This window comes from Acidisphaera sp. S103 (assembly GCF_009765975.1).
Lineage (GTDB): Bacteria > Pseudomonadota > Alphaproteobacteria > Acetobacterales > Acetobacteraceae > Rhodopila.
In genome coordinates, this window is the sequence record NZ_LMUJ01000015.1 from 1 (window position 1) to 41,664 (window position 41,664).

The following is a 41,664-nucleotide window of genomic DNA, read 5'->3' on the forward strand; positions in this document are numbered from 1 at the left end:
GATCCAGCCGCGTGGCGGAGGCTGGGAAATATTTGTAGCCGGCGCCGACCTCGATAGCGTCACTCTCTGCGATGATCTGGCCGTTCAGGGTTGCGCGCATGGTTTGGGTCTTTCGGATCAGAGCTGTCTGTCAACTGTGTTCGCTTGCGGGTATGCACAAATGACAGTTTGTCCGGATTCGCATGACTCAGTTTCATGCGCTCCAGGTTTGACTACTCAAGGACTTTGACACCGTCGCGCTCGCCCTCCGGCTTCGCGATGCGCCGATACCTTGCACCGTCAATGGCGTGCCGTCCGGAGGCTTCGCCGCACAAGTTCGTCGAACGCGGCGAAAATCCGGTCGACATGCGGGTTCTTGCAGGCCAGGACGCTGCTTTCGTCTTCCGGATGCACCAGCATGGTGGTGTTGGCCTCGAACAGCAGAACGCGTCCATCGGGCGGTATCGTGAAGTCGATCCCGCAATAGTCGAGGTCCATGCGCTGGCCGATGGCCTCGATCACCGCGAAGGCGCGCTGGCCCAGCGCGGCGGGTGCGTCTTCCAGGAACCTAAGTTCCTCGGCGCGTTTCCATGGATGCGCTTCCATGTCGGCGGAGAAGTAATGCACCAGCCAATGCAACGAGATCGCCAGATGATACGGATAGGGTTTGCGATCGATGAAGATCACCCGGTATTTGCGATAGAGTCCGTCATGCGAGGCATAGTCGTGGAATGCGGTGACGTACATCGCGTCGTCGTAGCCGATCGATTCGCAGGCCTGTGCCAGGGTTTCCTCGGTCGCGATCCGCTGGACGGACTCGCCGCCGTGCAAACCCGCACCGCGCAAGATCAGCGGCAGGCCGATGCCGGCTTCTGCCAGCAGTTGCGCCCGTCCGGGATGGCGCAACGCAGCGCCGGGCGTTCGCAGCACGCGCGGTATCACCAAGCCGTCGATTCCTCCGGGCAGGTTGGGGATCAGATCGCGACGGGTGCGTTGTACTTTTCGTGGATCGTTCAGCAGTTTCACGCCGCAACGATCCTGGAAGCTTACGGCTTGTTCCAGTGCGGCGGCACCCTGGTCGGCATCACCGACCAGGGTGAATGCCAGATCGTAGGGCGGCAGGTGGTGTTCGTGTTCGTCGCCGGCGTACTGGATGTGCCAGTCGATCATGGTCATTGGCAGCCGCCCGAGCAGATGATGCTTGGGGATGTTGCCATCAAGTGACCACAGCACGAGAAGCGTCCCGATCGGGCGGACCGGCGGGGGTTGCACCACGAAACTCTGCCGGCGGTATTTTTGTGCGGCCAGCACACGTCCTTCGGCCTTTCGTCCCTGCTGATAGTGAATGTGGATCAGGTTCTCGGCGGCGAGCAGCAGGTCGGGATCGATTGCCAGGGCTTCACGCAGACACGCTTCCGCCTAAGGATGCACATTCAAGCGAAACAGTGACACGCCGAGGGTGGTCAATGCCGGCGCGATCGGCGCGGCTCCCGGCGGATGCAGCACACGCAGGATAGCGAGTGCTTCTTCCTGGTAGCAGCGGGCTTCCTCGTGCTGGTTCAACCGGGAAGCGGTTTCGCCCAGGATGCTGAGTGTCGCCGCCAGGTCTGGGTGCCACCGGTCGAGCAGATTTCGTTGCGTCGACAGGACGTTGGCGTACTGTTCCCGCGCCGCTTCCAACTGGCCCAGTGCGATCAGGGTCGTGCCGAGGCCTTGGCGTATGGTGCAGATGGCGGGATGTGCCTGACTGGACAGTGACAACTGCGTGTCCAGGGCTTCCTGGTGCCAACGCAGGGCGGTTTCGTGATCGCCTAGCGCTTGCAGGGTCCAGGCATAACCGACCATAGCGCGCACCTTGGCGGGATGATCGGATCGCAATTCTGGCAATACCGTTTGATAGGTGGCGCGGGCGGCGGCGAAATCGCGCTGTGCGGCGTGTTCCTCGGCGCGTGCGATCAGATCCTCGTCGATCGTTTCGGATGTCTGCATGGCCGGCTTCCTTCTGCGCGCGGAGGCAAACGAAGCTTGCGCGGCAGGGCCAAGTCAATAAATCACGCCGTGAGCAGTACGACATTTGCATGACGATGACGTCGCGATGGATTGATCGGCAATATTGCTTGCCCTGGCGCAATGTCGTTGCTTTCCGCGATGGTTCGCGGCTAGGCGCAGTGCATGCGTAATGCCCGCTCGTTCTTTATGTTGTCCCTGTTGGCGTCGTGCGCCGGATGCACGTCGCAGGCTCCGGCGCCACACGATCTGTCGGCCGAGCAGCGGCCCGGGATGTTGACGCGGCTGGGCGATGACATGCGGCGAAATGGCGATACGTCGGGTGCGGTCAATCTGTACCGAGCGGCGTCACAGGCCGAACCCCCTGACGGAGCACCGCTGGGGCGCATGGGCGACGCGTTCCTGGACATGAACGATCCGGCGCGGGCGGAACAGGCATTCCGCGGCCAGCTTGTGATCGACCCCGGCAATACGGCAGCAGAACGTGGCCTTGCGCTGGCCCTGCTCGCGCAGGGTCGAGCGGCCGAGGCGCTGCCGTCGCTGCAAAAATTGGCGGATGGTTCGTCCGATCTGCGTCTGTTACGCGCCGAGGGCACCGCGCTGGATATGGTCGGGCAGGCACCGCAGGCGCAGGCAGTGTACCGGCAGGCACTGCGGCTGGCGCCGATCGACGCCGACCTGCACGGTAATCTCGCTTTGTCGCTGGCGCTCAGCGGGGATCGGGCAGAGGCTCTGAATGAGATGCAGGCCGCCGTGGCGTCGCCCACGCCCGATCCGCGGCAGGAGACCAACGCCGTGCTGGTGCTTGCGCTGACAGGCAATGCCTCGGCTGCCGAGGCTCGCGGCGATGCGACGATCGGTGCGGCCGCGACACAGATCCTGCTGGCACGGGCACAGCAGGCCCTGGCGGGTTCGGACGCTCGGCAGCGTGCCGCCGCGATCGGTGTGCTGACCAGCAACACTGCCCAGCCGCCACCGGTGGGTTCGACCCTGTTGCCCGCGGCGGTTATTGCCCTGCCGGCAGTGGTCCAAGCAGCGGGCTCGCCGCCCCAACCGACGTCGCCGTCGTCGAGCCCGACCCCGATTGATCGCCCGACCCCTGGGATGCACCTTGCGTCCCCGTAGACTGCGCGGGATCGTTCCGGTGGTAATAGCGTTCGATCGCCGCCGCGAAGGGTGTTGCCGCGGCGGGCGGTAAAGGCCGCCCGCGCAGCAGGTCCGACGGTTGGATCGTCTGTACCTCTATGTCCAACGCCGTCGCGCAGCCCGGTGGCAACAGTACCGGTGCATCGTCATCATTGCTCGGCCAGATCGAACCGAGCTGCCGCACGCCGGGGCCGTGGCAGGAGTCGGCGACGATGGATGGGCCGGGCATGATCAGCAGCGCCTGGTCCGGCGGTATGGTCGGTATGGTTTCGTACCGGACTGGCCGAGACAACTGACGTCCTACCGCGCGTGTGTGTTCGGCGGCGAGTGGGCCCGCGGTCTGCAGGACCGGCACGACCTGGATCGGAAGCGTTTGCCGCAGTTGTTGCAGTTCCGCTTTCTCCGGCGGGGACAATTCGTTGGTGCCGGGCGCGAAAACCAAGGGCAACTGCGTCGTTGCGGATGTGTGGTATTGTGAGGCAGGCGGTGGCGGTCCTGGCACGCAGGCTGCCATAGGCAGCGCGCAAACCAGCATAATCGAATACGGGCGCATCAGTTTGCTACAAAGCCGGCGGGCACCGTCTGTGCCTGCGGGGACGGCGACGGCGGTTGGTCGGTCGGCAACGGGAACGCGTTGGGGTTTGACACTGGCTGTGTGAGGTACGGTGTCACCAGGATCACAAGTTCGGTCTCATCACGCTGATAGGCGGTGGAGCGGAACAATGCGCCCAGCACCGGCACGTCGCCAAGGAACGGAAATTTGTTGATGTTGTTTTGTTCATTGCGCTGATAGAGGCCGGCAATGGCCAGCGTTTGGCCGCTTGCCATCTCGACATTCGCCTCGGCGTCGCGTTCGACGAACGATGGCACCGACACACCTGAAATGGTGACCGCGTTGGCACTGCTGATCTCGCTTACCGATGGGTGGACACGCATGGCGATGCGATCTCCGGGCAGGATGGTCGGCGTAAACGCCAGCGCGACGCCGAACGATTTGTACTGGATGGTGGTGACGCCGAAGGATTGCGGCACCGGGATCGGCACCTCGCCACCGGCATGGAAATTCGCGGTCTCACCTGACAGCGTCGTTAGATTCGGCTCCGCCAGCACGGTCAGCAGCCCTTCGCTCTGCAGCGCGTTCAACAGGCTGGTGGCACTGACGCGCGCACCGGTCACGCCGAGACCGGCCTGACCGAAATTCGCCGTCGAGCTGCCGCCGGTTAGTGACGTGGTCAATGTGCTGCCGGCGCTTTGCCCCAGAAAGCTGCCGGTCACCAGGCTGACGACGGCGCCGCCGGGGTTGGCGAGGATGTTCAGGTTAAGACCAAGCTGGTTGAAGGTGGTGCGGGAGACCTCGGCGATACGGACACGCAACGTGACCTGCTGCGCGCCGGCAAGTTGGGTACGATCGAGCGGCGGCAGCTTGCCGGCGTTGAAGGCTTGGGCGGTGGACTGCGTTTCCAGGGCCTGCCCGAGGTCGGCGACTGGGCCGCGTACGACCAGACGGTTGCCTTCGAAACCGATCGCGACCGCGCTGCCTTGTGGCAGGGCTGCCTGGGCGGCTGCGCCGCTACGCCGTACCGCGAGCGTAAGCTGCGCGGCGATGCCACTGTCGCTTCCGGTGGCGGACAGCGTGGTCTGGCCTGGCTTACGGCCATAGATGTAGAGTTCGCGGGGTGTTACCACCTGGACGTCCGCGATGGAGTTGTCGCCGACCAGCACGTTCGTTACGTTCTGGTTGAGGCGCAGCAGCCGCCCTTCGCTGACAGTCAGCGCGACATAGCCATGCGTATCGGCCACCTGCGCTCGGGCCACACGCAGCGACAGGACGGCCAGGATGAGCAGAAGGCTCAGTCGTAAAGCCGAGGTCATGGGTGACATGATGCGAAGTTCGCCATCGCGTCGGGCCGCATGACGTTGCAGGTGGGTGAATAGGAGCGCATGGCGCCCTCCAGTTGGTGATTGAGAAGATTCTGTCTTTGCAGCCGGTCCACCAGGGCGCCTTGGGTGCCGCCAGAGCCGCCGCCGCCACTGTGGCGGGATGCGGTCGCACCGACGACGGCCATCATCTCGGCCAGATTGAGCTGCTGGCCGGCCGTATCGGGCGCCGCCATGATCTTCGCTCGATAGGTCTGGACGATGGTTGCCCGTTTTTGCTGGGGCATGGCTCGCAGGAATGCAGGTGCGTAGGGCAGGTCGCGTTCGGCATGCGCCATTGCGTCCTGCATCCCATTATCCATCGCGGGATACGCACGGGGCAGAGTTGCGCTCATCTGGGCAACGAAATCGGGGCCTGGCGCCGGCACGTTGAACGTTGCGGCGCCGACCGCATCGGCGTGCTGGAACACGCGCAGGGTTTGTTCGGTGATCAGCCGCTTATGGGCCGCATCGAACACGACGACAGGATCGTGTACCGTAATGATTCGAGCTTCCATGGCCTGCTGTTGTTGCAGGGTGGGATTAACCGCCTCGTGAAGCTGCGCGTTCAGGCGGCCGGTTTCGCGCGCCAATGCGATCAGGGGGGCATCGGCCTGGGCGAGCATGTGCAGCAGTTTTGTTGCGCCGGCGTCGGCGGCGATCTCCGCTCGCGGCGAGTCCCGCAGTTCCTGCTGGACCATGTCGGCGGCTTCCTGTTGTTCCTGGGCGGACAAAGGCGAACCGCCGCCGTAGAATTGCAGCAACGCGATCTCATGCTGTGTGATCGTGGCGGCGTCCGGCGGCGGTGCCGCGGTGGCGGGTGGGATTGCGAGCACGGCCAGCAACAGCGCGCGGGCCAGGATGGATCGTGGAGTCATCGTTGTCTCCACAGTTCGATGGCGTGGATTGGCGGTGGATTGTTGGTCAGCCGTCCCAGGCACACCGCAAGCGCCAGTGCCTCCAGCGGGCCGATGCCGTCGAAACGGCCCTGGCGGATCTGGTCCATGGCCGTTTGTCCCAGGCCGTACAGGCCAGCGGCGATGCGGGTGGGATCACCTGACTGTGCCAGGTTCACGAAGCGGCCGCGGTCGAGTGGCGGGGTGGACGCCGGCGGTGCCATGCGCCCGTCCAGTACGACGGAGATGCTGGCCTGCAGCGCACGGTCCTGGGCGTCGCGTGGCGGCTGTGCCATCGCCAGGGCACAGGTGCGGGCGACCATCGCCCATGCCTCCTGCGCCCTGGCGCCAGCCGGTCCAGTGATGCGTGAGGCGAAACGCAGGGCCGTTATCGCGGTGTCGAAGCGATGCAGGGCGGCGGTTGCCGTGATGCCATAGAGTATGTCGTGAGACAGCGATTGGTCATCGCCGGCCGCTGCGTCGTGACGATGGATCGAGGACATCTGCCATGGGCCGCCGGCATGTTCGGCCAGCCATGCGCCGTCGGCCGAACGCATTACCTGCACCTGCCCGGGTGTCGCAACGGTCAGCACGCCCAGGGCAGGCGGCTTGCGGATCCCGGCGAATGAAAGCCATAGCGGCGAGCCGTCCCAGGTCGTGAAGCCCTCCCCTGGTCGCAGCACGGACAGTCCGGCCTGTTGCACCATCAGACTTCGATATAAAGCTGCCGCGCGCAACGTGGCCGCGGATACGTCGTCGGCTTCGACCGTTACCAGTGTCTTTGTGTCGTCCAGCCGTGAGATCGGTGCGCCGTTCACCGCTGGGGCGAAATCAATCGGAACGGGACGGCGTTCGGAATAGGATACCATGTCGCGGTCGGCGCCGGCCGAACCGTTGCGCGATCTTGGGTCCACGCGGCTGGTGGCGGATGTTGGCGCGAATGCCGACAGCGCGGCAGCGGCCAACGCCGCTTGGGAGGCCGGGGACAAGTCGAGTTGGACGATCGCCGCATGTGCCGTGCCGCCGGTCCGATATGGGGCCGGACCAACCGGAGATTGTTGCGTGGTTGGCCCTGATCCCATTGCGGGCGCGCTGGGTGCCTCGGCACGCCCAGTGGACATGGCGACGCCGGGTGCTTCCTGCGTTTCGCGTGGCGCGATCGTCGGCGTGGCGGCGGGGGAGGACAGTGCCGCGGCCGTCCTGGGTGCCAGAACCGGTGCCGCCTGCTGTGCGGTCGGCCCTGTCGCGCGGGTGATCGGCGATGCCACGGATTCGGTCGTGCCGTTGGCCGATGCCGGTGTCGGCCTTGCGGCGGGCGCACCGTTGGTCGGGACGTTGTTGGCGTTATAACCCGCGGCCCGCAGCACCGCGGCAAGCTGGGACGGCAGGGTGGCCGATTGTGCCAACGGAGACCGCAGGCCGCCCGGACCGACGTCCTGTCCGGCGACGGATGCGTCGACCGGTGCCAACTGATCCAGCACGGGCGTGGGATCGGTCAGACCGGCCGGCCGCTGGGTCAGCCCTTCCGCTGTTGTTGTATCCGAAACGACAGCCTGCCGCGGCAATACAGTGTTCAGCACCGTGGGCGTCTTGACCTCCGGCACGATCGCGGCCGTGATGTCGACGTCGGGCACTGGCACAGCGATGCCTCGAAGTACCTCGTTCCATTGCTGAGGCGAACCGGTCGCTTCGGATTGCAACAGCTCCGATAACAGTCCACCGCCGGTGATGCCATGGCCTGACGCTGCCCCCGACATCGCTACACCACCCCGGCGCGCGACAGCGCCAATGCGACGGGGCGGAACAGATGCTCCGGGATGCCGTGGCCGGGCGGCACGCGATACAGGCCAGCCGCCAGGCTGGCGTCCTCGGTGGAGGGCAGCCGCATCTCGCGTGCCTCCGCCAGCATGCCCGCGGCGCGTGTGCCGCGGGCGCGGCAGACCACGACCGGCGCCGGCATTTCCCGGATTTTGTAACGCAACCCGATCGTGATCTCGCCGCCGTCATGCACCACGACACTGGCTCGGCGCAGTCCCAGTCCGCCGGCGAGGCGCACGGCTTCCCGCATGATGCGCCGGCGTTCGCGACGTAAATGCGGATCGCCTTCCATATCCTTTCGTTCACGCTTCATTTCGCTTGGGCTCATTTTCTGGTCGCGGCGGAACAGCCAGCGCTGCAGTCCGACATCGATCAGGCCGGCGATCAGGAACACCGTCCCCACGCCCATGAACAGCGGCAGGGTCAGGGCATGCATCACGCCCGGCACGCAGTCCATGCCGCAACCGGGCAGCCGCACCAGCGCGTTCAATCCGCCAGCCAGCACCGTCACGGCCAGCGTGGTGATCAGCACTAGCTTGACCAGCGACTTCGCCACCTCGATGACGGAACGAACGCTGAATAGCCGATTAAATCCTTCGGCCGGATTGATCCTCTCCATGCGCGGCAGCAACGGATCGACAGCGAACGGGATGCCCTGCAGCATGACGATCGACGCGAGCACGACCAGCAACGGCACCAGCACCAGCAACGGCAACACGGCGCGAACGGCGGCTACCATCACCACGTCCGACGTTGCCTGTAATCCGGCGGTGAAATCCCCGGCGGCGACCTGGCCGGCGGTTTCGAACATGATGACGCATGCGGCGACGATGCCGCCGCCGCCGATCAGCAGGTAGCCCAGGCCGCCGACCAGCGAGGCACCGGTGGTCAGATCGCGGCTGCGCGCCACCTGGCCCTTCTCACGCGCGTCGCGCAGCTTCTTGCGTGATGGCGGAAGGGTTTTTTCCTCGCTCTGATCGTTTGCCATGGGTCAGTGCCCGGACAGCAGGCGCAACTCGTCCTGCACATGCGGCAGCACCACCAGGCTGCCGCGCATATAGGTAATCAAGAATACCGCGTAGACCGGCAGTCCGACGACCTGCACCAGCCCCTTTACCGACATCGACAGGTCGAACACGTTCATTTGCGGCACGAACCGGCTGATCAGCGCGAGCGACAGTTCGGCCAGCACCATCGCGATCAGCAACGGTGACGCCAGCAGCAGCCCGGATGCGAGAATAGTGTCGAGCAGGCCGAGGACATGCATGATCGCGTCGGGTGCGAGATGCGGCACGAGATCGCCGGCGGGCCAGATCCGATAGCTTTGCGACAGCGCATCGATCAGCCAGTGCATGCCGCCGGACAGCAGGAAGATGGTGGTCAGGGTCAGCACCATCAGGGTGGCGGTGGCGCCCGATTCCTCCTCCCCCGCCGCATGCGGCGTGACCGCGCCGCGGGAGCCGCGCTGCTGGTCGATCAGTTCGCCGGCGGTTTCGACGATCCAGAAGGGTGCCGCGAAGATGACACCGAGCAGGAAACCGATCAGACCTTCCTTGGCGGCCAGGAAGGCGAGATGGGCGCCGGTTAGCGGTGCCGCCGCCAATTGGCTCATCAGTAACGGCAACAGCAGCAGTGCCAGCGCCCCGGCGACACCGGCGCGATGCATGCCGGTGAGGCCGAGGCGAGTGGAGATCGGCAGGATCTGCAACAGGCCAGACAGCGGGCGACGCCCAGGCCGAAGGCTGCCAGCGGCAATTTTGCTATGGCCAGGATTGTCGCCAGGGGCATCATGCCGCCTGCTCCGCCATTGGACGTTGGGCCAGTTCCGGTGTTCCGCCGGACAGGCGGATGGTGCCGAGCGGCTGCACGGTGAAATCGGACAGCAGGTCGTGAAACGACAGTACGGGGGCGTCGACGCCGTTGTTGACCAGCAGGCCGCGCAGATGGCGGCGTAAATCCACCGCCGTCAGGACCACCGGGCCCGGTCCACGCGAGACGCTGATTTCGGCCCGCACGCGTTCCACCAGTGCGGCCATCGCGCCTTCTGCGAGGTTGAGCCGGGCGCCATTGCCCATCTGCTGCACCGCGTTGCGCAGCAGTGATTCCGCCTCGGCGTCGACGATGAACACGCCGATGACACCCAGCGGGTCGGCGTAGGCATGGCAGATCTGGCGGCGCATGCCGGCGCGGACGACCTCGGCCAGCGCGGCCGAATCCTGTTCCCGGGCCGCATGTTCCAGCATCGATTCGAGCAGCCCGCGCAGGTTGCGGAGTGACAGACCCTCGTCGAGCAACCTGCGAAACAAATCGGCGGCGCGTTGCAGTGGCACCACTCGTTGCACTTCGCGCACAAATTCGCCCCATTGCTGCTCGCCGGCGGCGAGGATCTGCCGAGCTTCCTGGATGCCGATGATCTGGCTGGCGTGCCTGCGCAGTACGTGGATCATTGCGTGGCCGACCACATCGACCGGGTCCATGATGCCTACCCCGCTGTCGGCAAGCGGAGCGCGCTGCGCGGTGGGAACCCACGCTGGTTCGGCGACACCTGGAAGGGCGCGTCCGCGGGTAACGGTGACGCCGGCCAGTTCGGCATTTTCGGTTTCATCGCGCAACAGCAGGCTGTCGGGTGGAATTTCTCCATCGCCGAGTGGCACGCCATCGAGGTCGATCCGGAAGCCGCGATCCGGCAGTGCACCTGCCAGGACGTCGGCGGTCGGCACCGGAATACCGAGTTCGCGGGCCAGCATGGCGGCGGCACGGGCGATGGCGTCGCACAGCCGATCGATCGTGAACTCGGTCGACAAGGGTTGGGACACGACCACCTGTATCCAGGCGGGCGGCTGCGGCATCGCCAGTTTCGGCCGTGTATCTTGTTTCAGGGCGGCTTGGCGCCGTGCCGACGCTCGGGCCATCAGACCAAGGCCGACGGCGACCGCCAGGAAGATGATGGTGGGGAACACCTTCCACGTGGGCGGTGATACTCGCACGGTCGGGCGCGAATTCCATTGTCGCGTGTTCGGCGATGATGGACGGATCAGCCAGCACGATTTCGTTGGCCGCATCGGAGCCGAGGCGATGACGCCCCGGGACCAGGGTCACGATCGCGCCGGCATGCGGTCCGTCCGCGATCTCCAGACGCCAGCCGGAGCTCTCCGCGGTTGGATCTTGCATAACGGCTGGCTCCTCCCCGCTTATTACGTTGCCCAAACCCGGGACGTTCGGAGCCCCGGACATTCGCCCGGGAACTCCGATGTCGATAGGTCTTGCCAAAAATCGTTAGGCTAGTGGATCAGACTTCCGGCTTCGCCTTAGCGGCGTCGGTGGCGAGGCCGCCGAGAGTCTGTACCATGAACTGGTTGAAGCTGGACTTCGCGGCGTAGGTGTAAAGTCCGAGTTCCTTGCTGTTCATATCATCCTGCAGCGTATCCAACTGCGAGCTGAGTTGGCCTGACGAGATTCCGGTGGTGGTGGACATGGTGGCCTCCTGGCTGGTTGAAACGATGTGCAAATCGACGTCACGCCGATGACCTGCTCCGCATAGGCCGAGAAACGTTTGATTGCTGTGCCCGGCCTTGTCGGTGCCACTCCATAATGCAATGGCTCGCAACAAGTGAATTTTACCGTAACATGCTACGATACCTTCCCCTTGTCTGAGAGTTCTGAGCATCTCCCGAGACATCGTGCATCGTGGTCTGCCGTCGCGGCGATCACGAGAAGAATGGAGACCACATCGGTCGATCGCATGTCAACGCAGTTCAACCGTCAACAGCGGTAATCGTTCTTCACGACTCGGTAGTAACACTAGGGTCACCTAAGTTTAGCATCGCTCTCCCGATGGTGATGCCCGCTGATTGACGGTGATCATTAAGGTGCCATTGGCAACGTGATCGGTAACGGAATGGGTTATCTTCGATTCTGGCCGTTGCTGGCGTCATTTTTAATTGGCACGGTTTGGGTCGTGGAGGTTATCATTACTTGTAAGCAGTAACATCGCATATGCACCGTGGTCGGCCCGGGCCGATGATCGTGCGTGCGCGCCAGATTGATCGTTGCTGTACCGCGATCTGTGTCGCGACTTTTCTGCTGGCCGCCACGTCGGCCGTGGCGGCACCGTTGCCGAACCCGCGCCAGATGATCAGTTATTCGGTGGTCGATCAGGATTTGCGCGACACGCTGACGGGCATCGGAGAACAGCTTGGCCTGCGGATCAGCATCAGTGCGAAGATTCACGGCCGTGTGCATGGCCGGATGCCCCCTGCCACCGCCGAACAGACGCTCAACCGGCTGGCGTCACTGTATGGGTTCGACTGGTACTGCGACGGCCGTACACTATATATATCCGCATATGATGAAGCCGTGTCGAAGGTGCTGCCCCTGGGACCGGTCGGCGCCGACGAGCTGGAGCAGACACTGGACGAGCTTGGCGTCAGCGACCGGCGATGGCCGGTGCGTTTCGCCCGAGCGCCGGGCGTGGCGGCGGTCGACGGTCCGCCGCGCTACGCGGCCCTGGTTGACGAAACGCTGACCGCCCTGGCGCTGGCCGCGAAAAGCGGTGTGACGGAAGTGCGCGTTTTCCGCGGCGCGGCCGCAAGTCCATGCCGATCATTCAACGACAAGAGTGCGTGCAGGGCCGATTGGTCCGGCAAGGCTCCTGGCAGGCGGCGCGTGCCGATGGCCGCCAGCCTGGGGATGGAAGCATCCATCCGATCATCGGCGAACCAGGCAGGAAGATGGAGAACAGACATGTTTGACGGAATCATAGGCGCCATCGACGGGATCGTCGGCGGCCTCGACGGCGGTGGCGGCGGTGGTGGCGATTTCCTGAGCGAGCTGATGGATGCCTTCGAGGGCTCCGGCTCACAGGGTGGCGGAAGCAACGGCACGATGAGCGAGATCGGCCAGATCGCCGGCGACGTGCTGCCGCTGGTCGCGGCGTTTCTCTGAACGGTCCTCTCGGGCCAATACGCAAGGGCAATATTGATGAGCGACACACTTCAGCTTCAAGGAAGTGCGGGCCTGGGCTTCACCGGCGCCGAATCGCCGTTTCTCACTTCCTATCAGGGGTTGAGCGGCAGCGAAATGATCGGCCTGGCTGACGCCCAATCCATGTACAGCCCGACACCGCCGCAAGCCAACCAGCAGCAGGCGATGCAGTACGTCGAGGCAGCGGCGCAGGCGACCGACCCGCAGCTTCAGCAGCAGCTTCTGGAGCAGGCGATCTCCATGCTGCAAGGCGGCGGGTCGAACCCCGCGCCACAGCCGATCAGCACGCCGATCGCGTCGCCGATCCTGTCGACACCGATCAGCACAACGGCGGCAACCAGTACCGATCCGTCGCTGATGGTATCGAGCAATTCCGTGAACACTGGCGAGTATACCATCACGGGCAGCACCAACGATGATGGTTCGCTGACGATCACCAACAACCAGACCGGGCAGAGCAGAGCAGAGCAGAGCAGAGCAGAGCAGAGCAGAGCAGCGCAGAGCAGCGCAGCGCAGCGCAGCGCAGCGCAGCGCAGCGAGGTTTGGGGCGATCCGCATCTGAAGGTCAATGGCCAGACGATCGCGGATTTCCAGAAGGATGACCTGAACATCCAGTTGCAGGATGGCACGGTAATCCACATCGATCCGACCGCGACCAACAGCGATGGCGTTTCGCACATCGCCCAGGTCTCGATCACCAATGGCGATCAGTCGGTCACGATGGGTGGCACCGGCACGAACGGCTTCCAGCAGGGTGTCACCACGTCTGGCGTCAACGATGACGCCAGCTTCCAGTCGGCGCTGTACAACACGCCTTCGGCCACTGACATCACCCTCGGGGCCGATGGCAACCTGTACTACAACAACGCGAATGGCAGCATGAGTGCCGAGATCACCGCGCAGCCGGACGGTGGCCAGACCGACCTGGATGGAGCCGGCGGCGGGTTGGTCGGCGGTACCGGGTCGACCGGCACGACGGCATCCGCCTTCACCGCGGCCGATTCCACCGGCGGTATGCAGCAGACCATGAACCAGTTGCTGGGGCTGTTGGGTCAAAACCAGGACAGCTTCTACTCGATCATGATGATGCAGACACTGTCGAGCATGATGTCGCAGTCGGGCTACGCGCAAGCCTGACCGGCTGAAGTCGAGGGCCGGCGGTTACGGCTGCCGGCCCACGCTTTTCGACTAACGAAGGATCACGATGTCAGCTTTGCCGCAAATACCACCGACTCCGCCCGTGCCGCCGACGCAACTCGATGCGTTTCGCCTGGCGTTGAACGGCGCGGGTGCGGCGTTGAACGCCAACCCCGATGCGATCGGCAAGACATTGCTGTCCGGTATCGATAGTTTCAACACGAATGAAGCCAATTTCAGGACCGCGGTGGAGCAGGCGGTGGCCGGCGACCCGGCACGCACCGGCACCGCGACTGATAATGATCCGGCTTCGACGACCGAACGCGGCATGACGGCCGCCCAGGCCCTGGATAAGGGCCAGGCGCTGGAGCGCCAGTCGTTGGGGGTGATGATGCAGACCTATAGTTTCGCGCTGGAAGCGACGCTGGTCAGCAACGCCGCGACGACGTTCACCAGTTCCGTCAATGCCCTGATTAAGAGGCAATGACCGCTCGTCGCATTCTTCCCCTGGTCCCGCTGCTGCTGCTTGCGGCCTGCAAGACGCAGCTCAATGCTGGGCTGACAGAGCGGCAGGCCAACGAGGAAACGGCGTTGCTGTTGCGCAACGGCATCCCGGCCAGCCGAGACACCGATCCGAAGACCGGCACGCTGACGGTGTGGGTCGAACAGAGCCGTTTCGCCGACGCGGTCGATCTGCTGCGTGTCCATGGTCTGCCGAAGCAGCATTTCGATTCGATCGCCGATGTCTTCAAGGGCAACGGCCTCGTCGTTTCGCCGACCGAAGACCGGGCTCGGATGGTCTATGCGCTGGATGAGGAGTTGTCGTCGGGTATCGCGTTATCTGGTGGATCGCCTGGGGCATGGCGACGGCTCGGCGCTTGACCCAACGGATCTGGCGTTGGCCTGCGCGGATGTCGGCACGCTGCGGGGCGTGGCGGCGCAAGCGGGTGCCGTGTGGCACGCTCGGCGGGTGTGCGCTCTGGTGCGCGGCGCCGATATCGCGGAGCTGGGCGATCAGTTGAGCGAGGCGGTGCGTCACGCGGCGCTTCGGCACGTGGCGTTGACGCCCGAGGACGTGGACGCCACTCCGTCCCTGGTGGCGGATATCATGCGCGACGGACGTGGTTGCATGGCAGCGTGGATCGCCGCATTGCCGGACTGGGTGTCGGCGCGCGTGCGGCTGAAATGGGCGGATGCGTCTCAGCCGCCGGCCGGCGCGCGGACGCAGGCCGCGGTGGCCATCGTGCGTACGCTCGCCGCCGAGGCGTTGGCGGCATGAGCGCGTCCGTCATCGTGCCGCTGCGGCGTATCCTGAGCGCCGAGGAAGCGGGGCTGTATCGTTCGGCGGCGGATGCGCTTCGAGCGGCCGAGACCACCGCAGCGGCGGTATGCCAGGAGGCAGCGCGGCTGGCCGAGGCCGCGTATGCCGCGCATCTGGCCGAGGCCGATCGGAAAGCGCAGGCGGTACGGGCTCGTATTCTCGCGGAGACCAGTGCCGCCGTGCAACGCACGCTGGCCACCTTGCCGAAGGAGATCGCTGAGGCGATTGCCGAGGGGGTCACCAAGGTTGTGGGTGGCCTTGATCTTGCCGAAGCGGTGGCGCGTGCCGCCCGGCGGGCCGTGGCGGAGTTGGCGGATCGGCACGCAGCCATCGTGCATGTGCATCCCTCGGCCGTGGTGGTCACCCGAGCACGCCTGGGTGGTGCTGTCCGGGTGGTGGGCGATGACGGTCTGGAACCGGACGCGTGCGTGGTCGAGACCCCGTCCGGTTCGGTGCGGGCCGGGTTGAGCGAACAACTGGCGTCGTTACGGGCGGCGATGATCGCGACGGTGGATGGCGATGTCTGACGCCGCGCAAATTCCATCACCGATGCCACGGCTGCGGGCGGCCATCGCCCAGTGCCGGACCCGGGTAATGCGCGGGCGTATCGTACGGATTTCCGGCACGATGATCGAGGCTCGCATCGACGGCGTGCGGGTGGGTGAACTGTGCCGGTTGCGCGACCCGTATGGCGCGCAGATCGAGGCCGAGGTGGTCGGGATCAATGACGGACGGGCCTTCCTGACGCCGATCGGTTCGATCGCCGGGCTGTCGTCACTGGCGGAGGTAGAACCGTCGGAGCGCCGGCTGGGTGTGCCGGTGGGGATGGCGGTGGGGATGGCGCTGCTGGGGCGGGTGCTGGACGGGCTGGGACGTGTGCTGGACCGGCCGGACGACGGCTGGCCGGTGGAAGCCACCATCTCGATCGACGGGGCGCCACCGCCGCCCCTGTCTCGGCCACCTGTGTCACGCCTGCTGCCCCTGGGCTGTCGCGCGATCGATGGGTTGATGACGTGTGCTGAGGGCCAGCGCATCGGGATCTTCGGTCCGGCCGGTGCGGGCAAGTCGCGGCTGATCGCTCGTATTGTGCAGCACGCCGCGGCGGATGTATTCGTGGTCGCGCTGGTCGGCGAGCGTGGGCGGGAGGTGGGCGAGTTCCTGGAACACACGCTGGGTCGTACGGCGCGGGCTCGCGCGGTGGTAGTGGCGGCGACGTCCGACCGGCCGGCGCTGGAGCGGGTGAAGGCTGCGCAGGTCGCCACCGCGATCGCCGAATGGTTTCGCGATCGTGGCAAGCGCGTGGTGCTGCTGGTCGACAGCCTGACCCGGCTGGCGCGGGCGTGGCGGGAGATCGGGCTGGCGGCGGGCGAGCCACCGACGCGGCGCGGCTATCCGCCATCGGTGTTCGCCGCTCTGCCGCAGCTGCTGGAACGCGCGGCGCCTAATCAGTCCGGCACGATCACCGGATTTTATACCGTACTGGCGGAAGGCGAGTTGGCATCCGATCCGATCGCGGAAGAAGTGAAGTCCATCCTCGACGGCCACCTGATCTTGTCGTCGAAGCTGGCGGAAGCGGGGCATTATCCGGCGATCGATGTGCTGGCGAGCGGCAGCCGCGTGATGGACCGGGTGGTGGATCGAACGCAGCGCGAGGCGGCGATTCATCTGCGGCGTCTGCTGGCGCGTCACGATGAGATCGAGCTGTTGGTGCGCATCGGCGAATACCAGGCCGGCAACGATCCATTGGCCGATGAGGCGCTGCGCAAGATCGAAGCGATCCGCGCCTTCCTGCGCGAGACCGAAGATCAGGCAACGCCGTACGCCGTGATGCTGCGCCGGATGCGGGAGCTTGCGGCATGACGACGTCCATTCTGCCGTGTGGAGAGCCAGCCGTGCCGGAACTTGAAGATCTACTCGCGCGTATCGATACCGAGAAACGCATATTCGATCAGATCGTGTGGCCGCCTGCCTCGGCAGACGCCTTCGAGGGGTTGGGCGTGTTTGCGCGCGATACGCTTCAGACTGAACTGCCGCCCGGCTATATCGCGTTGTTGCGGCGGAATGATGGCATCGACTTCAACAGCTATGCCATCTACGGCGCAAACGAACACGCCAGGCCGTTCCTGTCGGGTTTCGCCGAAGCCAACATGCGGCTTTCGGATCCGGCGGCGAAGTTCGTCTTCTATGGCGACACCGGCCATGAATTTTATGCCCAGGAGCGGCAGAGCGGCACATGGGTTGTGTTGGATAGCCCTTCGCTGGATGCGATCGTGCGCTTTCCGAGTTTCGATACGCTGCTGATGCATGTGCTGACACTCGCCTGCGCAGAATGAATTGCGACGGAGCCATGATGTATTTGGACGACATCGATGTTCTGCTGCGGATCAAGCATGCACGTGAGCAGCGAGCCGAGATCGCATTGCACCAGGCGTAGGCGGCGTGCGTGCGGGCGCGGAAGGCGCATGGGCGGGCCGAGGCGGCGGTGACGGACTATGCCGCGACGCGGCCGGCGGAAGAGGCGGCGATCTACCGGTGCCTGACCGCCGGTCCCGTTGCCGCCCACTAGGTGTGCCGTGCGGCGGCGCAGTTGTCCGAGATCGCCGCGCAGGCCGAGGTCTTGCGGCAGCGACTGGTACAGGCGGGGGAGCATAAGGCGGCCTGCGACATGACCTCGGACGCGGCACGTGGCACGCACGCAACGGCATCACGTGAGGTGATGGGTGCATCGGCGGCTCGGACGCGATTGGACTTGGCGGCGCACGTGGCGAGCGATTCCAGGATGCGGAACTGGAGGAAATGGCCGGGCAGCAACGGCGCGGGTTGCCGGTATGAACATGATTGCACCCGCAGCGATGCGGTATCGTGCGCCATGCCTGACGGTGCGGTACGCGCCGCTGGCGCGGGCACTCAGCCGGCGGCGTGGCGTGCAGGATGCCGATGATTTCGCGCTGCGCGTGGTTGCGTCGCCAGCACAAATTGTGGCGCCGCAGTCGTTCGACTTGACGTTGGGCGATGCAAGGGCGCGGATCACGTTTCCCGGTCAGTTGGTGCATGACCTGTTGATGCAGCTGGATCAGGCGGCACCGGGGGCGGCACCGAATGTCGTGGTGCTGCTGCTGGAACTGGCGGTCGAACCGTTGCTGGTTCGCCTGGAGGCATTGGTGTCGTCGCTGACGGTCACGCTGCGGCCGGTTGTCACGCAAAACGAAGCTGCGGTGTTCACCGTTGGCTTGACTGTCCGGTACGGCGGTGTCGGCGGGACAGCGCGGCTCAATCTGGATGCTGATGCGGCTGACCTGCTTGTCGCCGCCCTGGCGCATCTGCCCGATTGCCCGGATGGGGTGCCGGATCTGCCGGTATGGGTGCATGTGCGGCAGGGCTGTGCCCTGGTGACCACGGCTGACCTGATAGCGGCGCGGGCGGGCGATGTCATCCCAATCGAGACGCTGCCGGACGGAGACCCTCTTCTGGTTCTTGGTGAACGTTTCGTTTGGCGGACGCGGCGCGAGGATGCGGGATTGCTGCTTCTGACACGCAGGCTGCGACCTAGGGCGATCGGTTTGGAAAGGTGGATGATGGACGAGGCGATCGAAGATGACGCGGCCGAACTGGATGATCTTCCCGTGCGGCTGGCATTCGAATTGGGCCGCCTGGAGCTGCCGTTGTCGGAAGTTACGGCGTTGGGCGAAGGCCATGTGTTCGAGCTGGCGCGCGATGTCACGCAGCCCGTGGACATCCTGGCCAACGGAAGACGGATCGGCCGCGGCCGGATCGTCCACATCGCCGGATCGTTGGGGGTACAGATCGTGCGGATCGGCCGGGAATGAGCGACACGCCGCTGCTGCCGGTTGTTCTTGCCACGACGGCGATCGGATTGATTCCGTTCATGGTGATTACCACCACGGCGTTTCTGAAAATCTCGATCGTTCTGTTTTTGGTACGGAATGCACTGGGCACCCAGCAGACTCCGCCGACACTGGTGATGTATGCGATCGCCATTGTGCTGACCGCGTATGTCTCGGCGCCGTTGGCCAGCCAGATTTACGCACGACTGACCGCGCCGGGTGTGGATTTCACCACGGGGACGGGATTGCAGGCTGCGGGCAGCGCGATTGTCGGGCCGTTGCGTACGTCGTTGGAGCGATACACCCCACCGCAGGAACGGCAGTTCCTGTTGTCGGCCGCGCAGCGCATCTGGCCGCCGGATTTCTACCGGCAGGCGACATCCGACGACCTGCTGATCGTCATTCCGGCTTACGTGGTATCGGAACTGACACGTGCGTTCCAGACCGGGTTCCTGCTGTACCTGCCATTCATCGCGGTGGACTTGATCGTATCCAACATTCTGATGGCGATGGGCATGGTGATAGTGTCGCCGTTGGTGATTTCGACACCGTTCAAGATTTTCCTGTTCGTGCTAGTCAGCGGCTGGACGCGGCTACTGCACGGTCTCGTGCTCAGCTACGGGACGAATTGACATGGGCAACATCGAGCTTCTGCATCAATTGAATGTTGTGTTGTTGCTGGTGCTGTATCTTTCCGCGCCCATTCTGGCCGTGGCGGCTTTGGTGGGGCTAATCGTCGGACTGTTGCAGACGGTGACTCAGATCCAGGACCAGTCTCTGCCGCAGACGATGAAGCTGGTCGCGATCTTGCTGACGATCGGCGTGGCCGGACCCTGGCTGGCGGGGTCGTTGGTGCATGCGACGCGCGACATTTTCAACGAATTCCCGGTGATTGCGCAATCCAGCGCCAATGCGGCCGGGGATTAGTTTCACGGAGGGGATTTCACTATGGTGATCGGACCGGATGGACAGACCGCTGAATTACCGCAGCGTCCGGTAACGCCGAAGAAACCCGCACCGAGTACCAACAGTAAGCCTGCGTCGAATTTCGATCAGGCCGTGCAGGCGGCGCGAAGCGCGCGCAGCACGGCGGACGGGCAGGCACCCTCCTCACATGGTTACGAGACCGCGACCATCGCGGCGCCAGGCGACACGCTGTATGGGATCGGGGTGGCGCATAATGACCTGCTGCCGGCGGAGGAAGCGGATAACGCGCAAATCCCCGATCCCAATCTGCTGCATCCGGGACAGGTAGTGTTCTCGCCGGGACACAGTCCGGTCAACGCCGCCACCACGGCGCAAATCGCGGCGGCGGAGCAGGCGGATGAAGCCGTCGCCGCCGCGTCGGCCAGCCAACGGGCGTCGTTGCAGAAAGCGTCTCAGCGGCAGTGGCAGGCAGTGCAAAGCGGTATAGCGGCGAACCTGCAAAGCCACGCCAAGGGCCAACTAATGCCCGACAAGGTGGTGCAGCCGGCCGTCAAAGCGCTGGATCAATGGGCCACCGGCAACGACAAGCTGAAGCAGGCGACACAGGCTGCGTATCAGCAAGTGTATGGCGATTGGCAGAAGCAAGGGATCACTAGCCAGCAACTCGCGCCGGTCTTGCAGGCTCGCCAGCAGGCGGTGCAGGACGGGTCGGCGCTGTCGCACCTGCACGCTCCGACAAATCGTGCGATCGTGCAGGGTGAGCAGACGCAGACGGCGCAGGACTGGACCAAGGTCCAGCAGGCCACGCAACAATGGCTGCAAAACACCGGTGGCGGCCAGGCATTTCCCGAGGATGCGGCGGCACTGAAGGTCAAGCAGCTCGATGCGCTGTTCCCCAATGACAGCAAATTCGCGGCGGCGAACCATGCGGCGCTGCAATCGGCGACGCAGACCTGGAATTCCCTCGGCATCACGCACAGCCAGCTCGATCCCGTTGTCAACGCGTATCATGACTGGCAGACGGCGGTTCAGCAACGATCCCAGGCGGAGCAGAACCCGCATCTGCACAATGAGGATCCCGGCGCGCCGGGATTGCTCAACCAGGCGGTGAATGCGGCGCAGAGCAAGCTGCAAAGCGCCATTGAGAAGCAGTTGACGGATGCCGCCAACCAGAGCGGATCGCCGCAAGGCAGGTCACAGGCAATGTTGGACCGTGAGGCGGTCCTGCAAATGGTCGGTCCACGGACTGCGGGATTCCGCAACACGGTGGACGACGCAGATACCGATCTGCAGGTAACCAAACCGGCACAACAGGTCGCGGCGGCGTATCAGAAGGGCGGCGCGACGGCGGGTGCGCAGGCCTTGCTGACCGCCGCGCAGAACGCCGGTCCGGGCTACGCGAGCCGGATCATCGCCGCGAGCCAACCGACGATCGAGAACATCGCTGGCGACCTCAATTCCTTGTCCCATGCCGCCAGCGGCATGTATGGGCGCGGCAGCGGCTACGTCCAGCAACAGGCCAAGAACCAGTTCCAAAGTATCTACAATGCGTTGTCGGGGAGCGTCGCCCAGACCGATCACGGGACGAGCGCCGGTGTGCTGAGCAGCCAGACCACACAGGCGGCGAATCAGATCGCAAATGCACTGGCATCCCACCTGCAACCGCAGGCGATGTTCGGCAATCCCTCGCAGGTCTACGGCAATGCCGCGGAGGACGCGATCGGCAGCGGCCAGGGTGCCAGCCTGTCACTGGCGCTGGCTGCGTCACTGCGTCAACACGGCCAGGCGTCGGCGGCCGATGAGGTGAACGAAGGTTCGGCGTTGGGTTTCGATCAGTTGAAGACACGGACCGATAACGACGTCAGCAAGTTCGCGAAGGTTCGGCCAACCTGGAGCAATTGCGCGCGTCGTGGGGGCCGTTCATGACGACGTCGCAGCTCAATGCCGCCACCGCCGGGTATGCCAAGAGCAATCCTCAGTTTGTTACACAGTTCGCGTCCGCACTGAAAACAGTGCAGCAGGATGGCAGTGAAATCGTCCAGGCTCGGCAGGCCTTCGCCGGATATGCGCCGGAACTGAAGAATCTACCGAGCAGCCAGGATCTTTCGGGTGCGGCGGCACAATTGACGGGTAATGATCGTAGCACCTTGTTTGCCGTGCAGGAGAGCGGGCTCGCCACCATGGGCGTTGCGAAGGCGATGCAGCCGAATGCACCGGCCGGGGATACCGGCGTATCGACGGCTTTGGGTGCGCCGGGCGTCGTGCGGTCTGTGCGGACATTCGTCAATCAGTATTTGAAGTCGAACAAAACCATGCCGAATTTCAGTCCGAACCTGCAGACGAATCTCGCGTTGTCGGCGGTTGGGCTAGGGCTGACGACGCCAACCGCGTTGTCGGAATTGCAGAACTTCAACCAGCTTGATGCCGGCGGCAAGGCGGTGGCGTTCTACAACGGGCTTGGTTTCGGTAAATACGCTCTGGAAACGGTGTCGCAGGCCGCGAAGACGTCGATGGTGCGCTATCTAGGGGCGGCGGCGCAAAGCAAGGTGGTCACCGGGCTGGCTGCCGCCAAGGACAGCACCGCTTTCACCGCGTTCAGCAGCTTCTACTATCTGGAAGGCGCGTTCGCGAACGGCGTCAGTGCGCAGGAAGCGGCCTCGGCGGGGGATCCGATTTCTGCCGGCCTCGATTCCACCTCGGCGCTCGGTAACGTATTGCTGGCGGCGAACGCAGGGCGTGGCTTCATCACTTCGGCGCTGGGCCAATTGGGTGTCGATGCCGGTGCGGATACGGCCATCAACGGTGCGTTGGACTGGGCTGGGCCTGTCGGCGCGGGTCTGTCGGTGCTGGCGCAGTTCGGGCTATTGTTCAACTCGGCGTTGCAGCAAAAGCAGGCGCAGAACGCCTTGCAGAGCCAGGGACAGCAATTCCTGCAGGATAGGTTGGGATTGAAGCCGTCCGTGGCGAATCAGCTTGCCGACGTGTCCGACAACCAGCACCAAGGCCCCGCGGCTGTGTTGCTGGCGTATGCGCACCAGTACAACATCAAGCCGTCGGCGCTGCTCAGTTATCTGAACCAAAAAAATCCCGCGGATGTTGGAAACTTCGTTTACGTCGCGGAACTGATGACTCCCAACAAGAACGAGCAGTACCAGGCCATATTGCCGTCCGACACACGCAATCTGCCCTACGACCCGGGCGTGCCATTCGCGAACACCGTGCCGATTTATGGCGACTCGACTGGCGATTTGCCCAACACACCCGAAAGCTTGCGGCAAATGCACTACTGGGCGGAAACCATCTTCGGACCGAACGGGCGGCCGACAAGTTGAAGGTTCATGGAACTGGCTGGTATTGTCACGCTAACTTTGTGCAGGCGGTAGTGGGGCGGAACGCCGGGCTGTCCAATGCTGTGTTGGCGCAATCATCGTTGATTGCAGAGGCACGCGGCCACGGCTGGACATCCCTTTGATTTCCCTCGGCATTCGCGAAATCGAGGATGCCCATAAGCTCGCCGTGCCTTGGTGCCGGGGGTCAGCACGATTTCGCCCATGAGCGAGCGAAGCGCCCGGGATGCTTCCCGGCTGCAGTCCGGTTGCCATGCCGACAAATCCTTGTTCACTTGTGGCGAGGACGGTGCGCCAGATTACACCGCGCTTGTTCAAGCGGCGTGAGGCGCGGATGATGCGGTTTTCGGAGCTGATATTGGCCGCCGCTGATGACGACGCCGTAGCGTCTGATAGCCCTTCTCGCCCCGGGCTTTGGTTTTCTTGATCGTGAGCAGGCTGTCAGGTGGCGCGCAGAATGCAACGAAACCCAATATGACCCGTGGACGTATCGATCGGTTCGGCCTGACGCGCGGCGGGTCGGTATCGCAGACAATAATTGGGTGCACAGAGATGCGATCCCCCCTTGACAATGCGCCGTGTCGTCCGCGGATCAACCTCACCCGCGGAACAACAAGCGTGCTTGACTGCGGCATGCGAGGTAACGGGACTGTCCGTCCATTCCCAGACATTGCCGATCATGTCGAAGAGACCATAACCGTTGGCTGGAAAGGCGGCTACCGGCGATGTGCGCTCAAACCCGTCTTCCGCCAGATTTTCCCAAGGGAAACGACCTTGCCAGGTATTGGCCATGATACGCCCGTCCGGCATCGGTTCGTCGCCCCAGGCGTAGGGCGCGCCATCCAGGCCGCCACGTGCGGCGAACTCCCACTCCGCTTCGGTCGGGAGTGTCTTACCAGCCCAGGCAGCATAAGCCCGGGCGTCATCGTATCCGACATGCACCACGGGATGGTCCATGCGGTCTGAAATATCGGCGTCCGGCCCTTCCGGATGCCGCCAGTTGGCCGACGGCACATAGGCCCACCACATCCGGTAATCGCCCAGCGGAACCGGCCCCGGCGGCTTGAGGAAGACGGACGAGCCAGGCACCAGAAGCGAGGGGTCGGCTTCGGGATAAAGCGCCGGATCGGGTTGCCGCTCCGCCAGCGTCACGTAGCCGGTGGCGTCGACGAAACGGGCAAAGGCGCGATTGGTGACAAGGTAACGGTCGATCCAGAAGCCACCGAGGCTCTCGCGATGAACCGGGCGCTCCTCGCGATAGAACCGGTCGGAACCCATCAGAAAGTCGCCACCGGCGATCCAGCTCATGTCCCGGGTTGGAAGGGGGCAGTGCCCCCCTCCTTGATCGGTGCGCGGTATCACCGTCCCGCCTGCCTGGGAACGAAATCCAGCGGCGAGCCAGGCGGGATCAGTTCTTCCTGCTTCGTGCTGTCCTCGAACGCGCGCACGATGCGGTGGGCGTGCTGCATTACCCACCAGCGGACATATCGCTGGTTCACGGCCTCCCGCTCCTTCGGGTCTTCCTGAAGGTGGGTGATGCGGGCAAAACCAAGCGGCAATTCCGGATCGTGGAAGTGCTGCTGGCGCTTGAAGTTAATCTTGAAGTCCTTCCACTTCACGGCGTGCAATTCGTCCTTCAACCAGACAATGCAGGATTCGCGGTTGGAAGCCTGCTGCTCGCCCAGGAAGAAGGCACTCTGGTCGACACCGTCGATCAGGCGATCGTTCGGTGTGCTGCATCCGGCGAAGTTCAGCAGCGTGGTGAACATGTCGGTGACATGCACCATCTCATTGCTTTCGACGCCAGCGTGGATTTTTCCGGGCCAACGGATCAGTAGCGGCGTGCGGATGCCCCCCTCCGCGGAGCTGAAATAAGACCCGTCGAAGAATCCGCCGGTGCCGCGGCCGGCCAGATGATCCTCGGCGCCGTTGTCGCCGCACATCACGACGATGGTATTGTCGCGGATGCCCAGCTCATCCAGCTTGTCGAGCAGAACGCCGAAGTCATGGTCGAGCATCAGCAGGCAGTCGCCCCAATCGCCGTTCGTGCTCTTGCCCTTGAACTCGTCACGCGGAAGCATCGGGAAATGCATCAGCGAGTGATTGAAGTAGCAGTAGAACGGCTTGCCGGCCCGGGTGGACTTCTCCATGAACGCCAACGCCCGGTGCTGGTATTCCAGGTCACAGGTCTTCTTGGTTTCCATGGTCAACTGCTGGTCTGGCAGCGGCCAGGCACCCTTGCCTTTCACGCCTTCATGCATGTGCGAATAGCCGTCGCGTTCCGGTACGTAGTGGGGATCCTCCAGCCACATGCATTCGTCGTAGGTACGGAGCGGGCCGTACCACTCGTCGAAGCCATGATCGGTCGGGAACCGGCCGGCCTCGGCGCCGATATGCCACTTGCCATAGATCGCCGAGGCGTACCCGGCCTCCGACAGGATCTCGGCGATGGTGCGTTCCCATGTGACGATGCCGCCGCCGTTGCCGCCGAGGGCTATCGTATGGTTCCCGGAACGGATCGGGAAGCGCCCGGTCATCAGCGCCGATCGGGTGGGGGTGCATTGGGGCTCGACGACATAGTGCGTCAGCTTGGTGCCTTCCCTGGCGAACTGATCCATCCGCCTGGTGTCGGCGCCACGCAGGATGCCTCCGCCGTAGCAGCCAAGCTCACCCATGCCCAGGTTATCGACGTGGAAGAACAGAATATTGGGTTTAGAGGTCGTCACCGGCTTTACTCCGTTATGACTTGTGTTGGATATGTCGCGAACCGGGAATGACTATCCCGGCCTTCGCTACAGAAGCTGGCCTACGCCCTGCGGGCCTACGTCCATGCCGAAGCCGGTCAGACCACCCGACTTCAGTTCGGAGCCCATTGCCGCAATAGACTCCTCTCGGATCAATCCTTTCAATTTGTGTACGAGCTCCATGAAACCGGGGGTTTCAGTCATGGCGGCCATCCGGGGCCGGGGAAGAGGCACGCGAACCTCCGCCTTGATCCGCCCCGGTCTTGCCGTCATCACGTAGATGCGGTCCGACAGGAAGACCGCCTCTTCGATATCGTGCGTAACAAACAGCACCGAGATCCGGAACTGCTGCCACATATTCGTCAGTATTTCCTGCATCACTGTCCGGGTTTGCGTATCCAGCGCCCCGAACGGCTCATCCATCAGCAGGACCTGCGGGCTGGTGGCCAGCGCTCGGACGATGCCGATGCGCTGCTTCATGCCGCCCGACAACTGGTCGGGATAGTGGTTCTCGAACGCCAGCAACCCCGCCAAGCCCAGCAACGTGCGGGCTGAGGATTCGCGTTTGCCGCGGGCAACGCCGCTCATTCTCAGGCCGAATTCGACGTTCTTTCGCACCGTCAGCCAGGGAAACAGCGAATATTGCTGGAACACTACGCCGCGTTCCGAACCAGGGCCGGTGATCGGCACGCCATCCAGCAGCGCCTGCCCGCTGGAAGCCTTCGCGAAACCCGCGACGATATTCAGCAGCGTGGACTTACCGCAGCCGGATGGCCCGATCAACGAAACGAATTCATTGGGCTGGACGGTGAGTGAAACGCTCTTGACAGCCTGCACAATGGAGCCGCGGGTGGCGAATTGGATGCTGACGCCCTGCACGTCGATGAATCCTTTGTCGCTCATTTCCTGCTCCCGGGTGCGAAGGCGAGCCACGGCATGGTCAGGCGGCCGATGAGGCGGATGGCGCCGCTGCACAGCAGCCCCAGCATCCCGATGGTGATCATGCCCAGCACGATCGCCGGGTAATTGACCAGCGAGTATGCTTCCCAGGTATAATATCCGACACCGAACTGACCCGAGATCATTTCGGCTGCGATCAATGATACCCAGGCGACACCCATGCCGATCGCCAGGCCGGTAAAGATTTGGGACAACGCGCCGGGCAGAATGACGTGCCAGAACAACCGCGGCTCACTCGCACCCAGGCATTGTGCTGCCCGCAGCAACACACCGTCCATGGCCTCGACCCCGTGGATTGTGTTCAGCAGGATCGGGAAAAAGGCGCCGATGAAGGTGATGAAGATGATGCTGGATTCGTTGCTGGGCCATAGCATGATCGACATCGGCACCCAGGCGATCGCTGGGATGGGGCGAAGGACCTCGACCGCGGGCATCACCAGTTCCCTGATCCGGCGGTAACGGCCGGTCAGCAGCCCCAACGGCACGCCGAGGATGATGGCGATCGCGAAGCCCAGCAGAATGCGTTCCAGGCTCATGCCGATATTGATCAGGAACTTGGTCGACCCGATGACTTCGCCGGCTTGGACGAAGACCTCATGGGGTGTCGGGATGTTCTGGAAGCGGATGAAGAGGTTGATGCGATATCTCGTGCCGAGATACCAGATGACGAAGAGGCAACCGATCGACAGGCACGCCGAAACCACGGTGATTACCCGGTCCGAACTGAACCAGAACGGAAGACGTAACGTTTTTTGGGCGGGGGCAGCAATCTCATCCAGCTTTTCCCGCTCGAAGTAGCGTATGATAGGTCCGTCGGTTGCCGGCATGGCCTCTGCGCTCATGATGCTGCCCTTCCCAGTCAGGGTGTGAAGCTCGCGACGTCCTTGATGGCCTCGGCGTAGGTGGCGAGCCTGCCCCCGTTCGCCTTCGCGTACGCCTCCGCATCTCGTTTCAACAGGAAGGGCGTGATATCGGGCTTTGCGCGGTCCTTGTCGTTCACGGCGAAAAAGGCCTGGTCGGCGAAAACCTTGATGCCGAGCTGGTGGTCCACGAGGTAGACGGCGTTCAATGTCTTGCCCGCGGCCTGGTATTGCCGGACGCCCAGCAGGGCGCATACGGGAGAGCTGAAGCTGATGATGTCGCCATCGCGGACCCAGACCTGGCCGGCCTGAGCGGGATTGGCGACAGGTGCTTTGCAGACCGGGTCCTGACCCTTCACGTCGTAGCCGGTCGTGGACTTGAGTTGTTTGTCATAGTCCAACTCTTCATCCTTGAAGGCCTGACGGACATACGTGTCATTGACCCATGCCTGGACGTCGAGCGGCTTGATCATGTTCAGATGTTGAAGCACTTGGTAATCAGCCGTCAGGGCTGTGACCCAGGCCGGCTTGATCGTCGGATCCAGCGTCATGATCCCATCCGGGCCCAGGTAGATGTAAGCGACTTCCTTGTTGATCTTCGTCCAGTCTTCAATTTTCTCCGCAGCGACCTGCGGATTGGAACGGAACCAGTTGTTCGCCTCCATCACCGCCTTGATATAGGCAACGACGACTTCCGGGTATTTGTCAGCGAAGTCCTTGCGTACGACCACACCATGCAGCGTCGGGACGCCTGTCTCCGCCCCATCGTAAATTTTTCTGGCAAAACCCCGAAACGGTAGAAGCTCCGGGAACGGCACGAAGTCGGCATGCGCGTCGATGCGCTTCTGTTGCAGGTTGGTGGTGCCGATTTCCGGCGATTGCGACACCAGATTCCAGAAATCCCCGGTCAGCCCGCGCATCTGCAGCGCGCGCAACAGCATCCCGTGGGCGGCCGACCCGAAGGGTACCGAGATGGTCTTGCCCTTCAGGTCGTCGAAGTCGTAAAGCGGTGTGTCCTTGTTCACGATGATGCCGTTGCCGCCGCCATGCGCATTATAGGCCAGGATGGCCACAAGCTCCGTCGCGTTTCCGGTTGCCTGTCCGGTGGCCCCGTCGACCAACAGTGGAAAGTCGCCCATCATGCCGATCTGGATGTTATTCGCCATCATCCCGTTGGTGATCGGCGGACCGGAGGTAAAGTTCTGCCAAGACAGCGAATACGTGACGTCTTTGTACTTGCCGGTCCTGGGCAGAAGTTTCGTAAACAAACCCAGTTGCTGGAGGACGATGCCGCCCGTGACGGTGTTGGTCGTCGTATTCTGGATCCCGATCCCGATATCGAGTGTTTTCGCGCCGGCGGATCCAGGGCCGCCGGTCAGCGCAAGCGCTGCGGACAACGCCGCCATGGCCAGTCGTTTACGCCGGAAAGCACTCATTCAGCCTCTCCCTGCAAAAGTCCTGCGATGTTGCCTAGAGTATTCCGCTGAGCCGTTGCCGGAACGCAGCACTGCGCTCGTCCAGGCCGACAAAGGTCACGACTGATCCAAGGTCGCGGTATTTGGTTTCAATCGCATCGAGCGCGGCGACGCTGGACACATCCCAGATCGGAGAATGCGTCAGGTCGATCGTGACATCGGCCGGATCGGCCGCATGGGTGAAATGTTCGTGCAGATCGTGGCTGCTGCCGAAGAACAGAGGACCATGCACGACGTAACGCACCGCGTCGCCATCACCCAGCAGCGTCCGATGGGCGATCGTGCCCTGCGAAGCTCGGCGGGCGAAGACGATGATGGCCAGCACGACGCCACAGAGAACACCCAGAGCGAGGTTGCCGGTCGCCACGGTGACGCCAACCGTCAACAGCATGATTGCGGTTTCCGACACCGGCAGCCGCTTCAGCGTCTCGGGCTTGATGCTGCCCCAGTTCACGGTGCGGATCGCGACGATCATCATCACGGCGGCCAATGCGACCATGGGAATTCGCGCCATCAGCCCGCCGAGGCCGGTCAACATGGCGAGCAGGGCCAGCGCGGCCACGGCTGTCGACAGGCGGGTGCGACCGCCGCCGATCTCCACGTTGACGATGCTCTGCCCGATCATGGCGCAGCCACCGATACCGCCCCAGCAACTGGCCAGGATGTTGGCGACGCCAAGCGCCCAACATTCTTGGCCCTTGTTGGAAGGCGTCCGCGTCAGGTCATCCACCAGCCTTGCCGTCAGCAGCGTTTCCAGCAGACCGACGAAAGCGACACTCAGCGCGGTGGGCCAGATGATCCGCAGCGTGTCGAGGTCGAGCGGCACGAGAAGCGGCGTCAGCCCCGGCAGTCCAGCCGCAGCCGGCGCGTCACCGCTGACATTCGGCACGTGAAGATGACCGAACGCAACGATCGCAGTGACGGCGACGATCGCGACCAGCGCGGCAGGGACGGCGGTCGTAAGGCGCGGCAGCAGCAGGGTGATCACGGCCGTGACGGCGAACAGGGCATAGACCACCGGATCGGTGCCGATAACGTGCGGCACCTGGGCGCAGAAGATCAGGATGCCCAGCGCGTTGACGAAGCCCAGCATGACGGATCTCGGGATGAAGCGCGTCATGCGTGCGAGTCCAGCAGCCCCGAACGCCACCTGGACAACACCGGCGAGAAGGACCGTCGGTAACACATAGGGTACACCGTGAGCCCGCACCATTGGGCCGATCACCAGCGCCACGGAACCCGCCGCGGCCGTTACCATGGCCGGACGTCCGCCGAGGACGGAGGTGACGAAGGCAAGGACGACAGAGGCGACGAGCGCGACTTTCGCATCGACACCGGACACGAATGAAAATGAGATGACTTCGGGAAGCAGTGCCAGCATCGTCACGACACCGGCAAGGCATTCCCGGACCAGGAGGCTGGGCGGCCAGGCCAGAGCCCATGACCGTGCGGCACTCGCAAGGCGCGGCAGCGCGACGGTGTCATCGGCGACTGTCATGCTGAACGGCCCCGTTGAGGGGGTGAGGAAGCCAGAGATCGGCGGTGCCGTTGATCGTCAGGGTCGATGGCTTGCATCATGGGATAACCCTAGCAGCGAGACATCATGACGTCACTATGAACAAATAACGAACAACGTAAGGAAGTGGATTATATTTGACCATGTTCGATCCGATTTCGTAAGATATATCGTCCGTGATAAAATATTGATTATATTTTATGCGTTATATGTGTATTATGACATCATTTTGGTCTATTTTTGTCCAATTAACCGGTACGACGGCGCACGATAGAATCTGGCTCTAGGCCTTACCGCCGGGCCAACCGAGTCACGAAGCTGATCTGATCACCCCGATAATACAGGCGTTCGTAATCCACCGCCGCCCTGTCAGCGCAATAAGACGTCCGTTCGATCAGGAAGATCGGGCTGCCAAGGGGAACGAGCAGCGCGACGGCCACGTCGGAATTGGCCGCCACCGCTTCAAGCCGATAATCGGCCTCGATCAACGGCAAATCATATTTTTGTTCAAGGAGGGTGAAGATAGGCTCGACCTCCAGGTCGTTGGCCATCACCTTTATCCCCACGTCGTGCGGAAGGTAGGTCTCGTCCAGGGAGATCGGCGTGCCGTCGGCCAGGCGGACGCGCCGAATGCGGACGACCGGCGTGCCTTTTTCCAGTTGCAGATGCCGCGCGACCGCCTCGGCAGCGGGTACCACACCCTGGTCGATCAACCGAGCGGTCGCTTGCTTGCCAAGCGCCTGCATGTCCTCGACAAAACCCGTCAAGCCACTCAGTTCCTGTGTCAGCTTGGGGCGGGAGACGAAGGTGCCGCGGCCGCGGCGGATCTCGATAAGCCCGCGCCGGGCGAGATTTTGCACCGCGGCACGAACCGTGGTGCGGCTGACCGAGAAGCGGGCGATCAGGCTGTCTTCGGGCGGAAGCTGGGTCCCCGGCCGGAGTCGCCCGCTTTCAATGTCGGCGGCAAGGATGCCCTCTAGCTGGGCATACAGCGGGACGCTGCTGGTTGTGTCGATTCGCATGACCGGCATAGTACGTGGCCGACATCATCATGTCATGACCAGACTACGTACAGTGGTTCTGTCGGCGCCTGGGCCTCCCACCGCGGAAACCGGTGCATTGGCCGCCGGGGTTTCGACCTTGCGCCCGGCATCGAAGTCCGCGGTGTCCATGTCAAGAGCCACCGGGTCGAAGAAGGCCGTGTCCTGCACTGTCTTGGACAGTTTCCGGCGGATGAAAAACGCAAGATCGGCGTTCATCATGATCTCGGGTGTTGGCTATGCTCACGTCAGCCCGATCGACCAGGAGCCGGCGCAGCTTCGTTTGCAAATGCTCACGTTTAACGTTGTTTAGCTGACAACCGACGCCATGCCTTCTATTGTGAGCGTCGACGAGTCAGTAGCATACTTCGCATCGTCAGCACGTCCTCACCGCGCTGATTCCGTATCTTGAACGACAGGACCAGTAGTCCCCGGTCGGGCTTCGACCGCGACGGCCGCACCTCGACGACTTCGGCGTCAGAATGAAGTGTGTCACCTGGACGGACCGGGCGCAGCCAGCGCAGTTCATCGAGACCGGGTGAACCCATTCCACACGCCCGGAAGACGCCAAGTTGCAAGAAGGCTCGGAAACCCAAGGCCAACGTCTGGATTCCGCTGGCGATGAGTCCACCGAAATGTGTTCCAGCTGCGGCCTCAACATCTAAATGAAACGGTTGCGGATCGTAGGCCAGGGCGAAATCGATGATCATACTTTCGGTGACGGTTATCCCCGGGCTGACAAACCGGTCGGAAATCTTAAAGTCATCAAGGAACATTTGGTCCATGATCATATTTCGCGTAACCCCGACTGCTGTCCGACCCGCGGCGGAGGGCATGCAACTTCGTCTTGTTCGCTGCCCTCGTATCGGTCGTCCCCCCGCGAAACGATCTTCGCGTGTACGGCACCGGATCGCTCGAGAGCCCGACCGACTCGGAAGCAGAGGTCTTCACGAAACGGCGGTGCAATAATCTGAACGCCCAGCGGCATTTTGCCCTCGCGTAAGACGGGTACTGTCAGGACCGGTAGGCCGGCTACCGAAATTGGTTGCGTGAACATCCCCATGTACGCCCGAGGACTTAAGTCGCGGCCGCCGAGATTCATGAACTCTGCCCAGATCGGTGTCGCAGCGCATGGCGACGCTGGAGCGAGGATGACATCAACGTCCTCAAAGATCCTCGCAACTTCATTGCAAAACCACCGTCGGAAGCGCTGGGCCTGCAGGTACCACGCCGCCGGACTGATTGCACCCGCTAGCAACCGATCTCTAGATGGAGGCTCAAAATCCATTGGTCGCGTACGCAAGCTGGCTAAGTGCACGGCAGCGCCCTCAACGGCGGTCATGACCACGTGTGCCGCGCGGGCACGTCCAGCTTCCGGGATCGTTACCGAACGAGCGGAGCCGAGGGCCTGAGCGACATGCGCCACCGCTGAGCGTGCATCGCCGTCCAAGTATTCGTCAAAATAATCGGCCGTCGCTACACGCACATTACCGACTTCGCACCGCCCAGGAGGCGGCGCATGCACGATCACAGGATGCGCCTGGTGGAGATCCTTACCAACTCCCACCATCGCCTGATAGGCAGCGGCCAGATCGTCTACGGTACGTGCAAACGGCCCAACGGTGTCAAAACTCGCAGCGAGTGGGAAACAGCCGTTGCGATTGAGCCTGCCGAACGTTGGCTTAAGCCCGAACACACCGCATAGGGCGGCAGGTAAACGGATCGAACCACCGGTGTCAGAGCCTAATGCAAGCGGCACCAAACCGGCGGCAACGGCAGCAGCCGAACCGCCTGATGAGCCACCCGCGATCTTGCTGATGTCATGCGGATTGCGTACGGCACCATAGTGCGCATTTTCTGACGTGAACCCGTACGCGTATTCCTCCATGTTTAAAGTGCCCAACAAGATCGCGCCAGCTTCGCGCATTCTTTCTACCGCAGCCGCGTCTCGCGCTGCTGGAGGCAACTCAGCATTGATACTGGACCCAGCCAGGGTTCGCACGCCGTGCACGTCGAATGAATTTTTCACCGCATAGGGAACGCCACAAAGCGGACCGAGTACGCCATTCCCGGCAACGGCGGCATCAACAGCCTTGGCATCCGCCATGCCTATGTCATCAGTAACATGGGTGAAGCAATTGAATCTGGAATTCTGGCGCCGGATATGCTGCAGAAATATCTGAGCGACTTCAGTCGCGGAAATCCGCTTCTTGCGAACCGCATCTGAAATCGCCAGGGCATCGGCATCCAGCAGACTCATGGGACGATAACCTGGGCGCTGTCAGCATCAGCAGAGAGTGGAAAATCCATAATTTCCGCCGCGGCGTTCGCAAGACGGTCGAAGGCCAACATGACGCCCGTGCGTATATCGAGCGGGATAGTGAGGTCTACGGCACGGGCCATCCGGTCAATTACATCCTCAGAACTTAGGTCTGTCTGCTGCGCGTTCATCACGTCACCCGCCAATTGTTCGCCTAAAGCTGCAATCGCAATCGGGCGAATACAATGCGGAAAACTGCTATCGCTGTTGGCATTTTTGCGGACATGGAGACGCTCTATGAATTGACCCCCACCCTTGGCACTGCTTTGCCGATGACCAAAGGGGGCGTTCAGTCGTCTTTTACTTCAAGCATTCCTCGCAGTCGTGCCCGTTATAGCTACTGGGATAATCAGCTGGTCGTGGAGGTCAGGCCGCCGTCAACTATCAGTTCCGTGCCCGTGATGTACTTCGCCTCGTCTGAAGCCAGGAACAACGCAGCATGCGCGACGTCCCACGCATCGCCCGTACGCCCCAGCGGCACTTGTTGATTTCGATTGGTTACGAACTGATCGAACTGGCGATCTGCGTACTTCTCGGCGAGGCGGCGAACAAGCGGCGTGAATATCAAGCCGGGGACTACGCAATTCAACCGGATGCTACGTTTCGCGTAGATGACAGCTGTCGTCTTCGTAAATTGCATCATCGCAGCCTTGCCCGCGCTGTAAGCCACCTGCGGCTTGCCTATGTAGCGAAGGCCGGCGACAGATGAAATATTGACAATTGCACCGCCGCCCTGGTGTTCCATAACCGGCAGCACCTCCTTGCAGGTTAAGAACACGCTCTCGAGGTTCAATGCCATCTGCGCATCCCATGTGTCCTCCTCGAGTTCGGCCGGTCCGCCTGGTTCGGAACGGCCGACATTATTGACAAGGACATCGACGCGACCGAACCGATCGACACAATCCTTGATAAGGCTCTTGACGGCAGCTCCATCGGTAACATCGCACGAAACTGCCACAGATGTGTTGCGCTCTTGTTCAATAAGTGAGTGCGTCTCTTCGGCGGCCTGAACGTTGATATCCACGCCCATTACCTTGGTACCCTGTCGCGCGAACAGGACGGCAATGGCTTTGCCGTTCCCCCATCCGGCTCCTATAGACCCGCTCCCGGTCACCAGGACTACCTTGCCTCCAAGACTCAACATTCTTGTGTTCCTAATTGTATGCAGCGAGATCGGAAGGTCCGACCGCGTCATGGGTCTGGATCTGCAGCGCCTCAAGAAATCGAGACACCATGTTATAGGCGGCCACCGTCGCGGCCAGTTCGACAATGGAGCGCTCGTCGAAGTGCGCCCGAACGTCCGCAAACACAGGTTCGGGGACACGGACCTTCCGGGTCATTGCATCCGTGAAAGCAAGAACCGCGCGCTGCTTCAAATCGAACACGTCAGAACTGCTCCACGTGGGCAATTCATCAAGCTGGGCCTCGCTCAGCCCTTCAGCCCGAGCAATGGGCGAATGCTGATCAGCTTCATAAGGAGCTCCGTTTAGGAGCGCGACCCGCATTATGACCAGTTCACGCAGGGCTCCTGGCAAACTGCACTCGTGACGGATGGCCGTCAGATAGCGTAACCACCCGGCCGCCACCGGTGGGCTATGCAACAACATGCGGTATAGATGCAGAACATCACCGCGTTGCGCTGCGATCTCGCTCGCAAGTGCTCTCGTTTCGTGGCGATTGATGTTGGCATAGGGGATGCGCGCCATCGTCTAGAGATCCTTGCCGGCTGTCATGGTACTCAGTACGAACCGCTCAGAACGACCTCATTTTCGGAAGTCACTCGATCAATACCACCAAAAAGAGTGAACATTCGCGATCGCCAGAGTGCGATGGCAGAGTCCGGCCTGAGCACATCTTTCGAATTGCACACGTGAGCCTGCAGAAAAACCGAGAACACGATGTAATCCGCGTAAGTGGGAGACGGACCGCCGACGAAGTCCTGTTCGCCGAGAAGTCGTTCAAATGGTAGACAGGCTGCTTCGAACGCCTTCTGATAACAGCTTCTTTTTCTGCGGACTTGCTCTATTGTCATACCGAACTCCGCCTCACGAGACCGAACGAAATAGTCTCGATCTTCCGGACAGAGACATTGAATGAATTCCGCAAAGATCATCATGCGAAGAGGAAGATGAAACGTCGTATCCGCCCAATGACTCAAGAATCGTGTAGTGGCGCGGCTGGCTGATCCGCCGAATAGTGCAGGTCGATCGGGAAAGCGATCCTCGAGGTAGATCGCGATATTCCAAGAATCGCATACAACCACGCCGTCATGGACGAGAACCGGGACAAGCCTCTGTCCGCTCAGCCTCTCAATCATGTCGACTTCGGAAAACCGGGTCGGCCGATATGCAACACGGACTTGCTTGTGCGCCAGTGCATATCGGATGCGCCACGAAAACGGGCTGGGTCGACGCCCTTCATGGCCAACTCGTTCACATACCGTAAGATCCATCGTCGTTGCCTCCAGATCATCTTTGTGATTTTGGTCGGGAGCACTCCCGCACGAAAGGCTCAGTGCTTAGTTAGATACCTGGCTCATGGCGGACTGGGGCCATCGCTGTGCGGTTCACCAAGAGCTTGAAGACATCCGGCTGGCTGTAGTGCCCAACCGGATCAAAGTCATACTGAGCCTTCGGAATCTCCCCAAGGTCGATCTCGGCAGTTGAAATCCCTTCCTTGTCCCAGAGAGGACCGGCAAACAGCTTCCCGAAGGGACTGACGATGTAGGCCCCGCCGCAACAGACTATTATGGCCTCCGGATCATCGGGCAAAGATACCTGGCCCCGGACTTTCTCCTACGTTTTTGCGGTACCAAAGTTAACCGGAGCTGCCTGCACGCACGCCGCTATGAACGGCGCGAGCACGGACCCTGCTGAGAGCTTGTCGTCATGGAAAGGCGGCTGGGAGTGCATCTTACTTACCTCCCGACTATGGAGGAGTAGATACGAACAGTGTTCGTTGCGTCGGGTCGCTGCGGTATAGCGCCCCCCCGTGCACACGCCGGCCGCTCCGACATCGTCTTCATCCATCTTGAGAGATGATCCAGTCCGGCAATGTCGATGCCAGGCCAATCATAGCGCCGGATCCAGGGCCAGGTTGCGATATCAGCGATTGAAAAGTCGCCGCAGAGATATTCGCGATCCGCGAGCTTGTTGTTGAGAATCTCGTATAGACGACGTGCCTCGTTCACAAAGCGGCTTATGACCGACGGGATTTTTTCCGGAAAATAATGTACGAATGCGTGTGCTTGACCTTGAATAGGCCCTACGCCGGCCATCTGAAACATCAGCCACTGTATGACGTCCGAACGTCTCCGAGCATCTGTAGGCAGCAAACGCCCGGTTTTCTCGGCGAGATAGATAAGGATCGCCCCAGATTCGAAAACCGCAAACCTATCGGCGCCAGTGTTGTCTACGATGGCTGGGATCCGACCGTTAGGATTTATCCGAAGATACCAATCTTCTTTCTGCTGGCGCTTTTCCAAATCGAGGACATGTAGCCGATATTGCAAGCTCAGTTCCTCAAGAGCGATCGCGACTTTGTACCCGTTGGGTGTCGGACTTGTATAAAAATCAATCATATCTGGCACTCCGTTCATTTCGAACTCGACATACCTAAAGGTAGGTTGCGCGATGCTTGAGTGGAAGTCTGTAAAAATGCCGTCCTCGAAAGCAAAAATGCGATGAACGACTCTGATGCGACATGATCCGCCTGCAAATGCAGCCAGATCCTTCTGGCTCCGCTTGGGCGCTCAGCTTCCGTCATCGACCATATATCGCCAGATTCAGGCTACCGGATGTCGGCAATCGCTAACACGTTCCTTGCCACGAGCCCGTACAGCCGTCGCGAACGTTTGCGGGCACAAACTCGTAACCGAGCCTGACGAGTCCATTTTTCTCATTGATTATAGCCCTATGCTGTGCAAAAATGCCCGATCTAATCGTTGTTTTCTAACTTGAGCTGCAAAAATGCGGGTCTCGGAGTGGAGTGATCTGAAAGTTGTGCTGGCGGTGGCGCGGGCTAAAACACTGCGCGCATCAGCTCAGTCGCTACATGTGGATCAATCGACTGTAAGCCGCCGTCTGGCGGCTCTCGAAGAGGCCCTCGGCGTCAGGTTGTTTGAGCGGCTTGAAGGAGCAATTACGCCTACTCAAGCCGGTGAAATCGTCATCGAAGCGGCGGAACAAATAGAAACTCAAATTCTCTCGATTCAAGAACGTGTAGGCAATCAGGATGCTGCAACCGCCGGCACTGTTCGCGTGACGACTGTCACGACCATCGCCAATCATGTTCTTGTTCCGGCCATGCCGATGCTAAGAAGCCAACACCCAGCGCTCTGCCTGGAGCTCATTTTTGACAATTCGAACCTGAGCATCACGCGTCGGGAAGCGGACCTCGCCGTGCGCTTCCCGAGACCCTCCAAAGACGACGAGATGCTCTGCAAGCGAATTGGCGAAATCGAATACTCAGCTTTCCACGTGGCTGGGACGAATGTCGAAGAGCTTCCTTGGCTGACGTACGAGGATTCGCACACAGATGTTCCTCAAGCACGATGGATAGCGTCCAATAACCGTGCAACCAATCCGATACCTTTACTCGTCAACGATGGTGAGGCCATTTTATATGCCGTTCGCAACGGCTTGGGAAAATCGTTGCTCCCCACCTTTATGCAAAGCCGTTTTAAAGAACTCCAAATTGTACCAAACTACCGAACCGTCCTGACCAGAGAAGTCTGGCTGATTGTTCACCCTCGGATCCGCCAGTTGGCGCGGGTTCAAGCTGTGATGTCCTGGATCACTTCCGCGCTTTCGTTGGTCTCCCGAACAAAGCGCTCAGTTGCAGAGAAACCGTAGACGTGGGGCACGCCCGCGCCGACCAGGTGGTTGCGATAGTCAATCGACAATTCGCTTGCGGAAAGCCGCATTCCAGAGACCACTGGGTACAACCGTCAAAGCCGCTCGGCGAGCCATGGGAAGCGCGCCCAATGGCCGGCCTGGAAGGCACGGATCTCCTCCACGACCGCGAGCGTGAGCCCGATGTCGTCCAGCCCGTTGATCAGCTGATGCTTGCGTTCGGTATCCATCTCGAAGCCGTAGCGTGGGCCGTTGCCGATCGCGACTGTCTGCGATGGCAGGTCGACGGTGATTGCGGTCGCGCTATCGGCTTGCACCGCGTCGAACAGCACGTCCATCACCGCTTCCGGCAGCCGCACGGGCAGCAGGCCGCTTTTCAAGCTGTTCTGATAAAAGATATCGCCGAAGCTCGGCGCGATCACGACGCGCAGCCCATATTGCTGGATCGCCCAGACAGCGTGCTCGCGGGAGGAGCCGCAGCCGAAATTCTCACGCGCGAGCAGGATCGTCGCCGCGTGGTGCCGCGGCAGGTTCAGCACGAAATCCAGGTTGAGCGGACGCCCGTCCGCCGGTGTGCCAGGCACCGCGCGATCGAGGAAGCGCCAGCCATCGAACAGATGCGCCTCGAAGCCGGAGCGGCTGATCGAGGTGAGGAAGCGCGCCGGGATGATCGCATCGGTATCGACATGGGCGCGATCGAGCGGCACGGCGGTGCCGGCATGCTCCACAAAAGGGGTCATCGCGCGTCCTCCAATGTCCAGTCGCGCACATCGACGAAGCGCCCGGCGATGGCTGCGGCCGCCGCCATCGCCGGGCTGACCAGATGCGTCCGCCCGCCACTGCCCTGGCGCCCCTCGAAATTACGGTTGGAGGTGGAAGCACAGCGCTCCCCGGGCGAGAGGCGATCGTCGTTCATCGCCATGCACATCGAACAGCCGGAATCGCGCCACTCGAAGCCGGCGGCCAGGAAATCCCGGTCCAACCCTTCCCGCTCAGCCTGCAGCTTCACCTGTGTCGAGCCCGGCACCACCATCGCAAGCCGCACGCTCGCGGCCTTGCGGCGCCCTCGCACCACGGCGGCGGCGGCGCGCAGATCCTCGATGCGCGAATTGGTGCAGGAGCCGATGAAGACCTTGTCGAGCGCGATCTCGGTAACCGGCGTATGCGGCGTGAGCCCCATATAGCGCAGCGCGCGCCACTGGCTCTCTCGCCGCCCGGCATCGGTCTCCGCATCCGGATCAGGCACGCGGCCATCGACGGCCACGACCATCCCGGGTGACGTACCCCAACTCACCTGCGGCACGATGGCGGCGGCATCAAGGCTGATGACACGGTCGAACTCAGCACCCGGGTCGGAAACTAGGCCGCGCCAATAGGCCTCGGCCTGGGTCCAGGCGGCGCCGGAGGGCGCGTAGGGGCGGCTACGGACATAGTCGATGGTGGTATCGTCGACGGCGATCAGCCCGGCGCGGGCGCCAGCCTCGATCGACATGTTGCAGATCGTCATGCGCCCTTCCATCGACAGGCCACGGATCGCCGACCCGGCGTATTCGATCGCGTGGCCGGTCGCGCCGCCAGTGCCGATGCGGCCGATCAGCGAGAGGATCACATCCTTCGCCGTCACCCCGGCACCCAGCGTGCCGTCGATCCGCACCAGCATGGTCTTCATCGGTCGCGTGCGCAGGGTCTGCGTCGCGAGCACATGCTCGACCTCGGAGGTGCCGATCCCGAAGGCGAGGCAAGCAAAGGCACCATGGGTGGAGGTATGCGAGTCGCCGCAAACCAGCGTGATGCCGGGGAGCGTGGCGCCGAGTTCGGGGCCCACGACATGCTCGATCCCCTGGCGGGCATCGTCAGGGCCAAGGAAGGTGATGTCGTATTGCGCCGCATTGCCGGCGAGCGCCGCCACCTGGGCGCGCGAGAGCGGATCGGCGATGCCGGCGGCACGATTGGCCGTAGGCACGTTATGATCGGCGATGGCCAGACACGCACCGGAATTCCATGGCGCGCGGCCGGCGTCGCGCAACCCGTCGAACGCCTGCGGGCTCGATACCTCGTTGAGCAGATGGCGGTCGATGTAGAGCAGGCAGGAGCCATCCGGCGCGCCAGCGAAGGCGTGGGTGTCCCATATCTTTTGATACAATGTCTTCATGGTGTGAGGTTACGCGCGCCCTCCGCGGCGGCGGCTTCGCAATCCGCGATGCCCCCCTTCGCCTGTGCCGTGGTCGTCCTGCTGGATGTGCCGGGATAGGGTCGCGCTTCCTTGCGCATGAGGCGAACATGACCGACACGATCCGGTTCGACGGGCGAATCCTATTCCTCACCAGCGACCCAGACCTGATGCGGGCGCAACTGGCGGGGCGCGATATCGGGCTGCGCAACGCCCAGCCCCTGCGCGACGACGTGTCGACCGACGAGATCACGCCGGTGACCACCATGTTGAGCTACGACGAGCGGCTGGGACGCTTCCCCTATGTAGGGTTTCAGGCCAGCGGCGAGCGCCCGGTCGGGCCCGGCGCGATCCAGGCGGGCGGCTTCAGCGTCACGGCCGCGGGCAAACGCTACGGCAAGGG

The 41,664-nt window shown here is 62.5% G+C and carries 43 protein-coding genes and 2 pseudogenes; 17 read left to right on the plus strand and 28 right to left on the minus strand.

What is annotated here, in order from left to right; translation table 11 throughout:
• Nucleotides 1–279 precede the first annotated feature (279 nt).
• Both GSQ89_RS01385 and GSQ89_RS01390 read right to left on the minus strand, forming a co-directional pair.
• A complete protein-coding gene (locus GSQ89_RS01385) occupies nt 280–1,290 on the minus strand; it encodes a hypothetical protein (protein ID WP_158921254.1) in 1,011 nt (336 codons plus the stop codon).
• A gap of 108 nt (nt 1,291–1,398) precedes the next feature.
• The gene (locus tag GSQ89_RS01390) at nt 1,399–1,968 is read right to left on the minus strand and encodes a tetratricopeptide repeat protein (protein WP_158921256.1); all 570 of its coding nucleotides are present in this window, start codon (nt 1,966–1,968) and stop codon (nt 1,399–1,401) included.
• Nucleotides 1,969–2,151: 183 nt separating this feature from the next.
• Here GSQ89_RS01390 and GSQ89_RS01395 point away from each other — a divergent pair, with 183 nt between their 5' ends.
• Entirely contained in the window at nt 2,152–3,111 is a 960-nt protein-coding gene (locus GSQ89_RS01395) for a tetratricopeptide repeat protein (protein ID WP_158921258.1), read from the plus strand.
• Nucleotides 3,112–3,684: 573 nt separating this feature from the next.
• Here the strand turns inward: GSQ89_RS01395 and GSQ89_RS01400 are convergent.
• From GSQ89_RS01400 to GSQ89_RS01435, 8 genes and pseudogenes are all read right to left on the minus strand, one after another.
• Nucleotides 3,685–5,013 carry a type II and III secretion system protein family protein gene (locus tag GSQ89_RS01400; RefSeq protein ID WP_158921260.1) on the minus strand — a complete coding sequence of 443 codons (1,329 nt, stop codon included), beginning with the start codon at nt 5,011–5,013 and terminating at the stop codon, nt 3,685–3,687.
• Nucleotides 5,001–5,927, minus strand: coding sequence for a hypothetical protein (locus GSQ89_RS01405; RefSeq protein ID WP_158921271.1), 927 nt, complete (start codon nt 5,925–5,927; stop codon nt 5,001–5,003). The genes GSQ89_RS01400 and GSQ89_RS01405 overlap by 13 nt, the downstream gene beginning before the upstream one ends.
• A complete protein-coding gene (locus GSQ89_RS01410; RefSeq protein WP_158921273.1) occupies nt 5,924–7,585 on the minus strand; it encodes a hypothetical protein in 1,662 nt (553 codons plus the stop codon). Before GSQ89_RS01410 ends, GSQ89_RS01405 begins: the two co-directional genes overlap by 4 nt.
• Before the next feature lie 119 nt (nt 7,586–7,704).
• Nucleotides 7,705–8,751, minus strand: coding sequence for an EscU/YscU/HrcU family type III secretion system export apparatus switch protein (locus GSQ89_RS01415; protein ID WP_158921275.1), 1,047 nt, complete (start codon nt 8,749–8,751; stop codon nt 7,705–7,707).
• A gap of 3 nt (nt 8,752–8,754) precedes the next feature.
• The gene (gene sctT, locus GSQ89_RS01420; protein WP_158921277.1) at nt 8,755–9,471 is read right to left on the minus strand and encodes a type III secretion system export apparatus subunit SctT; all 717 of its coding nucleotides are present in this window, start codon (nt 9,469–9,471) and stop codon (nt 8,755–8,757) included.
• A gap of 79 nt (nt 9,472–9,550) precedes the next feature.
• Nucleotides 9,551–10,750, minus strand: a complete 1,200-nt coding sequence (locus GSQ89_RS01425) for an FHIPEP family type III secretion protein (protein ID WP_254073027.1) — start codon at nt 10,748–10,750, stop codon at nt 9,551–9,553.
• 46 nt (nt 10,751–10,796) lie between these two features.
• Nucleotides 10,797–10,997: pseudogene (locus GSQ89_RS39960) on the minus strand (hypothetical protein); the annotation flags it as partial.
• A gap of 55 nt (nt 10,998–11,052) precedes the next feature.
• The gene (locus GSQ89_RS01435; RefSeq protein ID WP_158921283.1) at nt 11,053–11,238 is read right to left on the minus strand and encodes a hypothetical protein; all 186 of its coding nucleotides are present in this window, start codon (nt 11,236–11,238) and stop codon (nt 11,053–11,055) included.
• A 545-nt stretch (nt 11,239–11,783) separates the two neighbouring features.
• On the opposite strand from GSQ89_RS01435, the gene GSQ89_RS01440 reads away from it, so the two are divergent.
• The 14 genes from GSQ89_RS01440 to GSQ89_RS01500 all read left to right on the plus strand — a co-directional run bounded on the left by GSQ89_RS01440 (nt 11,784) and on the right by GSQ89_RS01500 (nt 23,308).
• Nucleotides 11,784–12,707 carry a hypothetical protein gene (locus GSQ89_RS01440; RefSeq protein ID WP_158921285.1) on the plus strand — a complete coding sequence of 308 codons (924 nt, stop codon included), beginning with the start codon at nt 11,784–11,786 and terminating at the stop codon, nt 12,705–12,707.
• Between the two features lie 36 nt (nt 12,708–12,743).
• A complete protein-coding gene (locus GSQ89_RS01445) occupies nt 12,744–13,883 on the plus strand; it encodes a DUF1521 domain-containing protein (RefSeq protein ID WP_158921287.1) in 1,140 nt (379 codons plus the stop codon).
• Between the two features lie 67 nt (nt 13,884–13,950).
• Nucleotides 13,951–14,370: a hypothetical protein gene (locus GSQ89_RS01450; protein WP_158921289.1), complete on the plus strand. Its 420-nt coding sequence runs from the start codon at nt 13,951–13,953 to the stop codon at nt 14,368–14,370.
• Nucleotides 14,367–14,765 (plus strand): hypothetical protein, encoded by a 399-nt coding sequence (locus GSQ89_RS01455; protein WP_158921291.1) that lies wholly within the window; start codon nt 14,367–14,369, stop codon nt 14,763–14,765. The genes GSQ89_RS01450 and GSQ89_RS01455 overlap by 4 nt, the downstream gene beginning before the upstream one ends.
• Nucleotides 14,766–14,781: 16 nt before the next feature.
• Nucleotides 14,782–15,162: a hypothetical protein gene (locus GSQ89_RS01460; protein ID WP_158921292.1), complete on the plus strand. Its 381-nt coding sequence runs from the start codon at nt 14,782–14,784 to the stop codon at nt 15,160–15,162.
• On the plus strand, nt 15,159–15,731 hold the full coding sequence (locus GSQ89_RS01465; RefSeq protein WP_158921294.1) for a FliH/SctL family protein: 573 nt from the start codon (nt 15,159–15,161) through the stop codon (nt 15,729–15,731). Before GSQ89_RS01460 ends, GSQ89_RS01465 begins: the two co-directional genes overlap by 4 nt.
• A complete protein-coding gene (locus tag GSQ89_RS01470) occupies nt 15,724–17,064 on the plus strand; it encodes a FliI/YscN family ATPase (protein WP_216855958.1) in 1,341 nt (446 codons plus the stop codon). The genes GSQ89_RS01465 and GSQ89_RS01470 overlap by 8 nt, the downstream gene beginning before the upstream one ends.
• A complete protein-coding gene (locus GSQ89_RS01475; RefSeq protein ID WP_158921299.1) occupies nt 17,061–17,537 on the plus strand; it encodes a YrhA family protein in 477 nt (158 codons plus the stop codon). The genes GSQ89_RS01470 and GSQ89_RS01475 overlap by 4 nt, the downstream gene beginning before the upstream one ends.
• 110 nt (nt 17,538–17,647) lie before the next feature.
• The gene (locus GSQ89_RS39735) at nt 17,648–17,770 is read left to right on the plus strand and encodes a hypothetical protein (protein WP_256367293.1); all 123 of its coding nucleotides are present in this window, start codon (nt 17,648–17,650) and stop codon (nt 17,768–17,770) included.
• A 268-nt stretch (nt 17,771–18,038) separates the two neighbouring features.
• Nucleotides 18,039–19,031 carry a type III secretion system cytoplasmic ring protein SctQ gene (sctQ, locus tag GSQ89_RS01480; RefSeq protein ID WP_158921301.1) on the plus strand — a complete coding sequence of 331 codons (993 nt, stop codon included), beginning with the start codon at nt 18,039–18,041 and terminating at the stop codon, nt 19,029–19,031.
• Nucleotides 19,028–19,681, plus strand: a complete 654-nt coding sequence (gene sctR, locus GSQ89_RS01485; protein WP_158921303.1) for a type III secretion system export apparatus subunit SctR — start codon at nt 19,028–19,030, stop codon at nt 19,679–19,681. Before sctQ ends, sctR begins: the two co-directional genes overlap by 4 nt.
• A 1-nt stretch (nt 19,682) precedes the next feature.
• Complete coding sequence (gene sctS / locus GSQ89_RS01490) at nt 19,683–19,976, plus strand: type III secretion system export apparatus subunit SctS (protein ID WP_158921305.1); 294 nt, start codon at nt 19,683–19,685, stop codon at nt 19,974–19,976.
• Between the two features lie 21 nt (nt 19,977–19,997).
• Nucleotides 19,998–21,902 (plus strand): hypothetical protein, encoded by a 1,905-nt coding sequence (locus tag GSQ89_RS01495; RefSeq protein WP_158921307.1) that lies wholly within the window; start codon nt 19,998–20,000, stop codon nt 21,900–21,902.
• Nucleotides 21,899–23,308: a hypothetical protein gene (locus GSQ89_RS01500; RefSeq protein ID WP_158921309.1), complete on the plus strand. Its 1,410-nt coding sequence runs from the start codon at nt 21,899–21,901 to the stop codon at nt 23,306–23,308. The genes GSQ89_RS01495 and GSQ89_RS01500 overlap by 4 nt, the downstream gene beginning before the upstream one ends.
• A gap of 456 nt (nt 23,309–23,764) precedes the next feature.
• Here GSQ89_RS01500 and GSQ89_RS01505 read toward each other — a convergent pair whose 3' ends face one another.
• The 16 genes from GSQ89_RS01505 to GSQ89_RS01580 all read right to left on the minus strand — a co-directional run bounded on the left by GSQ89_RS01505 (nt 23,765) and on the right by GSQ89_RS01580 (nt 37,818).
• Nucleotides 23,765–24,631 carry a formylglycine-generating enzyme family protein gene (locus tag GSQ89_RS01505; protein WP_158921316.1) on the minus strand — a complete coding sequence of 289 codons (867 nt, stop codon included), beginning with the start codon at nt 24,629–24,631 and terminating at the stop codon, nt 23,765–23,767.
• 50 nt (nt 24,632–24,681) lie between these two features.
• A complete protein-coding gene (locus tag GSQ89_RS01510; RefSeq protein ID WP_216855959.1) occupies nt 24,682–26,049 on the minus strand; it encodes an arylsulfatase in 1,368 nt (455 codons plus the stop codon).
• A gap of 66 nt (nt 26,050–26,115) precedes the next feature.
• Nucleotides 26,116–26,970, minus strand: coding sequence for an ABC transporter ATP-binding protein (locus GSQ89_RS01515; protein WP_158921318.1), 855 nt, complete (start codon nt 26,968–26,970; stop codon nt 26,116–26,118).
• The gene (locus GSQ89_RS01520) at nt 26,967–27,869 is read right to left on the minus strand and encodes an ABC transporter permease (RefSeq protein ID WP_158921320.1); all 903 of its coding nucleotides are present in this window, start codon (nt 27,867–27,869) and stop codon (nt 26,967–26,969) included. The genes GSQ89_RS01515 and GSQ89_RS01520 overlap by 4 nt, the downstream gene beginning before the upstream one ends.
• A gap of 17 nt (nt 27,870–27,886) precedes the next feature.
• Nucleotides 27,887–29,293 (minus strand): ABC transporter substrate-binding protein, encoded by a 1,407-nt coding sequence (locus tag GSQ89_RS01525; RefSeq protein WP_216855960.1) that lies wholly within the window; start codon nt 29,291–29,293, stop codon nt 27,887–27,889.
• 64 nt (nt 29,294–29,357) lie between these two features.
• Nucleotides 29,358–30,860, minus strand: coding sequence for a SulP family inorganic anion transporter (locus GSQ89_RS01530; protein ID WP_158921324.1), 1,503 nt, complete (start codon nt 30,858–30,860; stop codon nt 29,358–29,360).
• Between the two features lie 308 nt (nt 30,861–31,168).
• Complete coding sequence (locus tag GSQ89_RS01535) at nt 31,169–31,900, minus strand: GntR family transcriptional regulator (protein ID WP_158921326.1); 732 nt, start codon at nt 31,898–31,900, stop codon at nt 31,169–31,171.
• Between the two features lie 27 nt (nt 31,901–31,927).
• Nucleotides 31,928–32,137 carry a hypothetical protein gene (locus GSQ89_RS38330; RefSeq protein ID WP_216855961.1) on the minus strand — a complete coding sequence of 70 codons (210 nt, stop codon included), beginning with the start codon at nt 32,135–32,137 and terminating at the stop codon, nt 31,928–31,930.
• Between the two features lie 116 nt (nt 32,138–32,253).
• Nucleotides 32,254–32,703, minus strand: coding sequence for a MaoC family dehydratase (locus GSQ89_RS01545; RefSeq protein ID WP_158921328.1), 450 nt, complete (start codon nt 32,701–32,703; stop codon nt 32,254–32,256).
• Between the two features lie 2 nt (nt 32,704–32,705).
• Complete coding sequence (locus tag GSQ89_RS01550; protein WP_158921330.1) at nt 32,706–34,178, minus strand: AtzE family amidohydrolase; 1,473 nt, start codon at nt 34,176–34,178, stop codon at nt 32,706–32,708.
• A complete protein-coding gene (locus GSQ89_RS01555; protein ID WP_158921332.1) occupies nt 34,175–34,369 on the minus strand; it encodes an AtzG-like protein in 195 nt (64 codons plus the stop codon). The genes GSQ89_RS01550 and GSQ89_RS01555 overlap by 4 nt, the downstream gene beginning before the upstream one ends.
• 218 nt (nt 34,370–34,587) lie before the next feature.
• On the minus strand, nt 34,588–35,382 hold the full coding sequence (locus tag GSQ89_RS01560; protein WP_158921334.1) for an SDR family NAD(P)-dependent oxidoreductase: 795 nt from the start codon (nt 35,380–35,382) through the stop codon (nt 34,588–34,590).
• 10 nt (nt 35,383–35,392) lie between these two features.
• Nucleotides 35,393–35,944, minus strand: coding sequence for a carboxymuconolactone decarboxylase family protein (locus tag GSQ89_RS01565; RefSeq protein WP_158921336.1), 552 nt, complete (start codon nt 35,942–35,944; stop codon nt 35,393–35,395).
• 32 nt (nt 35,945–35,976) lie between these two features.
• On the minus strand, nt 35,977–36,690 hold the full coding sequence (locus GSQ89_RS01570) for a glutathione S-transferase N-terminal domain-containing protein (RefSeq protein ID WP_158921338.1): 714 nt from the start codon (nt 36,688–36,690) through the stop codon (nt 35,977–35,979).
• A gap of 70 nt (nt 36,691–36,760) precedes the next feature.
• Nucleotides 36,761–37,009 (minus strand): nitrilase-related carbon-nitrogen hydrolase, encoded by a 249-nt coding sequence (locus GSQ89_RS39965; RefSeq protein ID WP_158921340.1) that lies wholly within the window; start codon nt 37,007–37,009, stop codon nt 36,761–36,763.
• Nucleotides 37,010–37,155: 146 nt separating this feature from the next.
• The gene (locus GSQ89_RS01580; RefSeq protein WP_158921342.1) at nt 37,156–37,818 is read right to left on the minus strand and encodes a glutathione S-transferase family protein; all 663 of its coding nucleotides are present in this window, start codon (nt 37,816–37,818) and stop codon (nt 37,156–37,158) included.
• A gap of 388 nt (nt 37,819–38,206) precedes the next feature.
• Here GSQ89_RS01580 and GSQ89_RS01585 point away from each other — a divergent pair, with 388 nt between their 5' ends.
• Complete coding sequence (locus tag GSQ89_RS01585) at nt 38,207–39,091, plus strand: LysR family transcriptional regulator (RefSeq protein ID WP_158921344.1); 885 nt, start codon at nt 38,207–38,209, stop codon at nt 39,089–39,091.
• Between the two features lie 95 nt (nt 39,092–39,186).
• Here the strand turns inward: GSQ89_RS01585 and leuD are convergent, their stop codons facing one another.
• Nucleotides 39,187–39,819 (minus strand): 3-isopropylmalate dehydratase small subunit, encoded by a 633-nt coding sequence (gene leuD, locus GSQ89_RS01590; protein WP_254073028.1) that lies wholly within the window; start codon nt 39,817–39,819, stop codon nt 39,187–39,189.
• Between the two features lie 8 nt (nt 39,820–39,827).
• Nucleotides 39,828–41,243, minus strand: coding sequence for a 3-isopropylmalate dehydratase large subunit (gene leuC, locus GSQ89_RS01595; RefSeq protein ID WP_158921348.1), 1,416 nt, complete (start codon nt 41,241–41,243; stop codon nt 39,828–39,830).
• Nucleotides 41,244–41,371: 128 nt separating this feature from the next.
• On the opposite strand from leuC, the pseudogene GSQ89_RS01600 reads away from it, so the two are divergent.
• A pseudogene (locus tag GSQ89_RS01600) lies at nt 41,372–41,664 on the plus strand (3-isopropylmalate dehydratase); the annotation flags it as partial.

Coding starts and splice junctions, on each gene's coding strand:
- GSQ89_RS01565 (WP_158921336.1), bottom strand. CDS start 35,944: ATGGCGCGCATCCCCTATGCCAACATCAATCGCCACGAAACGAGAGCA.
- GSQ89_RS01465 (WP_158921294.1), top strand. CDS start 15,159: ATGAGCGCGTCCGTCATCGTGCCGCTGCGGCGTATCCTGAGCGCCGAG.
- GSQ89_RS01500 (WP_158921309.1), top strand. CDS start 21,899: ATGACGACGTCGCAGCTCAATGCCGCCACCGCCGGGTATGCCAAGAGC.
- GSQ89_RS01435 (WP_158921283.1), bottom strand. CDS start 11,238: ATGTCCACCACCACCGGAATCTCGTCAGGCCAACTCAGCTCGCAGTTG.
- GSQ89_RS01470 (WP_216855958.1), top strand. CDS start 15,724: ATGTCTGACGCCGCGCAAATTCCATCACCGATGCCACGGCTGCGGGCG.
- GSQ89_RS01555 (WP_158921332.1), bottom strand. CDS start 34,369: ATGAACGCGCAGCAGACAGACCTAAGTTCTGAGGATGTAATTGACCGG.
- GSQ89_RS01445 (WP_158921287.1), top strand. CDS start 12,744: ATGAGCGACACACTTCAGCTTCAAGGAAGTGCGGGCCTGGGCTTCACC.
- GSQ89_RS01405 (WP_158921271.1), bottom strand. CDS start 5,927: ATGACTCCACGATCCATCCTGGCCCGCGCGCTGTTGCTGGCCGTGCTC.
- GSQ89_RS01455 (WP_158921291.1), top strand. CDS start 14,367: ATGACCGCTCGTCGCATTCTTCCCCTGGTCCCGCTGCTGCTGCTTGCG.
- GSQ89_RS01505 (WP_158921316.1), bottom strand. CDS start 24,631: ATGAGCTGGATCGCCGGTGGCGACTTTCTGATGGGTTCCGACCGGTTC.
- sctS (WP_158921305.1), top strand. CDS start 19,683: ATGGGCAACATCGAGCTTCTGCATCAATTGAATGTTGTGTTGTTGCTG.
- GSQ89_RS01525 (WP_216855960.1), bottom strand. CDS start 29,293: ATGGCGGCGTTGTCCGCAGCGCTTGCGCTGACCGGCGGCCCTGGATCC.
- GSQ89_RS01560 (WP_158921334.1), bottom strand. CDS start 35,382: ATGTTGAGTCTTGGAGGCAAGGTAGTCCTGGTGACCGGGAGCGGGTCT.
- GSQ89_RS01535 (WP_158921326.1), bottom strand. CDS start 31,900: ATGCGAATCGACACAACCAGCAGCGTCCCGCTGTATGCCCAGCTAGAG.
- GSQ89_RS01570 (WP_158921338.1), bottom strand. CDS start 36,690: ATGGATCTTACGGTATGTGAACGAGTTGGCCATGAAGGGCGTCGACCC.
- GSQ89_RS01530 (WP_158921324.1), bottom strand. CDS start 30,860: ATGACAGTCGCCGATGACACCGTCGCGCTGCCGCGCCTTGCGAGTGCC.
- GSQ89_RS38330 (WP_216855961.1), bottom strand. CDS start 32,137: ATGAACGCCGATCTTGCGTTTTTCATCCGCCGGAAACTGTCCAAGACA.
- GSQ89_RS01390 (WP_158921256.1), bottom strand. CDS start 1,968: ATGCAGACATCCGAAACGATCGACGAGGATCTGATCGCACGCGCCGAG.
- sctR (WP_158921303.1), top strand. CDS start 19,028: ATGAGCGACACGCCGCTGCTGCCGGTTGTTCTTGCCACGACGGCGATC.
- GSQ89_RS01495 (WP_158921307.1), top strand. CDS start 19,998: ATGGTGATCGGACCGGATGGACAGACCGCTGAATTACCGCAGCGTCCG.
- GSQ89_RS01475 (WP_158921299.1), top strand. CDS start 17,061: ATGACGACGTCCATTCTGCCGTGTGGAGAGCCAGCCGTGCCGGAACTT.
- GSQ89_RS01450 (WP_158921289.1), top strand. CDS start 13,951: ATGTCAGCTTTGCCGCAAATACCACCGACTCCGCCCGTGCCGCCGACG.
- GSQ89_RS01400 (WP_158921260.1), bottom strand. CDS start 5,013: ATGTCACCCATGACCTCGGCTTTACGACTGAGCCTTCTGCTCATCCTG.
- GSQ89_RS01585 (WP_158921344.1), top strand. CDS start 38,207: ATGCGGGTCTCGGAGTGGAGTGATCTGAAAGTTGTGCTGGCGGTGGCG.
- GSQ89_RS01440 (WP_158921285.1), top strand. CDS start 11,784: ATGATCGTGCGTGCGCGCCAGATTGATCGTTGCTGTACCGCGATCTGT.
- GSQ89_RS01395 (WP_158921258.1), top strand. CDS start 2,152: ATGCGTAATGCCCGCTCGTTCTTTATGTTGTCCCTGTTGGCGTCGTGC.
- GSQ89_RS01415 (WP_158921275.1), bottom strand. CDS start 8,751: ATGGCAAACGATCAGAGCGAGGAAAAAACCCTTCCGCCATCACGCAAG.
- leuC (WP_158921348.1), bottom strand. CDS start 41,243: ATGAAGACATTGTATCAAAAGATATGGGACACCCACGCCTTCGCTGGC.
- sctQ (WP_158921301.1), top strand. CDS start 18,039: ATGATTGCACCCGCAGCGATGCGGTATCGTGCGCCATGCCTGACGGTG.
- GSQ89_RS01580 (WP_158921342.1), bottom strand. CDS start 37,818: ATGATTGATTTTTATACAAGTCCGACACCCAACGGGTACAAAGTCGCG.
- GSQ89_RS01545 (WP_158921328.1), bottom strand. CDS start 32,703: ATGGACCAAATGTTCCTTGATGACTTTAAGATTTCCGACCGGTTTGTC.
- GSQ89_RS01520 (WP_158921320.1), bottom strand. CDS start 27,869: ATGAGCGCAGAGGCCATGCCGGCAACCGACGGACCTATCATACGCTAC.
- GSQ89_RS01515 (WP_158921318.1), bottom strand. CDS start 26,970: ATGAGCGACAAAGGATTCATCGACGTGCAGGGCGTCAGCATCCAATTC.
- GSQ89_RS01550 (WP_158921330.1), bottom strand. CDS start 34,178: ATGAGTCTGCTGGATGCCGATGCCCTGGCGATTTCAGATGCGGTTCGC.